Genomic DNA, 57,671 nt, shown 5'->3' on the forward strand with positions numbered 1-57,671 from the left:
GATCAAGGCAACCAGCACCGATTGGCAATAACAAAGTCGAGAAGCCTCCTTTTTCAGCGGCAAGGGCAATCTCCTTAATGTATTCCTGTGTCGGTTGCCGTTCCGCTGATTCATCAGTTCCTGTCCAACTATTTACATTTTTTGTATTTGAACCTTGAATAGCCCCTACAAATTCTCCATCACCTGATGTAGGTGCCATCGTAACAAATTCGACCATCTTAACATCCTCCCATAAGTGAATTATTTTTTTACATATTCATAAAATCTGCCGCCAAAATCACCATGTAGTACCGATTCCCTTGTTAAACGATGAGCTGTATCACTTTGCTGAGCTCCCGTTAATTCCTTTAATGTTTGCAGGGTATTGTTCGGGACGTTTAGTAGGGTTTCAAGCCATTTTGTCACGGTTTCATTACCTTCCTTTAAATCCTCACAAACCTCATGCACCAATCCAAATTCACTTGCCACAAATGCATTTACTTTTTTATTTAATAATGTTAAGTATCGAGCTCTTGCTGCACCAATTTCATTGACTAAACGCTCAGTCCCTAGAATCAATCCAAACTGAGGACCAGGGAATCGAAACACACTTGTGGCAGTCGCAACTCTCAAATCACATGAAAGAGCTAAATCTGCTCCAGCACCATATGTATACCCATTCACGATTGCAATTGTGGGAATCGGTAAATTTATCAGTATTTCGAATAATATCGATAAATTCCGAAAGAACTGACCGGCTTCTTCATTTGACAAACTTCTAATATACTTGACATCGACCCCTGAACTAAATGCATCCGTTAGTTCACTACTTAAGACGAGGGCACCAATATCTCCCCTTGCCACAATATATTCAAGTGCATTTGTTATTTGTTGGTAAAGCTCTCGGTTAAGAGCATTGTAGTTTTTTTCTACATTTAGCTTGAGATGAGCTGTTTTCTTTTGTGAAAAATCATGGTCGTTTATCTCTATCTTTATTTTTTCCATAATAACTCCTATCGCTGTTCATCCACTGTGGGTATATGACTAGGTTGGATTTCGCTCTCTGGTAAATGGTCGGTCAGCAATAATTGGTTATGATCAATCAATTGCCGTAAATAAGTAAAGTTCGTTTCGGCTTCCACTCGATAGTAGTGAAACTCTTCTTTTTGTGCGGCCTCATAGGAGAGCTCACACAGAGTATTTGGTGGTGTAACTAATAGATTAATGCCCCGTTCATTTAGCCATCTAATTATTGCTCCCCGTTTTCCACTTTGTAGCGATAATGCAGGATTTTCATAGTCCTCATATTGACGCGTTTCAGTATCGTATATTCGAATCACAGTCCCTTCGACAATTGGGACGATAATTTCCTTCTGTTCAGCTAGTACCAAAGCTAGTTTCATAACCTTTACTCTCCTCTTTGTTTTTTCACAATTTCTATCAAACGTACTATTTATTACTTACAACTTCTGAAGACTGTAACCATTCTTTTATCACCTGATCATTATGTTGTCCTAACTTCGGTGGGTTTCGATAGATTTCAAATCTATAGTCTGTTAATTTCACAGGAAAGCCAACCGTACTTGTTTGCACTCCATTTGGTAATTCAAGCTTCTCTAAAATGTTAAGCGAATGTGTTATAGGATGAGCGAGTGCTTCTGAAAAATCATTAACGGGTGAGGTCGGTACCCCCCTACGATCAAATTCTGTAATCCACTGAGCAGCAGTTTTTGTTGCAAATACTTCCTCTAATAAACCCTTAAGCTCTTTTTGATTTTTTGCCCGCAATGGCTGAGAAACAAAGCGAGGATCCTCGAATAATTCACCAAGATTGGTCGCTTCACAAACCTGGAACCAAAGCTTGTCATTCCCCGCGGCAATAACAAAAGGTTTGTCAGCTGCTGCAAAGGCCTGATACGGTGCATTTCGCGGATGAGCAGATCCTAAACGTTTCGGTGCAACACCGTTACCAAAAAATTCACTCGTCTGTAAGGCCGATATCCCAAGTACACTCCCTAGCATTGAGGCATCAATATATGTGCCCTTACCAGTTTGATTTACCTTCAAAATGGAAGCGACAATACTATAGGCTGCATATAACCCTACCCCAAAATCAGCAATCGGAACCCCGCACTTAACGGGTGGACCATCCTCCTCACCTGTCACACTCATCATTCCACTAAAGGCTTGAATCGTAACATCAAAAGCTCCTTTTTTGGCATACTCACCTACTTGCCCATATCCTGAAATGGAGCAATACACTAATTTCGGGTGCTCCTGAACCAAACCGTCATAGTTTAATCCAAACTTCGCTAATACACCTGGTCTAAAGTTTTCAATGATTACATCCGCTTTTAAACAAAGCTCCTTTAATAGCTGTTGTTGTTCAGGATTATTAAAATCAATCGAAACACTTCGTTTATTCCGATTCAATGAAGAAAAATTTGCACTATATGCTTCTTGTTCCTCATTTTCAAAAAATGGCGGCCAGGCTCTCATTCCATCTCCACCATTAGGCCGTTCAATTTTTATTACATCTGCACCTAAATCTGCTAATAACATCCCCGTAAACGGTCCTGCTGCAATTTGGCCAAATTCTACAACTCGTATGCCGGCAAGTGGTTTATGATTTTGTTTCACTTCACTCAAATGACCATCCCTCTCTTACTTACCAACCTATTAATACCATTTGGAATAATTGGTTGTTTAACCTGCTTTATCTTATTGATTTACTTGGTTTTAAACAGTATATATCACGTTTCCCTGCATGTATAATTGAAAAAAATAAACGTAACGTTCAATAAAATTGAATTATTTCCCTTTTAACGTTGAGAGTTCGTCCTGAATACTTTTTTAATTAGTACTCTCTTTAAGCGCAGTGATTAACCGTTCCACCGCTGCGCCATTTTTTATTCCATTTGCCTTTTTAAGAATACCGGTAACAACCCCAACCTTTAAATCCTCAATTTTCCTTTTCACTAACCCAATCGATGGGGTACCAATAATCACATCTGGAATCACCGCAATTCCCAGCCCAGCTTGGACGTATTCCTTTATCGCGGTCATACTATTTACAACTAAGCCAATTTGCGGATGAACCCCTGCCTCCATTAATGATTTTTCTAAATGAATCCGATAATTACACACAAAAGCCCCTAATAACAAACGTTCATTTTGAAAATCCGATAAATAAATACTCTCTTTTTGTTGGAGGGGATGGGTTTCTGGAAGCAATAATGATACGTTTTCTGTCAGCAATGGCTCAAATGAAAGGGTATGATCTAGTTCTGGTGTATTGCATAATGCAAAGTCAATTTCCCCATCCTTTAATAAACGAGTTAAATTCTGCGTGTTATTAACCTCGATCGTTATCTGGACTTTTGGATATTGTATACTATATTGCGCCAATATTTTTGGCATTCGATAAAGCGCCATCGGTTCAATTGCCCCGATTCTAACTTTTCCAGTTTCTCCGTGCATCCATTGATCCATTGATTGTTGGACAAGCTCTACATCCTTCAGTAAAACATCTGCTGTTTCATTAAAGACCCGCCCTGCTTCTGTTAAATAGATTTTTCTCCCCGCTCAATTAGCTTTACGCCAAGATCTGCTTCTAATTTTTGAATCTGCATCGTAACGGTTGACTGAACATACATTAGTTCGTCAGCTGCTTTTTGAAAGCTTCCAAGCCGAGCAATGGTTTGAAACGTTTTAATTGATCGTAAATCCATCATTTTGTCACCTCATTATTATAAAAATAAAAAAAGCCTAAGAACGGATATACGTTCATAGGCTTCAGAGAATACACTCTTAAACTAGTAGACAAAGCCCATCCGTCAATCAAATCATGCCTCCAGTTGTCCAGTGGGCTTATACTATTAAAATGATTAATTTATACTATATTTTGATTTTTCCGATAAGTCAAGTGGGTTTAATTCAATAATATTCATAAATTCAATTTTTTTGAATGGCTCAATCTCTTTTTTCTATTTTACAATGAAGCATTTTGTCATTAATATCATGTTTAAGATATTTTGATTAAATCTATAAAAATACTTAGCATTAGAAAAGGAGATAAAAATATGACAACTGTACACCACTTTCAAGCCTTCGAGGACACAGTAAGACATGTGTTGCAAAATGCTATATCTGAAAAGGATATTGTGAAAAGTCTAACCCCCTATTTCCGTTCCTTTCTTGAAAAGGAAGGCTTAGTCCCTGAAGAGATAAAACAGCCAAAATCACCTGGAAAAATATGGTCAATATCTCCTTTATAAACCAGAGGATGAAGCTTTTTCGATTGTAGCGTTCGTTTGGGGGCCAGGTCAAAAGCTCCGGTTCATGACCACTTAGTTTGGGGCTTAGTCGGAATTTACGAGGGAGCAATTGAGGAAACAAGATACCGTAAAATTGACAATGATAACGATAGCGATGGAGTTCCCGGGATTCAGTTAGAGATAATTGATACGGTCATTGCGAAAAAGAATGATATTTCGTTTGTATATCCGCCAAATGCCGACATACACGGTGTTCGCAACCCGTTTAAGGATCAAGCTGTAACGATTCATATTTACGGAACCGACATTGGGAAACAACAAAGACATTCGTATCATGATAATTCAATCAACTCGATTCTAACACCACATGCTAATACTACTGCCGTGTATACCTATTAGGTTTCTGGAAACTCAATAGCTGGTTTGAAATTAAGGAGCTCGTCTGATGACGGGCTTTTTTATAACGAATTTTAGGAGATTTTTTGTCTAATGGGAATTATACGGGTTTCAATGCAATCGACACTGTCAGTTTGATCACATTACCTAAAAGAAATGACGTGTGTAATCGACACACGTCATTCCCGATATCACAAACTTTTTTACGATTAGGAGGCTTACACCTATTCTACATTAATTCTTTGAAACGACTTTAGAAAAGCGATTTTCAGGAACCTTGATTCCAAAATGGCCTCGAAGTGTATCATGCTCGTATTCACTACGGAACAGACCACGCTCCTGTAAAAGTGGCACGACTCGATCAACGAACTCTGGCAAACCTTTTGGTGTTGCTGCCCCGATAATGAAGCCATCCGAAGCTTCTTCTTCTATCCACTCCTGTATAAGATCAGCTACTTTTTCTGGCGTTCCAACAAATTGACCTTTTGGAGTCGCAAAGGCGAGGGCAACCTCACGTAACGTTAAGTTCTTTTCTTTTGCGTTTTGTTTTATTTTATCAGAAGTCCCACGATGACTATCGCTACCTAAGTTCCCCAAATCTGGAAAAGGCTCATCCAGTGGATATTGCGTGAAATCATGATCATCGAACGGCCGTCCTAATGCATGCAGTGCCTTCTCAACTGAAACAAGCTCAGCGATTTCTTGATGCTTTCGATCCGCGTCCTCTTGCGTATCTCCAATGACGGGAACAATTCCAGGTAAAATGAACAGTTTATCTGGGTTTCGGCCAAATTCCTTCGCTCTTCTTTTAACATCAGCATAAAATTCCTTTGCTTCCTCTTTTTGTTGGAATCCTGCAAAAATCGCATCTGCATTCTTTGCTGCAAAGTTTCTGCCATCCTCTGAAACTCCTGCTTGAAAAATGACCGGCTGCCCTTGTTTTGAACGAGCAATGTTTAACGGACCTTTCACATCAAAATACTCACCTTTATGGTTCAAAAAATGGAGCTTTTCTTTATCAAAGAACTCACCTGTTTTTTTATCATATATAAATGCATCATCTTCCCAGGAATCCCATAATCCTTGTGTCACATCGAGAAATTCATGAGCAATCTTATAACGCTCCGGGTGCGATGGATGTTCTTTTCTACTATAATTATCCGCGGACCCAGACAACCAAGACGTGACCACATTCCAGCCTGCCCGACCATGGCTTATATGGTCGAGTGAAGCAAATTGCCGCGCAACTGTGTATGGTTCACTGTAGCTAACCGTAACCGTTCCTACTAATCCTATTTTTTGAGTCAAACCTGCAAGCGCTGATAATATCGTAATCGGTTCAAAACGATTTAAATAGTGTGGACTTGAATTTTCATTTATTGACACACTGTCAGCGATAAAGGCAAAATCAAACTTCCCTTCCTCTGCCTTTTGAGCTTGTTCCTTATAAAATTGAAAATTAGTACTGGCATTTGGTAAAGAATCAGGATGTCGCCAATCAGCCCAGCCGCCACCTACGCCATGAATCATTGCCCCTAATTTCACTGTTTTTTTCTTTGCCACTTAAACCCCTCCCATTTTTTAACCAAGAATTATTTTGATTTGATTAATTCAACAAATTCAGCAATTTTTTCTTCAGATAATTCACCGTAAACGATTTTTACAATTTCACCATTACCATCGACAACAAATGTAATAGGTAAGTTTTGAACTTGATATTTCTCGACTACGACGCCGTTACGGTCTAGTAATATCGGAAATGAAAGATTTTTTGCAGAGGCAAATTGATTGACCAACCTTGTCGGTTCATCTGCGTTGATACCTAAGATTTCGATTCCTTGATTTTTATATTGCTTGTATGCTCTCTCAAGGTACGGCATTTCTTCTTCGCAAGGAGGACAATATGTTGCCCAAAAGTTTATGATTACTCCTTTGCCCCGATAATCAGACAATGAATGCTCCACTCCATTGCCATCCTTCAACGTGAACCCGGGTGATACACGACCAACCTTAGCCGCATCGACCTCTTTTTCTCGAAAAAACTCCGCATAAAAAACAAACATCGTCACCAATACCAGCATCGACAGGAGGGCCATTTGAGTCGTTCGATACCATTTCTTTTTTAACTGCAAGGAATTGTCTTCCTCCCTTCTTACGGAGAAACTGATATTTCATGAATGGGCATCGCATGTTCCACTCCTAATGTGACGTGGGAGACAATCTGATAGACTCCCGCTTCATCAAAAATTGTTTCTATTTGATACTTACCCTCACCAATTCTTTCTGGTTTGACAGTACCAATTGGCGCTCCATCCTTTTTTATCAGTTCAAACTCAACTTGAGCTTCATCACCAACTTTAACTCCACCACTCTTTATTGTTGCCAGCACCTTAACTGGTTCTAATAATTTTGCATTGGAAGGACTACTCGTAACCGTCACTTCAAGTCCATCTGTAATATTGTGACTGGCTTCATCTTTCCCAGTGCATCCAGTCACCGTGAAGATGATTAAACTTAACATAATTAGAATACAATATTTCATTCTCCCGCTTCTCAATCTGAATCCGCCTTTAAATTTGTCCAGAAGAGTAGTCGTTTCTTTAATTTTTCAAAGAGTAAGAGAGCGATTAAAATAACTGCACTATTAAAAATCATCCCGGCAATGACGTAATCATATTGTGCAAAATCTGTGTAATATTGGATAAAATAACCCATTCCAGATTCAGCTCCAAACATTTCTGCCATCGTTAAAATCAAAAAGGATAGCGTTAACGCTGAGCCTGCTCCGCCAAGTATATAAGGCGATGCAGCAGGAATAATGACTTTAAATAAATAGTCAAATCCCTTTAAATTTAGTGTTTTCGCATTATCTAAATAATGTTTATCGATAATCAGAACACCTTGTAGTGTTCCTTGAAAAATTGGCCAAAAAGTTCCGATAAAGATCAAAAAAATAGACGCAGATTCAAAGGTTGGTAGAACAGCAATTGCATACGGTACAAATAATGTTGGCGGAAGCGGACTTAATAAATGGACGTACGGCATAAATATGGCACGTATGCGGCTTTGAAGTCCGAGAAACAATCCACCACCAATGCCTAAAAGTATTGACCCAATATAGGCTGGAACGAGCAGCTTTAAAGAGCTGCTCAGGCCAACTAATAATTCCTTCGCATTATCAGTAAAAACACTCAATACCTTCGTTAATTCAGGAAAAATAACTGGGTTTAATCCCCCATATCGAGTAAGTAGATCCCATGCTAGGAGCACTACAACACCGATTAGGATTGTACTAGTATAGTGTTTGAGAATTTTTTTCACGAGCAAGTATCACTCCCTACAGATTTTGTTTATTAAATCGGTCTAGTTGTTCCTGATAATATTTCTTATCCTTTGGATACTCTTTAATTAATTCATCTAGCGCTCTTTCATAAAGATCGAGATTAATATTGTTATTGATATCGATCCCTTCACCGTTTTCAATGTAACCAATCTCTTTCATTTGCTCCCACATTTTCTTTACTTCTTTGCTATTAGGGTCCGGTGAATAGTGGGCATGCTCTTCGTTGACGATTGAATCCACTGTTTTATCATCCAATTTTAAGTGAGTTTTTGCTGCTTCAACTGCTTCGTCTGGGTGTTCATTTCTTACCCGTTCCGCGCGAATGAGGGCTTTTAAGAAGCGTTTATAGGCTTCCCCGTTATCTTCTGATAATAAGTCCTTTCTAGTTACAACGCGGCAGCATACGTGGGTTGGATTTAAATCATTACTCCAGTTTACAACAGCTAAGTTTTGTTCTTTTGCTTGTAAGTAGGTTGAGCCAGCTGAAACAGCCACATCTACCTTTCCACTTGAAATCGCTTGAAGTAAATCACCAGGCGTTTTAAATTCGATAATTTCCAAGTCCTTCTTCCAGTCAATTCCTGCCTCAGAAAGAGCCGAACGGAATACAATATCAGAGGTAAACATGCGGATTGTCCCAACTTTTTTCCCTTTGTAATCATCTAATGTTTTATATTTATCTTTATCTTTCTTTTGAACTAAAATCGGGTGACCACCTTCTAAATGTCCGCCAATAATCGAAAAATCAGAGCCCTTTGAAATAAACGTAAGTGGTGCTGCGGTTCCAAACGTCATCCCCAAATCAATTTTTCCAGCCTGCAAGGCATTTAACCCATCCGCAGATGAAGCGAAGCCTACCCCTTCCACCTTTAAATTCTCATCTTCAAAAAATCCTTCTAGCTCGGCTACATCAAATAAAGTGGCTCCACTACCTTGACCATATCCGACTTTCAACTCATACTGTTTATTTTCTTTTACTTCACTTGTTGATGCTTTTTCTGTACCTTTACTAGTTCCACAACCTGCTAATACAAATCCTGCAGTTAGTGCCACGAAGGCAGACCTCAGCTTAATTTTTAATGATTTCTTCAACGTTCTTTCCTCCAATGTGTACAAATAGATTTTTAGATTCCTTCTCCATCCGAACCAACCACGTATTTTTCTTCTAATTTATCCAGCAAGCCTTGATTCATAATGGTCAGGATGTGTTCTCGAAACTTCATAAATTCATTACTACTAAACAATTTTTTTCGATTTCTTGGTTTTTTAAAGGGAACATCGACACTTGTTGTCGTGACACCCTCAGAACCTAGGGAGAACATGACGATTCGATCCGCTAAATAAATGGCTTCATCCGCATCATGAGTAACAAATACAATTGTTCTTCTTTGGTCATGACTGATTTGTAATAATAAATCTTGTAAATGAATGCGAGTTAAGGGATCCAATGCACCAAAGGGTTCATCCATTAGCATTAAATCTGACCCAAACGCTAAGGCCCTTGCTATTGCTGCACGCTGTTTCATTCCTCCTGACATTTGACCCGGGTATTTTTTGACAGCGTGACCTAATTGAACAAGTCCTAAATATTCTTCAGCAATTTGTTGAAGTTCTTTCTTTGGTTTCTTTAGCTTTTGTTTCAATGCTAGGACAATGTTTTCTTCGGCAGATAACCAAGGAAATAGAGAGTAATCCTGAAAGACCACGCCGCAATCTGGTGTTGTCTCTGTTGAAGGAACCCCATCAATGATGATTTCTCCTTTCTTTGGCTGCTCAAGTCCGGCCATTAGTCGTAAAAATGTACTTTTCCCACAACCGCTCGGTCCCATTAAGACAAGAAATTCTCCTTCCTGCACATCCAGATCCACATTTTTTAATATTTCACCACTTTGATATCCAAAGCTGATGGATTTTGCTTCAATTTTTTTCTTTTTCATTTCCGAGTAATCGATTGTCTGCTTGATCTCAATTAAGCTGCTCATTGCTTCTCCTTTCTTGCATCATGTTAATTTTTCTAGCAAAACCTTATTTCCTAAATCTTGGATAATTGAATCGACCGGAACATGCAGAGTCATAGTCCGTAGATTGCGCCAGTGTCGATCAAATCCATAATGTGTAGCTGTAGAACGGCTTCCTAGCACCTCAAAAATGCGAGAGGTTATATCAAGTCCTGCTTTTGTCGTAAAGACTTTAGCGGTATAAACAGCTTGATTCAATTCTGCTCTTTCCTCTTCGGTTATCGCTTCTCCTTTATCCCACAATCGTTGGAAGAGGACATCTGTTCTTTCCACTAAGAGCCTTGCTGCTTCTATTTGCACATAAAACTCACCGTAATGTCGTTGAAAAATCGGATCATCTATTACTGAATTCACTTGAGGTGAACGCGGACGTGCTTTAGTTAATGAATAGTTCCTTGCCTCATCAAAGGCTCCCTCCATAATCCCAAGAAACAAATGGTTTAAAATGAAGTGCGCAATATTTATACGTAACTTCGCAAACTCGCTTGCTTTAAATCCATCGCGTAAGATTTCATCTTCCTTAACGATTACATTCGTAAACGAAACAGTTCCGCTATCTGTTTGCCTTTGCCCGAAATGATCCCAATCCTTGTTTAACGTAACGCCATCGCGTTTTGTAGGAACTACCGCAATAAATAAATCCTCTTGTTTTTCTAAAGCTGCTGAAACAATCAAATAGTCTGAATCGACACTACCAGTGCAAAATGTTTTCATCCCATTTAAGACATACTGACCATTTTCTTGGTGTGCACGAAGTTTAAGGTCAACAATGTTAAAAGCATTACCCCAGAATAAATTGTGGTTTACTGTCTCCAGGTAATAATATTCTTGTTGTTTTTGATTCCCCCATAAATGTGCGGTTATTAAGTTTACAAAATGGTATCCATAAACATGGGCTAATGAACTATCATATTTAGAAAAAATCCTAACGATTTGAACAACATCCGTCCATGTTCCTCCCCAACCCCCGAATTCCTTCGGGATCAAAAGTTTCAATAATCCACTTTCCCTAATTAGATCGCGCTCTGCCTTTGGAGTGCCACCTAATTGATCTCTTCGCGCTGCATTGTCCTTAAATGTCTGCGCTAGCTGTTCTGCTATTTCGAAAACAGTCTTTCCGAGCGTAGTATTTATTGTCATACCTAAACCCCTCTCCTACGATGTTTTTTTAATCCAGCATCACTTGTGATAACCAATCACAAGTAAACAGGTAAGATTAATGTTATTTTTCATTATAGGTACAGGGTGTATGTTTGTAAAATTCAAAAAAATGAATACAAGTTTCAATATATTTGAAGAAATATATCCTATTGACTTGTTTTAATTGTGTTTAAAAAAGAAAACAAAAAAACACTATTCTTCCCATTACAGAAAGAATAGTGTTTCATGTTCCGCTCATTATTCAACTACATTTCTTGTACTTTTTCGTAGAACCAGTTTTGTAGATGAAGTCTTACTTGTAATTTTACTCACCGTCACTAAGATAGCTGCTAACCAGCCAACAAGGATAATTCCATACAAATATGGGTATAGTTCCGTATTTTCAATCCAATTCGTAAATAAGGTTCTTCCATTAACAAAGATAATAAAACCACCAACTAGGACACCCATTAATTGAGGATGAACCTTTTGAACTAACCAAGCTGCAATTGGAGCGGCGATTACTCCACCAATGATGAGTGCACTCACCCAGAACCAATTTACATCAGACCAGCCTAGTGAAATAAAGAACCCCAGCGATGCCGATACCGCAATCGCAAATTCACTTGTATCAACTGTTCCTACAACTTTTCTAGCTTCCATTCCTTTTTAGACAAAAGGACAGGCGTAGCGATAGGACCCCAGCCACCACCACCGGTTGCATCCATAAATCCAGCAATAAACCCAAGCGGAATGGATTCTTTTTTTGAAAGAGTTGCATTTTCATTTGCTACTGATGGTTTAAAATTGAAAAGAAAACGAAATAGGACATAGGCTCCAAGCAATAATAGAAAAATAGATACATAAGGTTTTGCCAAATCCCCAGGAATATTGCTTAAGAAAGTTGCCCCTAAAAAAGCACCAATTGAGCCTGGAATAATCAGTTTAAACACCATATTTTTATCTACATTTCCAAACTTAATATGTGACACACCGGATGCGGCTGTTGTCACAACCTCTGATAAGTGGACAGAAGCCGATGCAACGGCTGGCGCGATGCTAAACGCTAATAATAAAGAAGAAGAAGTTACACCATATGCCATACCAAGAGCACCATCAATCAACTGAGCTAAAAAGCCAATAAATGCAAAAACGATTAACTTTTTCATAAAAAATCCTCCCAAGACATTACATTTTTCATCGATTTCAAATAAATAAAAGAAAGACCTTCGGTTGACCGATCAGTGCTCTAAAATTTAAATACAAAATTTTCGAATATTTACTTGTTATTTTAATACCAATAATTCCTACCTGTCAACTATATTTTATAGGTTTTAATTTTTTTATTATTCTTTTCACAGAATAGAAAAGAAGCAAGAGCTCACTCTTGCTTCCTACTGAACTACTTTTTTATAATGATAAGATTCATAAAGACCCGCAACTACGTAATCTTCCTCTTGGTTGACGATTCGCCAGCCATGACCTTTAACTTCGCCAAATGGGACAATCTTTTTTTCTTTGAGGAAAATTCGGGAAATCATCCCGACCCCATTTTTATTTTTGCTTGATGTCGTATACAGGACATCGTCACTAAAGGTTAAATCCAAATAACATGCAACACCACTATCACTGATACAAGTCTCCCAATCGGGCATTTCAGGTTTGTTAAGCTGTAGCAGTTCACAAAAGACAATTTTAGCCTCTTTCCCACGACAAGAGCCACAAGCAGCGAGAAGAAATCCTTCATTTACCTTCAGTGAAGCGATCATACTATTTGACTCTTTTTTTATTCTCCGCATTTCACCTGTTTTTAAATGCAGACGCCAAATACCACCGTTTTGGGGATGAATTTTTGTACCGATAAAAAGCTCATCACGATGTAAACATAAAGATCGTGGAGATGGTGGTTTTTTACAAAATCGAAACGGATCAATTATCTTCCACGTCTCTCCAAAATCACGTGAAAGATACAGAGCCTTATCCGAATGGGTAACGACAAGTCCTTGTTCATTGCAGCAAACACTCCACATTGAACTAGCTGTGTGGAAACGCTTGATTGACCAGCTCCGGCCACCATTCTTACTGCTTATCATTAGACCTGAATCACCAACTCCATATACAAATTGACCAGCACTTTTCAAATCAAGTATTCTAGTATTAGGAAGATGTAACGCCTTCCGCCAATCTCCATCATTCTTTACAAAGATACCTTCTTGATCCGTTGCAATGAGGTAGCCGCCATTTTCAACTTTTGTTACCGCAGTTGCACTTAAGAAAGTTCCCATCCTCCATCTCCTCTCCATCACACTAACCTATTATGTGTTTTTTCTTTTTTAAGATTCCTGAACCCAAATCTCGAACACAATCTAGGACATCTGAGCGGAGCATGTAAATCCTGTTCAGCTACAAGTAATTCATCATTAAGATTACGCAGTAAAGGTTTATTAGAAATCAGCATTATGTCTTTTTATAACCCCTATCAAGACCATTTTATGGATAGACAAGTTTAATCATTCTTTTAATTAAGCATGAACAGATTTAACTTTTTCAGCAAAGCTACGACCAAAGGCAATACACACTTCCTCATCCTCAGGTGCCAATTCTATTTTCAATCCTTCCAGAGGAAGTTCGGCCCCTTGTTCTACTAACTTATCTGAAAGAATATCAACCGCTACACAAAATTGATCATAAGCCCTATCACCAGAACCGAAGACTGCTCCAAGCTTCCCGCTTAGATTTAATTCATTCATCTCATCGAAAAAATCTAAAAATTCATCTGCAAGCTCTCCATCGCCATATGTATAGGAACCAAGGATAATCCCATCATAATCTTCTAGTTCCTTTGGTTCTCCTGCAGGCAATTCGCGAACAACTAATTCCATACCTGCATCACTCACACCTTTACCTACCAATTCAGCGATTTCCTCTGTGTTTCCTGTCATACTTGCAAAAACGAGAATTACCTTTGCCATTTTTTCCGCTCCCTTTAAGAAAATATGTATGTGCATTTTTATTATATTGAAAATGATAATCATTTTCAATTAATGTTTAAAAAATTTTTTCTTACAAATCTTGGAATTACAAGAAACACAAAAGCCAGAGAATTTGACTATTCCCTGGCTTTTACTTTTACTTTTATTTCTACTAAATTTAATATTATTGTCTTATCGTTTTTAATGCACTGCTCCACTCATTGACTTCATCGAGCATAGCATTAACATTTGTTAGATGGAGCTCTGCTGGTTTGAACACAGACCCGTTTTCAAAATCTGTAAACAATGACAATGTTGGATGTGTCCGAACATCAGCAATTTTCAATTCACCGCAAATTCCACGTAAATGCTCAGCTGCACGGGCACCTCCAGTTGAACCATAGCTCACAATTCCAGCCGCTTTATTATTCCAAGCTTCACGGGCAAAATCAATCGCATTTTTAAGTGCTGCAGTAATACTATGATTGTATTCTTGTACGATAAAAACGAAGCCATCTAAACTTGCAAGCTTTTCATTCCAAGCAGCGATTCCTGGCTCCTCGCCCGTACCTTCTCCAAGAAACGGCAATTTATATTCAGCGATATCAACGATTTCATATTGTGCATCACTACGTTTATCAGCAATTCCTTTTACCCATTCACCAACCTGAGGACTTACACGTCCTTGTCTTGTACTGCCCAAAATAATTCCAATTTTTAACGTTTCGTTTGTCATATTTTCGTTCTCCTTTATAGTCGAATTTGAGAAAAGTTTTGAAAATATACCCATTATTCTTACACCACCTGTTTTACCTTTTTGCAATTCTTGGTGAACTATGCGTTTTATCTTTAAGTTAAATATCTCGATTTTTAGGTATTTATCAAAAAAATATACCTCACTTATTGTTATCAGAACGGAAACATCTACTGTCGATACAGTTTTTTACAATCCCTCCTGACATTTATCTTTAATTAAAATATCTCTAAGTTGAGATAATTATAGTTCACGAACATGTTTTTTGTCAATAGCGCCACAGAATTATTTTCTGAATTTTTGTTTTTTATATTTTGTTTAAAAAATTAAATCCTGTAGAAACATAACTCGTACACTCCTTCCTTATATCGGCTACTCGTCAACTAACTTTTTCAACAGGTCAACTAATTGTAGCCCTTCAACCTCGGTAAGCTCTTTGGTTAAACGATGATTTGCTTCTTCAAGGATGTGCTGAAGTATAGGTAGGAAATCTACCCCTGTTTGAGTTGGGTATAATCGATAGGAGCGACGATCATTCTCATCAACTTTTCGTTCGATGTAACCAGCTAATTCAAGTTGCTTGACGGTCCTTGCGGTTGTTGCCTTATCAAATCTCAAGTGATGAGTAAGTTGATCTTGATTAATTCCAGGGTGCAAAAGTATTTCTATTAGAAAGCTATGCTGCCCTCCCCCACCAATATTATAGGGCTTTAGTTCTTTTGTTAAAAACTTTTGGTTTTTGCGGTAAATCATCGAAATAAGTTTCCCTATTGGTTGTTTATACATGGTTTAAACCTCATTTACGGTTGTTAAAAAATTTGTAACGTGCATTTAGTTGCATGCGCAACTATTTTCCGTTAGACTTAGACTATCAAAAATTAGTTGCGGACGCAACTACCTATGTGAAATGAGGTTTTACGAATGAATCCAACTAAGAAAATAAAAACATACCAAGATGACGTTTATGTCCAAAGCAAACGTTGGACGATTTTAATCATCTTAAATTTATTCGTGTTTATGTCGACACTAGATGCCAGCATCGTGAACATTGCGTTACCAGTTATTGCGAAGAAATTAAATCTGCCAGTATCCCAAATCCAATGGGTCGTTACGGCCTATTTAATTGCCATTTGTACCTTTATCCTTTTCTTCGGAAAACTTGGGGATATGTATGGAAAAATAAAAATCTTTAAGCTGGGATCAGTGATATTTTTAATCGGATCGCTCTTATGTGGATTAGGTTCCAATTTACCGTTATTAATCCTATTCCGAATCATCCAAGCGATTGGTGCATCGATGACCATGGCCAATAGTCCAGGAATTGTTACGGATATTTTCCCAGCAAATGAACGCGGGAGGGCGATGGGCTTTATCGGTACATTTGTCTCACTTGGCAGTATCGCCGGACCAAGTCTAGGAGGGGTACTGCTATCTATTCTAGGGTGGCAATCGATTTTTTGGGTCAACCTTCCGATTGGCCTAATTGCTATTGGAATTGGTTGGAAGTTACTTCCATCAGACATTAGCTTTTTAAAAGTAAAGCTTGATATTTCAGGTAGCCTATTATTTTCAATTTTTATCATTACTTTGTTTTCAGGACTTTTGCTTGGTCAAGAGGTCGGCTATCAAAACAACCTGATTCTATCAGCGTTAGCACTTTCATTTGTTAGTTTTGTTCTCTTTTTCTGGGTTGAGTTTCATAAGCCTGAACCCATGCTTAAGCTTTCTTTATTTAAAAATAAGTTGTTTTCGCTCAGTATTTTATGTGGGTTTCTTGTTTTTGTATCCACGTTCTGCTTTAACATTATCGGCCCTTTCTACACACAAGACATATTGCATTTATCGCCGTTCAGTGCAGGTCTCATCCTCATGCTTTTCCCAGCAACAATGGCGATTGTGGCTCCGTTAAGTGGTGCGCTATCAGATAAAATAGGTTCAGAACTACTAACGTTTGTCGGTTTAATTGTTATGGTCATTTCGCAGCTTGGGCTGGCCACACTTCATACAGGCAGTTCAATTACACTGGTTGGTGTATTGGTCGCAATGTTAGGGATTGGCAACGGACTGTTTCAATCACCTAATAATTCATTAATCATGTCCACAGTTCCGAAACCGCACTTAGGAATTGCTGGTAGTGTGAATTCTTTAATTCGAAATGTTGGAATGGTTGTTGGGATTACGGTTGCTACAACAACATTGTTTGCTGTAATGAGTCACAAAGCAGGAACACGTGTTACAGGAGTCATTCCTGAGCGACCAGAGTTGTTTATTGAAGGAATGCATGTCGTATTTATTGCATCCGCTGGAATATGCCTTGTTTCAGCTCTTTTAACAGGATGGCGCCTTGCAAAAGCAAAAGTGTTTGTGGAGAAATATTAGGTTTGTAGGCATAATATTAATAATAAAAAACCTCTGTGACTTTATATCAAATCAGAGGTTTATTTATTTTCTAAGGCATTCAATCGCATATTAACTCTATTAATTAGTAGTCTTTTTAATACCATGCTCGCAGGTTTTTTTGCCACCTGTTTTGCTTTACGAGCAAATTGAATCGTACATTCAGCCAACGGTACTTTTTGTACTAGTCGTCTCTCAATGTCCATTATTAGAGATTGCTCATCCCAGGAACTAGAATCAACATGACCTATGATACTTTGACCGCACATTTTTGCAAAAACATCAATTTTTGGATCATATGAAATAGTAATAAATGGTGTCATTTTTTTAACGGCTAATATTAATGAATGCAACCTCATTCCAATTAATAATTCAGATGATCCAATTATGGTTGCTTTCTCATCGATAGACAAATCATATGGTGCAATATATGTATGTTGTTGTGCTTCTTTGGTCATCTTTTCTTTTGCTTCCAGCGAGCAATGATAATCTTCGCTTCCAAACATTGGAACAAATACGATTTTCTTTCCTTTTTCAGCTAGAGGTGACAACCCTGATGCAATTTTTTTTATCACATCTTGTGAATGGGTATTACGAACAGATACAGATATATAACGCTCTCCCTTAATGCTTTGTTTAAGCCAATTGGAATGATTTGTATCGTCAAAATCTATTCCCAGCACTGGATCCACCACAACAGTTACATCCTTTTTAACGCCTAATTGAAGAAGTAAACGTTTAGAAACTTCATCTCTGACGGTGATAAAGGATGCTTTATTTAAGGTTAGCAATACAATTTTTTCATTAAAATATTTAGAGATTGGGCCAATTCCTTGTGAATAAACAAAAACTGGTTTACCGAAACAATGCGCAATCCACATTATCCCACAATAATAGCTAATCGTTTTGCTACTAGTTTTATCTTGTAAGAGACCTCCACCACCACTGATTAATCCATCTGATTGCCTTATTGCCTTCATGACATCTAATAGATTCCATCGATTCACAGCATTAACGCCATATAATTCTTTTGTATTATCAGGGTTATTTGAAAGTACAGTGATACGTGTATTGGGAAGGTTATTTTTTAATTCTTGGATAATTGAAAAAAGAATAGCCTCATCCCCCAAATTATCAAAACCATAATAACCAGATATCACAATTTCCATGATGAAAATCTCTCCTTCGTTGGAATGAAGAATTTATTAAGAAAATTCCAGGACATTATGAATAGTCCTCCAAGTCCGATCCCCAAAATAATACTTAATCCTGTCCGATATAGTGAAATTAATAGAGGTGTATGCAAATGAGTAAAAGTACCAATGATCGAACTGAAAGCGATTGTCCCGATAATGTAGAAATATTTTCCCCATTCGTACCCGGTTCTTACCAAATATACACCAAAAATCAAAAATGGTATCCCAAGTAGAAACTCTTTTGTTCTTGGCCTTACACCAAGAATATTTTCTAATGCTTGGCGGAAAGACATTTCAAAGGGAATTGTTAATCCACCATTTCCAGTTCGGCTTATGTAGAACAATCCAACTCCTATAAGGATAACGAATATCATTATATCCCGATAACGAATATTATTATTCAGCCAACCCATGCCGGTTACCATCATCCAAACGATAATCACTGGAAGAAGGGCGAGGATCTTTACCCCACGGAAGCTATCAATATGGACTAAATACTCCCAACCATATAATGTAAAAACAACAATCCAGCCACCTGTCAAAGTAATTCCAAGTCCTTTCAGAAAAGAAAGGCTCCCTCTTCTACTGGAACTTAACATAGTTCGAATAGCATAAACTGGTGCCAAAACAGCAACCGTTAAAACAATTAGTTTTGTTAGTATGGAGGTTTGCAAAAACATTGCGAAAATTACACTAACTGATAATGTCAAAAGAAAGCTTGGCACTAGCCATTTTTTTTGAAACGTTCCTAGCGTAAGTCCAATAAAAGCTGCAGCAACGATTAACATTGTTACCTTTAACCAAACCGGCTGGGTAAATGAGCTAAAAGGCTCTGCTACTGCTGGTATTTTATCTATTTCCTCATCCAATTTTTCTAGAAAATCTATTGTTCCCTTAAGGGTATCCTGCGCTTCCGAAGGCGTTTGGTAGAATTCCAATGGATTTTTATTTAATATATTGATGTACAATAATTGGATATTTCTCTCGTTAACAGCCCTGGCCCCTCGATATATATCATTCGTTTGCTGTGGAATTTCTTTTCCAAGAGTCATACTATGTAAACGAATTAGTTTTTTTCCTATTAGTGGGACCAGCTCCTGAAATCCTCTTTGATTTGAGTTTTCAATTAATACTACATTTTTATTCCATCCATTAATTCGATCTGCCATTTTTTCTATTCTTTGAGTATCGTTATTGTTCGAAAATCCTACTATTTCTTCTCCAATAAAGATAATATGATTAAAATGATTCTTTAGCTGTTGCATTTGACGGAACAAAGGATGCTGCTCGTCCTCATCATTAAAATCATTACTCAATCTTGGTACGATTGAAAATTTGTATGAAAGCGCTTCATGAATAGCGTCCATATCAAAAGAAATGGATTGAGCTAACGTTAATTTCGTTCCATAAGGAATAAATAGAAATTCCTTGTCTGCAAATTTATATTTCCTGACCTTAATAATATTTTTATAATTACTGTTAATTGCCTCGGGTATTGCATTTACTAGCACGTGTTGGGGGTCTAGTAATTCAATCCAAATCCCTTTTTCTTTTGGGAGCACCACTTTATCTATGTGTTGTAAAATCTGCGCTTTTGTCACTAGTTGAATTAATCCTCTATTTTCTAGATCAAATAAAGATAATGGATTAAAGCTTAATGATTCTACGTTTGCATTCCTCAATTTTTTAAAAATTTGATCAGTTGGTACCCCAGCATCATGTAAAGCTTCAATATCAGAATAGGGAACCGAAACCTCATACGATTTATTTGAAATTTCAATTTTAATCCTTTCAACAAGAAATGGGATAGAAAGGAGCATTGCGAATAAAATGAATCCCCAAAATACTTTTTTCAATTTGAATCTCTCCTATTTGAAATAACGGGTTTTTCCAATTTTATATGAGGTTGGTCGAAAACACTTTCCGATAATTGGAATTTTTGTTACCTCCATTATTGAAATACCTTTAAATACAACAATAGAAACACCATATATTCCCAAACCAATTAGAAATATAAAAACAGTATAGGCTAATGCTTCTATCCGAGACCATTCTAGAATTTTCACCCAATGATATGGAATAGAAATCAAAAAACCCTGTACTAATGCAGATCCTGCAAATACAGAATGTTTTAATTTCCATACTTTAACACCTGTTAGGTTTGATACCATCATAAAATTTAAGAGAGTCATGGTCGCAAACACAATAATCGTTGAAATTGCAACGCCAATTAGCGAGTATTTCTCAATTAAAATGATATTTAAGACAACTTTTAGCAATGAACACCCCATGATTATAATGGCCGAAAAAATAGAGCGATTTAATCCTTGTAGAATGCCAGTTGATAGCACTGAAAATGCAGTAAATAGTGCACTGAAGAGGGTCGTTGAAACTAAAACCGTCTCTCGGACATCGCCAAATAAAGAATAGTTTAGTGGGGTCGTCAAAACACAAAGTCCTACAGTGAGTGGCCAAGAGATGAGATGTGTAAAATGAATCGCCTTGTCTGTAATATTTTGTACTTCCAATTTATTTCCTTTAACTAGAGCAGATGTGATAGTTGGAATGATGGACAACACAAGGGATTGTGCTAATACAACAACCATTTGTACAAGGGCTTGGCCTCTTCCATAGAATCCATATAGTTCTGTTATTGCATCCTTCTCATGACCGAATTTATTAAGTAATGTGGGAACCGTTATTGAATCGATAAAATATACAGCAGCAAGAGACATACTTCCAATACAGATAGGGATTGATATCGCTAATATTTTCTTCGACCAATGGATGAATACTTTCAAAGAAAAATGAATTTCCTTCTTTTCTACAAATTTTGATCGATGGTAGACACCACATAAATAGGCAGTTGAAATACTTGCTCCAACTATTGATCCTGCCATAACCCCAGCTGTGATAATTGTCGGAGATAAATCTCGGTGTACTAAGATAAAAGCAACACCTAGGATAAATCCCACTCGAACAAACTGTTCAATGACTTGAGAACTTGCTGTTGGAATCATATTTTCATATCCTTGAAAAAAGCCCCGATAAACTGCCATAAACGGGGCAACTAAAAGGGTTGTTGAAACAATAATTAATGCTAGTCGGGTCATTTGCCCGCCTAGCAGCTCAGCAATCATATGAGAATAACAAACGATTAGAATGAAGCTTCCCCCACCTAGTATCATGGCCAATATACGTGAGGTTCTAAAAATCTCTTGGATCGCTCTGTTATTACCATTATTTCTATTTTCAGCAATTAGTTTTGAAATAGCTAATGGAATGCCTGCTCCAGCGATAGTTAATGCCACCATGTAAACAGGATATACAAGCGTATAGATACCGAATACTTGGTTTCCCGCAATATTTTGTAAAGGAATGCGAAATAAACTACCGATTATTTTAGCGATAATCGAACCCATTGTAATCAGGAATGCACCACGAATGAATCCCTGGCTCATAATCTGTGTTCAACCTTTTGAGAAACCTTTTGTCTTAGCCTTTGTCTCTGTACCAATAGAATCAATAAGAATTGTGGCAACCGCATGACCCGTTTTAGTCTTGTAGGTTTTTTCATTAAACGGTAAAACCACTCTAAATTCATTTTCTGCCAAATTTTTGGTGCTCTTTTAACTACTCCAGCTATAACATCAAAGCTTCCTCCCACTCCGATAAAAACACCTTTATTAAATTCTTCTAAGTGTCGTGCAATCCATTGTTCCTGTAGCGGGTAACCTAATGCGACAAAAATCAAATCTGGTTTGTTCTCTTTTATTTCATTAACAATGGTTTCATCATCATTCCAGTCAAAATAGCCATGATGATAGCCAATAATGTTGACATTTGGGTATGTTTTTTTGATATTCGCTATGGTTTTCATTAATATGGATTCTTCTGCACCCAGCAAGTAGATTGAATATCGTTTATTATTTGATTCCTTTAATAAATCATAAAAAATATCAATTCCTGTTACCCGCTCTGGGATATTGTGTCCTAATAATTTTGCTCCTTTTACCACACCAATCCCATCAGCCGTTATGATGTCTGCCTTTTGAATATCATTTAAATATTTTTTATTTTTATATGCATAGGAAATGATTTCAGGATTTGCCGTAACTACAAATTGTTTTCTCTTATTGTTTATTTCAGTGACTAAATGTTCAAATGTCTCCTTGCTTGTTAAACAGGATACCTTAATCCCTAAAATGTCTACTTTGTCCATTAAATCAGCTCTTTTGCTTTTTATTTTCACCTTCCTAGTATGTTAATAATTGCTAAGTTCATACCTGAAAAATTCTAAATATGCTAATTTTACCCAAATAAAATCTTTGGTTTTCCATTAATGGAAATTAAATAACCAAGGTCCAAAATTTTACAAAGTAATAATTTTTTGTATTAGCTAACAATAAAAGAAATTGGAACTCAATTTTTTCAAGAGGGAGGTAATGGTATATGTTAACGAGAACAGCAGTAATACTTCTTATTTTAGTTAGTTTAGTTGCATGTAATGGACACAATAATGCAAACCAAACAAATGTAAATAACCCCTCTCAAAGATATAAAATCCAAACACAGACTGATGGAATTCTCGAACCTACTGAAACCGATAAGGGAATGGATAATAGTGTAGAAAATCAAGAACAAGAAAAAGTTGATATACCTGAAGGAGCTCCTCAACTACCAGAACAGCCCGAAACACCCCAGCAGGAACAAAATCTAAAAAATAACGAACCCGAAAAAGCATCAGAGTTAGATGACATTGAGAGCAGCCCGGATAATGGTAACGAAGAAGATAGCCCGAACATAGAGGATGAACAAGCTAAAGAAGGAAATGACCCCACACAAAAAGAGGATGCACAAGAAAAAGTAGTAGATAACAATATTAGTTCCCTTCTCCCCTTTGAAGAATTTCGAAGCAGATGGAATGCTATATCAGAGACATTCACTGGCGAAAATTACGTTCATTCACTTGAACAGGTACAAACTGAAACGAACAACTACTATCGAACTACTTTAAATAATACGACTGAGCTCCAAGTTTTTGTAAACGATAAGAATTTTATCCATAATATTAAGTTGATTGGAACCAGTGGTTCTGTAAAAGAAAATTTCTCGATGATTACTAGTTGGTGGCAACTATTATTATTATCTAACCCAGAAATGACAGATTTTGACGAAACCTTTTCACTAATGGGTGTAGGTCCGAATGCCAATCTAGTGAATGTAAAAGATCAAACTTTTTCTTTTGGAGACATTACCTATAACATTTTTCTAGTAAATCAAAACTATACTTTCGAAGCTGTATTTCCTTAAGAAAATACAAACAAGCTGCCTGAAAGGATACTGATCATGAATACGTTAATTAAAAGTAAAATTCTCATTTCATTTATGATATTGTTTGTTATTTTGTCAGTTCGAACTTCTGCTCAATCGGAGAGATTTAATATGTCATATATCTTTTTTGGAAGTCCTAACACTTATGTAAATCAAGTAAATTCTACTAAAGAAAGTGTACATGTCGTTTCACCAAATTACTTTGATATCACTCAAGAGGGAACTCTTCAAATCACCTGGACTCTGCAAACAGCTTTTATTAACGAAATGCACAACAGAGGCATTAAGGTTGTTCCTTTTTTAGCTAATCATTGGAATGCAGTAAATGGTAGAAATGCATTACTGTATCGTGAACAATTAGCTCGTGATGTTGCCGCAGCCGTTGAAAAATATAACTTAGACGGAGTTAATGTTGACATTGAAGGTGTAGGTGTCTCAGGGACGCATTCTGGATATCAGCGAAGTTACCGTGATGAACACACAGATTTTATACGATTACTTCGTCAATATATTCCTCAACATAAGGAAGTAGCAGTTTCTGTCGCAGGTAATCCAAATGGTTGGCAAACAGGATGGCATGGGTTTTATGACTACAAAGGGTTAGCTAATTATGCAAATTACTTAATGATTATGGCTTATGATGAATCCTGGCAAGGAGCTGAAAGTCCAGTCGGACCTGTTGCTAGCTTACCTTTCTGGGAACGATGTATTCAATATGCGATTAATTCAAATGTGCCGCTTACTAAAATTGTTAATGGTCTCCCTTTTTATGGACGAATGTGGAAATTAGATGGCCCAACAACCGATGGAATTTCTATTACGGGTAACGGATTGTCTAGCCATCGAATTGCTCCCCTAGTCTCACGCTTTAATGGGAAATACTTATACAATGAAACAAAGCAATCACCATACGCAACCTTTACAATTCCTCCTGGGAATGAAGCATTCGTAGGTTCGCTTAAATTAACGCCAGGAAATTATGTTATTTGGTATGAAAATGAACAATCAATAAAAGCGAAACTACGATTAATTTCAAAATATGATCTAAGAGGCACTGGGTCATGGGCATTGTACCATGAAACTCCCGAAACATGGGATTATTATACAGCCTGGTTAAACGGCAAATTCTTTACAGATGTTCCTTCAACTCATTGGGGTGAGAGTAGTATACTCGCAGTATCTTCCAAAGGCTGGATGACGGGAACTTCTGCTACAACGTTTTCTCCTGGTGTTGAATTAACTCGTGCCCAAGGAGCGACCATTCTTGTCCGTGCTTTGGGTTATGCTGATGATACTCCAAAAGAATATGTGTTTACTGATATAGCAAACCACTGGGCAAAAAAAGAAATCGAAATTGCACGTGAGCATGGAATGATCAATGGTTTAGGTAACGATCGTTTTGGTCCAAATGATCCTCTCACTCGAGAACAATTAGCGACAATATTACAAAACATTTTTAAATTTAGTTATACTGAAGCGTCAACCAATCCTTTTCCGGATATCTCTCCAACAGACTGGTCATACAAATCTATTCAAACAATTTATCAGAAGGGATACTTAACTGGATTTAATGATGGAACGTTTAGACCAAAGGAGAAATCAACACGTGCGCAGATGGCATCATTGATGGATAGATTGTCACCTGAAATTAATGCTCTTACTGTTAATAATTAGTGGTAAACGTGAGGAAGTGTTCTTTTGAGAAGCAAGTTGACTCGAGCACAGATGGCCTCCTTAATACTACGCCTATCCATTAAAAAAGAACAACTAACTTAGCTAGATATAAAAAAGCAGGGAACCCATTTCTGGACTCCCTGCTTCGTATTATGCGACTTCTTTTTCTGATTTTTTTACCAGTTCATGCTGTGGAATTTTGCTTAGTTGAATCCATTTGTTGATTGATGTAATCATAATGACAAAGCCGAGAATGAGCATGATGATGGAAAGAATACCATTCAACACGTTAAATCCTGGATTTGCTGAATTCAGGTACACATTTTTAACCATCCAATACCCTGCTACATTCACTGTTACATACAGATAAGCAAGCGGAATTAAGCAAGTGAGCATATACCAACGCTTTTCGGCGATTTTCATGACAACCGTTGCTCCCACTATTAAGCCGATTGAGGCCATTAATTGGTTGGATACACCAAACAGTGCCCACACCGAGCTTATATCACCAGGAGTACAAAAGATATCCCCAGCCAAAGCAGGCAAATATACTGGCAATAATATTGGCAGGTAATGAATCCGTCCTTTTTAACGGTTTGATGAAATCTCCAAAGAAATCTTGAATCAGATAACGGGCAACCCGAGTTCCTGAATCAATTGCTGTTAAAATAAACACTGCTTCGAAAAGGATAACGAATTGATAGAAATAAGAAGCTAATTTTTCAAAGAATGGAATCGCAGTAAAGATGTAGGTCATTCCGACTGCAAGTGTTACAGCGCCACCTGTTCTGCCCTCAAGGTCCATTCCGATTTCTTTACTTAACTCATCTAAATGGACGGTTTCGATCCCTAATGTTGCGAACTTCTCTGGTGTGGAGTTAATCGCGAAATAGTCACCAGGCTGTAAGGATACAGCTGCCACTAACGCCATAATCGCAACTAAGCACTCCACGAGCATAGCACCAAAGGCAACCCCTTTAATATCACTCCAACGATTTATCATCTTTGGAGTTGTACCTGATCCAACGAAAGCGTGGAAACCCGAAATAGCACCGCAGGCAATCGTAATGGAGATAAACGGCCACACTGGACCAGCAATGATAGGGCCTCCACCATGAATAAACTCTGTTACGGCAGGAAATTCAACACTAGGATTTACAATAAATACACCAATAATTAATGCAGCAAACACACCAATTTTCATAAACGTACTTAAGTAATCACGAGGTGCCAGCAAGAGCCATACTGGTAATGCTGCTGCAAAGAACGCGTAAATTGGAAGAATAATAGCAAGAGTGCTCATTTCAAGCGTTAACACATCACCTAACCAAGTACCTTGGATATTCGGTCCCCAAACAATGGCTGACATAATTAAAGCAAAGCCGACGATTGTTGCAACCTTCAGGTTACCAGTTTTTTTATGGTACAATCCTACCCCCATCGCGATTGGGATCGTAATCCCGACAGCGAAGGTTCCCCATGGATTTCTTTCTAGCGCATGTAGGACAACGAGTGATAGACCCGCCATCGTAATTGTAATGATGAATAGCATAGCTAAGCCTGTACAAAATCCAGCAACAGGACCTAATTCTTCTTTCGCTACCTCAGATAGTGACTTACCATCGCGACGCATCGAGGCAAACAAAACGACCATGTCATGTACGGCACCACCAATTACCGCACCGACAAGCAGCCAAATCAAACCTGGTAAATAACCGAATTGTGCTGCTAAAATAGGACCGACTAGTGGACCTGCTGCAGCAATCGCTGCAAAGTGATGACCAAATGCCACCCATTTGTTAGTAGGGACATAATCCTGACCATCTTCTAATTTATGAGCCAGGAGTGGGCTTTGAATCATTTAACTTCAAAACTTTTGCAGCCAGGAATGTACCGTATAACCGGTAGACGATCAATAAGATACAGATAGAGCCAATTACAATTGTAACCGCATTCATAATATTGTCTCCTCCCATTTTTGCTATCCTCGTATCTATCATATTAAATGAAAACGTTTTTTTTCATTTTTCATGACAAAATGCATAAATGGAAAGATGAATTACAAATTTACGAAATTGAAATACAAATGATTATTCTGTCAACTGAGAACGTGGTTGACTCACAACACTAACATATACACCTAGATTCCTAGGAGCTGCTTCAAATCCTTTATATAGGTTCTACTAACTGGTACTTTTGAGCCATTTGCCATCAATAAGTTGTAGGTTGAGTTGAACCACGGCTCGATTTCCAAAACATAATCCAGGTTTATAATAAAGCTGCGATGCACGCGAAGAAAGCTCTTTCCGACAAGTTTCTTCTCCAATACCACTAATGCTTCACTCACAACAATGAGTTGATCTTGGGTATAGATCGTACATTTACCCTCAGATGATTCTAAATAAATGATATCATCATAATTTAACAGTATGATTTTATCATCAACTAACAACGCGAGCTTTGCAGTTCCTTCGCGCTTAACTTGAAAGTGGCTCGAATGATCCTTTTTTTCAATATCCTTGATTTTCTTTACTTTCTCTAATGTTTTAGTAATCCGTGCTTCTGAAAAAGGCTTTAAAATATAGTCAACCGCATCAACATCAAAGGCCTCTAATGCATATTCGTCATAGGCAGTGGCAAAAACGATGAATGGACGCTGTTCCATACCATCTAATTTCTTTGCTAATGTCATACCGTTTTCTTCAGCCAATTCGATATCTAAAAATACAATTTCTGGCTTTAGCACAGTAATATCAATCAGCGCCTCATCTATTCCGTCACTCTCTCCTACAATATCGACCTGCTTGCTCCAGGTGAAGTAAGAATTTTAGCTCTTCTCTAGCTAGCGGCTCATCGTCCACAATATAAGCTTTAATCATTTGCATCAATGCCTCCTTTATCAATCGGAATAGAAATACACACTGTTGTTCCCTGATCTACTATACTATTAATTGAAAAGCGTGCTTGTCCATTATAAATCCCCTTTAAGCGTTCGCTAATATTAAAAATAGCCATTCCATTGCCTTTTTTCGAATCAACCATTTCCTTGCCCAGAAGCTTTATCCGCTCATCAGGAATTCCCTTTCCATCATCTTTAACGAAAATATGTAGACGCTCTTCTTCTGTTAATATTCTAATCTTGATATTTCCTTTCGTTTTACTTCCAGGAAAACCATAGTGAACCGCATTTTCGATAATAGGCTGCAGCGTAAATGGCGGAATCAGTTCCTGTTCTACTCCTTTTTGAATTTCAAAATCAACATGGTATTTATTCGGAAAACGAGTTTGTTCTAATGATAGATATGCTGTTACATTCTCTAATTCCTTCTCTAATGGAATCAGCATTTGTCTAGCACCTTGTAAATTCCCTCGAAAAAAGGAACTGAGGTCTAAAAGTAATTTTCTTGCTAGTTCCACATCGGTCCGACATAACGCCGATATCGTATTTATACTATTAAATAGAAAATGAGGATGGATTTGTGCTTGCAAAGCCTTAATTTCTGCATCCTTTAGCAGCTTCGTTTGTTTTTCGGCCTCTGCTAACTCCAGCTGTGTGGAGAAGAGATTAGCGAGACCTTCGGCAAGCTCCTGCTGCACTTTATCAAGTTTATCAGGTTCTGTATAATAGATTTTTAACGTCCCGACAACCTTGTTTTTTACTTTTAACGGTAGTACCACTGCCGCTACTAATGGACAATCCTGATGTACGCATGCAATCTCCCGCTTTGATTTGACGACTGAAATCCTGCCCTGTTCAAGCACTTTACGGGTCAATCCCGTAACCGGCATCGTTTTCGGAACATGATGGTCAGCCCCTGCCCCCAAATGAGCAAGAACTTGATGGTTATCTGTAATCGCTACTGCGTCTGCACCTGTAAATCTCAACATAATCGTGCAGATCTCCCATGCTGATTGGAAGTTTAAGCCTTGTCTAAAATATGGCAGTGTTTGTTCTGCAATTGAAAAGGTTTGATTCGTCTGATTTGCTTTGGTAAGCTCCATTTCCCGCTTAATTGCTTGGATAATAAACATAAACAGCATGGTTCCAAGACCATTAACAAGGATCATTGGTAGACCGATAAGCTGTACTAGATTCCAAGCTTGATTGAATGGCTTCGCTGTTCCAACAATAATACCCATTTGTAGGGTTTCAAGAGACATGCCTACTATAACAGCAAACCCAGATGTAATCGGTTTTCTCATCTTCTTACGTTTTTTCCCTAAGGAGCCCGCCACCACCCCTGCTATAATCGTAGAAATGGCACAGGATAGAGCTGTAAAACCACCCAAGGTAAAGCGGTGGAATCCAGCAATCAGACCAGCCCCTAGCCCAACAAACGGACCGCCTAGTAAACCTCCAATTACGATTCCCATTACTCTCGTATTAGCAAGTGCTGCTTGAGGCTCGATATCGGTAAGGAAATCCGCTCGACTTAAGGTGTTATGATATACCTCAATACCGGTATAATTACTAATGATTCCAAATGTACCAAAAAGTAAAATCAGCATCATTTTCTCATTTATGCTGTGTTCATTTTGAATAATATTTCGAAAGGATTTCATCTGTGAGAGCAAAAAAACGGCGATAACAATAATCCCCACTTTTTCTAGCATTAACGGAGCTAAATTGAACATATTCACCGATCCCTTTTTACTATGGCATACTAATAAAAATCTTTATTGACTTCATTAATTCCTGCTTTAACTAGGTTAGTATCTGAGATGTTTGATGAAATCATTATAGTAGACTTTAGTGTTAAGGGTAAACAATAAGATTGTCAAACTATAAGAACCTCAAGATACATTATGTATTTCATTTCTCTAACTAATATCATTATTCAGAAAGTCTACGAACGCACTATGGGTTAAAAAGACTGCTCCGACCGAAATCACAAGTCTTGAACAGTCTCCATTAACTTACTTTATACTTCCTTACTTCGAAAGGAAAATAATGATTTTCTAGATTCCAATGCTACACTTCCACTAAATTAAACGAAATCACCCGATTAGTGACCGGATTATAGTCGACGTTCCCGCGCACCCTCATTCGATCTCGTGGTGATTGTAAAATGAAATCATACGTTTCCTTTGTTTGCTGAGGGGAAACCTGGGTTTTGCCCACTAATTGATATTCAGTAACGTTATAACCTGGATAGGCCGTCAACGCCACTTCTAATAAGTATTTCCCCCATCGTTCTTGCTCTAATTCCGGTGAAGGAATGATCTCCACATTTATCACGCCGAGACTTGGATGTGCTCCTAATGCTTCAAATGCCCTGCGGTGCAGGTTAAGCTTGTTGGCTGGATAATTAACAACCTGATCGACAACTGTTACAATGATTTCACGTGATCCTGGCGTGGATAGATTCCTAACCTTTAGGGATTGCCCACACTTATAGGGACTATTTGTTCCAACAGCAACTGTCATATATTGATTTTGTGACCAAGGGATTCCGCATTGGGTAATACTTCCCCCCTCTGTCCATGAAGCCTGACCTCGAATAGTCTGTTGCCTTTCAAAAAAAGACTCATATTGTTGAAAATAAGAGTGATCCGTATATGGAGTAAGTGGATATTGGCTATAGCCCCCTCCATTTTCATATGTCCGGTAACCATAGTATGGATACATATATATTCCTCCTGTCATGAACCTAAACCTTCATATAACATATGCCCTTGTAAGGTTGATTTGTGACAGGAATTCGTTTCTGTCCTATTTCAAGTATTAATGGTAATCAGTGGATGCCAAGTAAATTCGGCACACGTGTTGTCTTGTCTGTATTATACAAAAAAAGCAGGTAAATCCATAAGAAGGATCCCCCTGCTATCTTTGCATGTTTACACAAATGTATAAACCACTACAAATTAAATCTTTTTCACAAACTCCGACTTAAGCTTCATTGCGCCGAAGCCATCGATTTTACAATCAATGTCGTGATCGCCGTCTACTAGACGAATATTTTTCACCTTTGTTCCGACTTTAAGGACGGAAGAGCTACCCTTCACTTTAAGGTCTTTAATAACAGATACAGTATCTCCGTCTTGTAACACATTTCCATTTGAATCTTTTACTACTTTAACTTCCTCCGCATTTTCTGCATCAGATTCTAGATTCCACTCATGTGCGCATTCCAGGACATACAAACATGCTTCCATCCTCATAGGTGTATTCAGAGTTACATTTTGGACAATTTGGTAAATTTGACATTATATTATTCCTCCATTCAACACTGTCTATTGTAATATATAACTGATATTTTTCAATTTTTTTTAGGAAAAATTGATATGTTTCGATAGTTGAAAAATATCAAAGGTAAAAGCTCATGCATAATTACCAAATAATTCAAAGTTTTGAATCCTTCACCTATAATAGACGTATAAAGTAAAAGGAAAGTAGGTGTTGAAAATGAACTCCAAACGGTTAATCACCATTACCTGTATAATTGGATTTGTTGTATTTTTCCTTTTTCCAGGAAACGGACTCGCGGTAGAATATTCGATTACTGATGTAAAAATTGATGCATTTTTGAATAAAGATGGAACTGTCAATGTTAATGAGACCCACACATACAGCTTTGATGGAGACTTTAATGGGATAACCCGGGAGCTTATTCCCAAAGAAGGAACAAAGCTTTCTCATTTCAAAGCAACCGAGAATGGTAAATCGCTAAAGGTAGAAAAGGAAGATGACCTATACAAGGTACACCGTAAAGGTTCAGACGAAACGATTACCATTTTGCTAACCTATTCAATTAAGAACGGTGTTGATGTCTATTCTGATGTTGCCGAATTTTACTGGCCATTTTTTGATGAACGGAACGAATCCACCTATGAAAATCTTACTATCTCAATTCATCCCCCAAAAGAAACGGACGAAGTGATAGCATTTGGTTATGACAGTGCCTTCAAAAATGAAAAAATTGGATCGGATTGCTCTGTTTTATTCCAATTTGGCGAGGTTCCTTCAGGAGAAAATGGCGATATCCGTGTAGCATATGATGCTGCTTTGTTTCCGCAGGCTCCAATTGCCGCTGATACACCAATGAAGGAAAAGATCCTCGCTGCCAAGCAAGAACTTTTGGATGAAGCTGAGCATGATGCAGCAATGACGAGTAAGCTTTCAAATTTAGCAACAATAGTGACACCTACCCTCTCCATCCTTTTAGCAATAATTATGTTAGGAGCTTGGCTGCGAACACGTTCAACTCGATTAGCGGTCGCCCGCGAATGTGACAGTCACGGTTTCTCAATTCCTGGGCAAAAAATGAGTCTTCCTGCAACGATTCTTTACACAAATGGGTCACAACTTCCCGGTGAAGCAATGGGCGCAGCCATGATGGACCTAATTCGACAGGGCATAATTAGAAAGACTGATCACAACTCTTTTATTTTAAACAATGAAACTAGTAAGCTCCTAAAGCATGAACAACACCTTGTTAAATTGCTATTTCATGAAATTGGTTCAAATGGAGAATTTAGCTTTGAGAATTTAACCTCTTATACAAAAAATAAAAAAAATCATCCTAAATATCAATCTAGTCAAACCAAATGGATTCAAACAGTAAAGGAAGAAATCAAAGAACATAATCTTTTTGTCAAAAATAACGGCCTCCGTTGGTCAATTGGTATACTAAGCCTTCTTTTATTGCCATTACTCATCTTCTATTTTGCTTATGGTCTTTTCGGTTGGTTTTTCGCGACAATCTTTTTATGTATAACAGGAATGGTCTTTGCACTGGCGTATCGTCCAAAAACCTGGGAGGGTTTAGTGATTACCCATGAATGGAATCTAATAAAAAAACAGTTAAAAGACAAAAATTTCGATGAGTGGAAATCAATCGACGAGGATGATAAAATGCGCGTTTATATTTACGGGTTAGGCATTAAGGTAAAAAACCTTAAAAACAAAAGCGGCCTGTTTACTGATTCGTTCGAGATTCCTAAAACACCCAATTATCTTTCTGGTATCTATCCTGGTCCAACACCTGACATCGGAACGCTTGCCCATTATGGACCGATGGCAACCACATCCTTCTACACAGCCAATATGGCTACGAGGAGTGCAGACAGCAGTTCATCAAGCACAAGTGGCGGTGGCGTAGGTGGTGGAGGAGGCGGCTCTGGTGCTTTTTAGATTTTTATAATAAAGAGGAAGGAGAAGTCATTTTAGAATGGTTCCTCCTTCTTTTATATTTGTTACAAAAAATAGAATCGGCAAATAGAATTGCAATATCGGCTAAAAGGCGACTAATATCCGCTAATAGATTCGGAAAATTAGCTAATAAGAATGTTCTTGCAAAGTTTCAATCCAAAGAACGTCTTGTTGAGGACGATAAAGTACCGAAATTTAAGCTATACTTACAATAAGGAGTGTGATCGATGTGGATATTTTTTCAATCATTGCCGAGGACAAGATTAAACGGGCGATGAAGGACGGCGAGTTTGATAACCTGCCTGGAAAAGGGAAACCGTTAGAACTCGAAGATCTATCACACCTGCCCCAGGAATTACGAATTGCGTATACACTCTTAAAAAACGCCAACATGCTAGAGGACCTCGATCGATTAAAGGAAGAAATGTTGACGATTGATGATCTGATTTCCGTTTGTGACAGTAGCGAGGAAAGAGCAAACTTACGTGCGAAAAAGCAGCAGAAACAGTTAAGAATTGAAGAACTGCTGAAAAAAAGAGGCACTCTCCACTCACCTCCCTCCACCTATTACAAAGAAAAAATGTTTGATAAATTTAAACGGAAATAAGAAAATCATTGGAGTGAACAGGAATGATTGATTTTGAGAAACAGCATAACCCTGAAAAAAATGCTGAATTGTTGGCGCAATTAACGGAAAATCAGGTTGATTTAGCTGCGGCGGTTCAAGAAACAGAACAGCTCTTCCAACTTTATTATGAAGAACCAAAAAACAGGAGACAAACAAAGCGTGGTACCACTCAAATCTCCATCAAACAAAAAACAAATGAGCGTATATATCGCTTATTTTCCAAACCGGCAACTCTTCTAGATCGGACAAAAATCATCATCGATAAAAATAAAAATATTTATCCTGAATGGAAAACACTGCTTGACCAAGAATACTCCAAGCTTAAAAACCTCATTACACGAGAAGTTAATGTGCAAGATTATGGAGCAATTGGAGACGGAAAAACCGACTGTACCTCCGCTTTTAACAAAGCAATTGGGACGGGACGCGTAAAAGTAATCGTTCCAGAAGGTGTGTATGTAACTAAAGGCATTAAGCTTCCATCCTGGACTGTCCTTGTTGGAGCAGGTAAAGGACGGACCATCATTAAACTTCATAACGATGCACCAAAAGGTACTAGGCTCGTTACAAATGCTAATCATTGGCGAGGCAATCATCACCTTTTTGTAGGATCATTAAGTTTGGATTGGAATGTAGAGAGATTAGGAAATGCAGTAAAAACAAGTACTGGGGGCAACCATTCAAGCTGTTTAACCTATGCCAATGTGAAATATGGTTGGGTCCAACAGGTCGAGGGAATTAACCCTGGCCTTCATTGCTTTGATATATCCTCTACATTGTACAATTATGGAGGAGATGGTTATCTGGCGCGCGGCGGTAGTCAATATGTTTGGCTAGATGGTCTCAACGGCTATGGCTTTGGAGATGATGGAATTACGACCCACCACAGCGATCATATTTTCATTTCCCATTGCCACATGTGTGATCCTAGTGGAAGAGCCCATCAACAGGGGTTTTCAAATTCAAATGGGATCGAGATTGACGATGGATCGAGAAATGTCGTGCTTCTCCATAATTCCACTGCCAGATGCTTTGGCGGGATTGAAATTAAAGCCCATCAAAACTCTTCTGCAGCTTCTTACGTGAACATTATTGGTCATATCTCCGTTCACGATAACCGCTCCTATAATTTCCGCCATATCGGGCATCACAAAAGCACAGATGAAGAGTCGAAAACAGCCTACAACATTCAAGCTACTAATATTGTTGCCATTGCTCCGGTTTTTTCAGAGCTATACGGAGGTTCATCCCCACGTGGTTTGGTTGTTTCGGCTTATCGAAATGTCGTGATCAATCACTTTTCCTTCATCGGTGATCCCAAATACAATTATCGAGGAGCACCTATTTGTGCTATCCAATATCGTGCAAGGAATGTTGTATTAAATCATTTTCATTTTCGTGGAATTTCTGCATCTTCAGGGCCTGAAATCAAAATTTACCGTGGTCCAAATCAACCGGAAGAAGTGAAAATTATTAATGTTTTTAAGAACTAAGAAACCATTATTGTCAGTTAATAAAATTCCCTCCTTCTTAAAATCCTTATTTTTGAAAAATAAGTAAGATAAAGGAATGCCATAAAGGAAATACTACTAATATTTAATGGTATTTGGGAGGAATGAAATTGACAACCAATGATAATGCATTATCGATTTTCGCTTTAGGTGGTATTAATGAAATTGGAAAAAACATGTATGTGGTCCAATATTCCGATGATATCGTCATTATCGATTGTGGTGGAAAATTCCCCGACGAAAGTTTGTTAGGAGTTGATTTAATTATCCCTGACATGACTTACCTTGAGGAAAATAAGGAAAAAATCCGTGCGCTCATTGTGACACACGGACATGAAGACCATATTGGTGGGATACCTTTTTTTCTAAAAAAATTAAACGTTCCGATTTATGCAACTCGATTTACTCTCGGTTTGATTGAATTAAAATTAGAAGAACATAGATTAACAAGAGATACAAAGCTTGTCCAAATTGATTCAGAATCGACACTAGAGTTAGGAAAAATCGGGGTTTCTTTTTTCAAGGTAAGCCATAGTATTCCTGATTGCCTAGGTATTGTCTTCCATACACCTGAAGGAAATGTCGTCCATACAGGTGATTTTAAATTTGATTTAACTCCTGAAAATAACCAATACTCAGATATTCATAAAATGGCAGAATTCGGCAATCAAGGGGTTCTTGCATTAATTTCTGAAAGCACCAATGCTGAACGTCCAGGATTGACCCCAACAGAACGAATGGTCGCCAATCATATGGATGCCGCCTTTATGAAGGCGACCTGGAAAATATTTGTCTCCACCTTTGCATCAAATATCAATCGCGTTCAGCAGGTCGTTTCTGCTGCAATCAAAACAAACCGAAAGCTCGGATTGCTTGGACGAAGTATGGTCAATGTTGTCGATGTCGCCATAGAACGCGGCTATATTGATATCCCTGAAGGAATGTTGATTGATGCTCAGGAAATCGATAAGCTTGCACCAGAAAACGTCGTCATTTTATGTACAGGAAGTCAAGGAGAACCGAACGCTGCCCTTGCAAGACTTGCTACTGGAAACTTTCGCGATGTTTCAGTTTATCCTGGCGATACGGTGATTATGGCCGCCTCCCCCATCCCTGGGAATGAAAAAGACGTATCTAAAGTCATCAACAATTTATTTCAGCTAGGCGCTAATGTGATTTATGGTTCAGGCAGTTCAACTGGTATGCACGTTTCTGGCCATGGTTATCAAGAGGATCTAAAGCTGATGCTCACCTTAATGAAGCCGACCTATTTTATCCCCATCCACGGTGAATATCGGATGCTGCACCATCACCGCGTACTCGCCGAATCGGTAGGAATCGAAAAAGGAAATACTTTTATTTTAAAAAATGGCGATGTAGTCGACATCGAACATGGAGAAGCACGGCAGACCCGCAGCATCCCCTCTGGCGATACGTATGTGGACGGTGTAAGCGTTGGTGATGTTGGCGAGGTTGTTCTCCGAGACCGCAAGCAGCTTTCCGAAGATGGAATGATTGTTATTGTCCTTACGATTAGCAAAAGAGACTTTCGTGTTATTCAAGGACCCGATACGATTACCCGTGGTTTTGTCTATGTAAAGGAATCCGAGAATTTAATGAGAGAAATTAATGAAATCGTAAAAAGAACAGTTCGGGAGCTGCAGGACGAAAACGTGCGGCAGTGGAGTGCGATGAAGCACAGTATTAAAAAGTCTGTTGGACAATATTTATTTAAACATACCAAGAGGAAGCCGATGATTTTGCCAGTGATTATTGAGATTTGATTTTTAAGAGTCCAACAAATAAAAGGAAAAGAGCACCTACTAGTGCCTTTTCCTTTTATGTTTTTGAGAAAGAAGTCACCAACCAGCTCCTATCGTTACCACTTTAGATTTTTTTGTTGACTGCGGGCACGATAAACTCCCTATCGTTACCTCTCAGGCTTTTTGGCGCCCTCTGCGGGCACGATAAACTTCCTATCGTTACCTTTTAGGCTTTTTAACGGCCTCTGCGGTCACGATAAACCCACTATCGTTACCTCTTGGGGGAATGTAAATTATTTTGTGTAAATGATTTAATTACAATAATTTTGACTACACTTAAACTATAGTGCTCTTACTTACTAGGGGGATAGGGCAATGCTGGGGAGCAACCCGAGCACCTAGTAAGGTTCTGTACAAACGGGAGAGGTGTATTCACCTCTCTTTTTCCCTTTTGGGAGAACAAAAAGCGATAAACCCTAGGGCGCAGCCCTAAACTAAACAACAAACTTAATCGTTAATTCCAAGACGATCACTAAACATGATTTCAAACTGCTGTCTACATTCTAACCAACCTGGGATAGCGTTAGTCCATGTGTCTGTTACCCCAACAGTCGCCAAGTAAACTATCTTTCTAAGAGCATTGTCGGTTGGATAAGCCGTCTTTGTTTTTGTGACTTTTCGCAGCTGTCTATGGAATGCTTCGATGGTGTTAGTTGTATAGATTAACTTTCTGATTTCAACCGGATAGGCAAAGAAGGCCGTTAGTTCTAGCCAATTATTCTCCCAAGACTTAACAACCGATGGAAACTTTTTATCCCACTTTTCTTTGAACTCAGTAAAAGCCATTTCAGCCTGTTCCAGCGTAAATGCCTTATAGACTTTTTTTAAATCATCCATAACCTCTTTACGATGTTTGGTAGGGACATACTTTAAATTATTGCGTAGTTGATGTATCACACACAATTGAATATCAGTCTTTGGGAACGTAGATGTTATGGCGTCTGAGAAGCCGGAAAGCCCGTCTTTACAGGCAATTAGGATGTCTTGAACTCCTCGGCTTTTCAATTCCTGGCAAACGTTTAGCCAGAAACTAGCACTTTCATTTTCACCAATCCAAATGCCAAGAATATCTTTAACACCATCGGTGTTGATGCCTAATACCGTATAGGCAGCTTTATTGATAATCCGATTTTCATGCTTAACTTTGAAGTGAATCGCATCAAGAAACACGATTGGATACACAGGGTCTAATAAACGGGACTGCCACTCATAAACGAGCGGTAATATTTTATCAGTCACCTTACTAACCAAAGAAGGTGAAACACTAATACCGTAGATATCTTTCATGTGATCCTCAATATCGCGGGTAGACATTCCTTTTGAGTAAAGTGAAATAATTTGATCCTCTAAGCCGTTAATAGAGGTCTCGTACTTTTTAATTATTTGAGGTTCATATTCACCTTTTCTGTCCCTAGGAATCTTTATTTCTGTTTCGCCCAACTTAGACTTGATAGTCTTCTTACTGTATCCGTTTCTACTATTTCCTGAGTTGTTTCCTTTCACATTGTGTTTTGAGTAACCGAGGTGGTCTTCAATCTCAGCCTCGAATACCTGTTGGAGTGTTTCTCTAAATAAGTCTCGAATCATAACTTGAATGTCATCCACTGTTTCACATTGACTGGCTAATTCTCTTATGGTCATATCACCAAAGTTTTGCATAAACGATCATCTCCTTAATTGGAAAGTATAACCATTTACACAAAAATATAGACGTTCTCCCTCTTGGATTTTTTTTTGCCTCTGCGGGCACGATAAACTACTTATCGTTACCGCTTGGGCTTTTTTTCGACCTCTATGGGAACGATAAACTACTTATTGTTATCTCACGGGCTTTTTTGCATCCTCTTCGGGCACGATAGCTCATGAAAAACGTTTAATTTTGTCAGCATTACTCGATTTTTTGTAAAAATTTTTAGAATTTTTAATAAATATGTTGTTGTACCATACTAAAATGTTTTATAATCTGTATTATAACAATTTATAAATTATTTTAGGGGGATGTTAGATGGAAAAAGCTTTAGATGTAATCGGAATCGATACAATTGATGCAACAGCCAATCTTTCAAATTATGATGAAACTGTAAAAGAGATGAACTGGGAAAATATAGAACAAAACTTTACTTGGTCTAAAACCGGTAAAGTAAACATGATTTACGAAGCGATTGACCGTCATGTTGATGAAGGAAAAGGAGACAAGAAAGCTTTTATCTATAGCGACAACACCCGTAATGAGGAATATACGTTTTCTGATTTAAAAGCGCTTTCATGTAGATTTGCCAATGGGTTAAAGGCTAATGGTATTGAAAAAGGAGATCGTGTCTTCATTTTCATGCCACGGAGCCCTGAATTATATGTTGCAATGCTTGGTATCATCAGAATTGGAGCTATTGCTGGACCAATGTTCGAAGCATTTATGGAGGAAGCAGTTAAGGATCGTTTACTTGATAGTGGCGCAAAAGCTGTTGTTACAACACCTGAGCTACTTAAGCGAATTCCTGTAAGTGAATTACCAGATTTACAGTATGTGATTTTAGTTGGTGCAGACGAAGCTACAGCTGATAATCAACTTTTATACAATGATTTAATGAAGAGCTCTGATGAATACACAATTGAGTGGGTTGACCGTGAAGATGGTATGTTATTAATCTATACCTCGGGTTCAACAGGTAAACCTAAAGGTGTTCTTCAGGTTCATGATGCAATGATCCATCAATATCTTGCTGGTAAGTGGGTCTATGATTTGAAGGAAAACGATGTATATTGGTGTACAGCAGACCCTGGCTGGGTAACTGGAACATCTGCTGGTATGTGGTCTCCGTGGCTAAATGGGGTTACAAACGTATTGCGCGGCGGTCGCTTTGACGCTGATGAGTGGTTTGCAACAATCGAAAAATACGGCGTAACCGTTTGGTTTAGTGCTCCAACAGCATTCCGTTTATTAATGGGAAGTGGCGATCAGCTTCCAAAAAAATATGATATTTCTAAGCTTCGTCATGTTCTATCTGCAGGTGAGCCATTAAACCCTGAGGTTATACGCTGGGGCCTTGAAACATTGAATTTACGAATTCACGATAACTGGTGGATGACTGAAACAGGATCTTCCATTTGTGCGAACTTCCGTTGTAACCCGATTCGTCCTGGTTCAATGGGAAAACCACTTCCAGGAATTCAGCTTAGCATAATTGACGATCATGGTAACGAATTACCTCCAAACCACATGGGAAATCTTGCGATTAAACCAAAATGGCCGGCAATGGTTCGGACTGTATGGAATAATCCTGAGCGCTATGAGCAATATTTCTTAAAAGGTTGGTTTATTTCAGGTGATTCAGCCTATAAGGATGCAGATGGATACTTCTGGTTCGAGGGCCGTGTTGACGACGTTATCAATACTTCTGGTGAGCGTGTAGGACCATTTGAAGTTGAAAGTAAGCTTGTTGAGCACCCAGCTGTTGCAGAAGCTGGTGTTATCGGTGTACCTGACCCAGTTCGTGGTGAAGTTATCAAAGCGTTCATCACACTGCGAGAAGGATATGTTGAAAGTCAAGAATTGCTTGATGAAATCCGCAACTTTGTTAAAACAAAGCTAGCTGCTCACGCTGCACCTCGCTTGTTTGAAATTCGAGAATCTATTCCAAAAACTCGCTCAGGTAAAATCATGCGTCGCGTTTTAAAAGCGTGGGAGCTTGGTCTTCCTACTGGCGATTTATCAACAATGGAAGATTAATCCTAGATTTTGTCTCACTTTTAAGATTTGAATGTAGTTAGGTTTTTATTCGATTCGATATGCTTTTGGCCACATGGACAAGCCTCCATGTGGCCGTTTTTTATTTTTTAGGATTCTGTCTAATTAGTTTCCAAAAGGTTACTTCATCCCTCTTATCATGCAAATTCATTTTCTGGGTATGCTAAATTTGTGCAATTTTAGAGAGGTGGCACAAAAGATGAATGTTATTAGGAGGTTTACGATGGGAATCTTAAGTGGAAATCCAAAAGATGAACCAATGCACTATGGTGAAGTTTTTAGTACATGGTCTTTTTTACTTGTTGGAAAAGGAATGAACGCAGCATATCAAACAATGCTGAATCATGCGGGTGATGAGGATTTAAAAAAATTAATAGTTGAAGCTATCGATGCATGCCAACAAGAGGCAAAACAAATTGAAGAACTGTTAAAGGAAAATGGAATTGGGCTTCCTCCTGCACCTCCAGACCGTCCAGAAGCCTGTCTAAATGATATACCAGTTGGTGCCAGATTCCAGGATCCTGAGCTTGCTGCAACATTATCCGCTGATATCGCAGCTGGTTTAGTGTCATGTAGTACCATCATTGGTCAATCGATCCGTGAAGATATCGCGATGATGTTTGCCCAATTTCATGCACAAAAAGTTACTCTAGGTGCAAAAGTCCTTCGCCTAAATAAAGAAAAAGGCTGGTTAATTCCTCCGCCTTTACACCACAATAAAGCAGAAAATTGTTAATTATCCATTCATGAGCAGACAGTTTCTTTTGTCTGCTCATCCATTGATAAGGAGATGTAATACATGACGATTGTACATCTAGGTTATGTGGCAATGAGCATGGAATTAAAGAATGCATCCCCTTCGCAAACAATGACTTTTGCCCAATTTCATAAAATTGAGGACCGGGAAGCCGCCCTTAGAAAATTAGAACGAATTGCCCTGTCAAATTTACATAATACACTACGTCTATTAAAGCATAATGCTGCATCGGATATTTATTTTTACCGCTTAACCTCACGCCTTATTCCATTAGCCAACCACGAGGAGCTTCTTGACTGGAATTATATGAGGCCATTAAAGGAAAGCCTTCTGGAAATTGGTCATTTTATTAAAAAAAATGAAATGAGAATCGATTTTCATCCCGATCACTTTGTGTTAATCAACTCTCCACAGGAGCATATTTTAAAAAATTCAATTAAGACGCTCAAGCTTCATTATTTATTATTAAAAGGAATGGGAATTGACCCGACTCATCGCTGTGTCATGCATATTGGAGGGAACTATAAAGAAACAGAACTATCGTTAGAGCGTTTTGTTGAAAATTGGATGGACGTACCACGGTCAATTCAGAACATGATTATGCTTGAAAATGATGATACTTCCTTTAATCTTGAAGACACTTTGTACTTGTGTGAAAAGCTGGATATTCCGCTTGTTTTTGATTATCATCATCACCTTGCCCTTCATGTTAATGAAAATTGGTATAATCATTGGAATCGTGTCGTTGACACTTGGAAGAACTCACCGCTCCCTCTTAAAATGCATATCTCTAGTCCAAAAAATGATAAAGAGTTTCGACATCATTCCGATTATGTAGATGTCGAGATGTTTTTTCGCTTTTTAAAAGAAGTAAACGGAAGTGTTCCCCAAATCGATTGCATGATAGAAGCAAAAAGAAAAGATGAAGCACTGTTTCATCTAATGGGGGAAATAAACAAAAGAAATGACGTTGAGATAATTAACCGGAGTACATTTGAGCTAAAATGATTTGGGATTATTGGATTATCTAAGAATTTTTTTCACTTTCAAAAAGGAATGTTTCGCTCACAATTCAATGATTTACCATTCCACCATGGCGCTTGCGATTCGCTTCACGCCCCTTATCGAGGAAATGTCTTCAACCAGCTTGTGCATCGCTAAATTTTTCTGTTTCGCCTCGATCATAATATCAAAGTCCTGGTTCAAGACTTTTGCCATTTTTAAAAATGGAACAACAAAATCGAGATTAACAAAATCAGCATGAGAACGATATGCGGACTCTGATTTTGGGGATGAAAGATGAACCTTCGGCGGAAAAACAGATCCAGACCAGGTATTAAAGATTCTCTCTAGCAAAATGTCGAGACCTACATCCCCTTTATTCGCCATATGATGATGGAAATCAAGGACCATTCTCACCCCTTCCCGCTCACAAGCAAGTAGCGTTTCCTCGACATTATAGGTTTTATCATCATTTTCTAGTGTGGTGACCTTTTTTATTTGGTTGGGAAGGCGTTGAATATTTTGATGAAAACGCCCAATCGTTTCATTCTTATCACCATAAGCACCACCGATATGGATATTCAGGACTCCTTGCTCATTTACCCCCATAGCCTCAAGCATTCTGTAATGAAATTCCATATCTTTAATTGCATTTATCGTAACGTCTTCACGTGGACTAGTGAACAGCGTAAACTGATTGGGGTGAAAGCTCGGACGGATGTTAAATCTGTTAATTAGTTCCCCGATTTCCGACCATTGTGCTTTAAAAGGGGAAACAAAATCCCACATCACCTCAGGATGTGTAGCTAACGGAACAAGTGAGCTTGAGAAGCGGTACAACTCAATTTCATGAGCAATATTATAATGAAGAATTCTTTTTGTATGCTGTAAATTTTCTGCAGTGACAGCTAAAAGCTTTTCGGTTCTCTCATCCTTGGAAAGTGCAGAATACCGAGCAAAGGTTAAAGACTTTGACGGACTTGCATCCCACAAACCTAATGCATTTGCCACATATCCAAATCGAATTTTCATTGTATTCTTCCCTCTCAAGTAAAAGTAATGCTAGCTTCTATATCCTTTTCCAACACAGTCAGGTTTGATACATCTAATTTCTCCCTAATGAAACATGGCAAAATCTAATAAAGGTTGGCGCAAGCACCATTCATACATATTTCCTTTACATAAGAAAAGCCCTAGTTCTTTCATTGAACTAGAGCTTTGCTTTATTTATCCTCATTATTTAAATGCAACACTCTGCTTATTCAGCCATGCTCCCATTTTCGTGAACATAAGCATAAACAGAACAGACATCGCAACCCCTTTAATAAAATTAAACGGCAGGATACCAGCTACTATATACTGACGGATTTCTGCCCCATTCATTGCTGGCATATTTAAGAAATAAGTGTATGCCGGTAAAATGACGAGATAGTTCAGAACACTCATAACTACGGCCATAATGCTTGTTCCAAGAACAAGTGCTAAAGTCATGCCTTTTTTTGATTTAAGTTTTGTATAAACATAATAAGTCGGTAAAATATATAAAATCCCAGCAAGGAAGTTAGCAATGTGTCCTACCGGAACCCCTGTTTCACTGCCTTTAATAAAATAGTCAAGAATGTTTTTCATTAATTCAATTAGTACGCCAGCCATTGGTCCAAGGATAATTGCACCAATTAGAGCTGGAATATCACTGAAGTCAATTTTTAAAAACGCTGGAAATGGTGGTACAGGGAAATTCAAAAACATCAAAATGTACGAGATACTGCTTAGCATGGCAATTGAAACTAACGCTCTTACTTTGTTCTTTTTCATTCTTCTTTCTCCTCCATTTTAGGATCCATCATTCCTAGAAGGGAAGATTTAGTTAGCTACCAACCTTTCATTCCATTAAAAAACCCCAAGTTATGATTAACTTGAGGGAGAATGAATTCGAAGGTATACTTAATAAACGTCTAATATTCACCTTAAACGCCACTAAACCTCCATCTTCTCCCATCCAGACTATACTGTCGGCTTTGGAATCTCACCAAATCCTGCCTAAAAAAGGCTCACGGGCTTAGAGAATTTCTTCTCAACACCGTCGGTCGGGAATTACACCCTGCCCCGAAGATAGATACTATTTTTTTTATAAATCAATTATAATCGAATTACATTAGATTGTGAACTAAAATGCAATGTATATTTTTATAAACCCTATAAATTCATATTAATGTAATAATTTCATTCTATTTTTTTCTTTTCATATTATTTCACAGGATTTTTCTAGTCCCGGGTAGAATGTTATAAAAAACACTACATTATTGCTTACTTTCGGATCCTCCACTCCTCCTGCAAATCTATAAAACTCCCTTTTATCTAATCATTCCATTTAGAAAAATAGCTCAAAATGAGGTGTTATATTTGGAAAGGAAAGCTTACTTTACCTTAGAAAATTCCCTATTCTATCGGAGTCTTTTCTTTAATTTCTTAATCACCGTACCTATTCTTACATTGTGGTCAGCTGAATTTAATTTTATGTATATCTTGATTGTTATTTTTTTCGGGATTGGTTTTTCAACTAAATCAACATGGTTCAAGGTCATTATTAGTTCCACTATTGCATGCTTTAGAGCCTTTTCTAGTGGAGGCTTCGATCATCCAACAGCCTTTTTCGCCCTTCTGCTTATTTATACCTTCGTTACCTTCCTTTCCGCAGCAGTTACCAATCAATACATTATCCAAAAAAGAAATGAAACGGAACTTATCATGACCCTTTCAAAGCTACTCGATTCAAGGGACAAATATACAGCTAATCATTCAGAGAATGTTGCTAGCTATTCTTTAAAAATCGCAAAAAAAATGGGCCTATCAAAATATCAATGTAAAGCGATTTATATCGGTGGCTTGTTGCACGATACAGGAAAAATTGGGGTCCCTGAATCGGTACTGATAAAGCCAGCAAAACTAACAGCAAATGAATACGAAATCATTAAAACCCACCCTGTTATTGGATATGAAACATTAAAGCCGATTTCCTTTATCCGTGAGTTAGGGGTTTTAGAAATGATTTTATACCACCATGAACGATTTGATGGCAAAGGTTACCCTTTTGGATTAAAAGGGGAAGAGATTCCCCTCCCTGCTCGAATCATGGCCATTGCCGATTCATTTGATGCAATGACTTCTAGTCGTGTGTATCGAGATGGTTTGGGAATTGACTACGCCTTAACTGAAATAGAAATAAATAAAGGCAAGCAATTTGATCCAGAAATTGCGGAGGTTTTTTTAAGGATAATGAACCAAGAGAAATATTCCCTTGGTCAGGAAGTCATTCAATCAGCCAAAAAAATCATTAAGTTTTAGTATAGTATTTGAATTCAGCTTTAACATTGGCTACAATCCTAAACTCACCTTTTTGAATGGGCGGTACTCCCGCTTCAGCTGTAGCAGCTAATTTATATGAAAATACTGGGAAAATCCGGTCCTGTGGTTCGGGTTCTTCAACGATTTTGATTGGAGTTTTATTCAAGTTCGTCCCAATGGTAGTAGAAATCGTTACCGCTTTTTCAATTGCATCATGCAAAGCTCTTTTCAATGCTTCTCGATAATACCCTTCTGGGTTTGATACAAAAAACTGGACATTCCCGCCTCTGTTCGCCCCAGCTTTTAATGCTTGATCATAAACCAATCCAACCTTTGCAATATCCTTTACCGTAACCTCCAATTGATGTTCAACCTGATAAGCCCTTAGCACTGATTTTCCATCAATATAATCATATTGTGGTTGAATCGAATATACATTCGTTCTAATATCGCTATCACCGATTCCTAACTGCTTTAGTCCATTGATAACACGTGTAGAAATCATTGCGTTTTCTTGCTGTGCATTTTCGACATCAATATTTTCCGTAACGACACCAACTGTTAATTTTGCTTGATCAGGTCTTGCTGTGATTTCTCCCTTGCCATTTACCGTCATTTTATTGTGATGATTTATTTGATCTATATATTGGTGATGTCTATTTTGATTCGTATAGGGTTCACCTATGTTTGAATAGTAAGGATAATACATAAAAATCCCCATTTCTGTTCTAACCTTTTTATTATTAGTCTATGAAAGGATGCAGAGCAGCATTCTATTAAGTCATTATTGACTAATAAACCACCAATTTTCTTTATTTATCGACAAATAATTGTATGTATTTGATAAAAAAGTATATAGATTCTAATGAATATATGGTATGATTTGTCTACCATTTACTTTATTTATTCATGTACCCCGCTCTATAGATGAGCGGGGATTTTTTTTGCCCTATTCCATAACAGGAAAATCTAAGCTTGACTACCCTCAGAATTATACTTATTTCTTACTTGATTAGCCCATTTGTATAGTGCTGCATTCCACTGATAGCTGTTAAAAAACTCCTCCACTGAAGAAGCTTCCGAATGCCAAATGATGGGACTAAATGGTACGACGGAACCAACACCGTCCCAAACACCACCTGCTTTTAATGTCATTGTATCTTGCATAACGAGTAGCAATGGATGACCTTTTTGATAAGCCATTGCTGGCTCGAATTGAGAAAATGGTGTATACGGCTCACCATATGATGTTTGTGTTTGCTCTAATAATACTGCTATAGTACCGAAGCTGGACTTAATGATATTTGAAATATTTTCCAATCTTGTATCGGGGTATTGAGTTGAATTGGTTAATGTTCTAGGCAATAGAAGCACTCTCTTTAGTTCTTTAAATAATTGAAGGATGAATTGTTGTTCCTGTGACAGTGGTGGAGGATCATCTGGTCCTAGCGAAGTAAGATTTTGATGACTAAAAAAGACTGGAATTTTAAATAATACACTACCTGCTTCATTAAGATCGAGAATGTCTTGTTCAAGTTGCTGTACATCTACATCTATACTTGTCTTAGCAGATAGCAAATTTTGATTGACTATTACTTCTTTCTCGTCTGTTAACTCAGGACTATTCCATGTCATGGCCTGTTGCGTTATTTTTTGAGGATGAGTTTGCATTTGTCGTGTTTTATTTACTAAAGGAACTTTTTTTCCTGATTGTTGATTCATATGATTCATATTATCTGCTCCTAATGGTTTAACTACACTCTCCTGACCAGTATTTTGATCGGGTTCCGCTTGTTTATTTTCTGATTTAAGTCTTTGTTTCTTTAAAAATTCCTTACCTTCCTGTTGTAGTTGTGAAATTTTCACCTTTTTCACACTCATAGACATCGCCTCCATATATAAGAGTATTCAAAAGAAAGTAGCAATGATTGGATAAATAGCCTAATGTTTGTACTTTATACCTATTTCTCATTTAAAAATTTCCGATAGAAGTTTTAGTTGAAGGCTTCTATTGGTCCAAAAAAAATGACTTAAAGCTGTTCGCTTAAGTCATTTTTTCCTTTATTTCAACTTATTCATGAAAATTTGTACCATCTGTTGTCGCTTTAATAATCCCCGCACGGATGACGAAATCACCAAAATGCTCGCCTTCTTCACGTTCTTTTGCATAACGCGGAAGAATTTGGCCTAATTCTTTTAATATTTCAGCTTCACCGATGTTTTCACGGTACATTTTGCTAAGACGGCTACCGTCATGAGCAGCACCTAAATACATATTGTATTTTCCTGGTGCCTTGCCAATGAAACCTATCTCTCCGAGTGCATGACGTGCACAGCCGTTCGGACAGCCGGTCATTCGAATAGTGATTTCTTTATCTCCAAGACCATTATCATTGACAATTTCCTCAATCTTCCCAATTAAGGTCGGTAAATAGCGTTCAGCTTCTGCCATTGCTAATCCACATGTTGGTAGCGCAACACATGCGATAGAAGAACGACGAAGTGCTGAATAGTGTGCCCCATCTGTTAATCCGTATTTTTCAATTAACTCATTAATTTTCTTTTTCTTCTGACTCGATACATTCGCAATAATGACATTTTGATTAGAGGTTAAATGAAATTCTCCACTATGAACCTTTGCAATTTCACTTAAGCCTGTCTTTAGCTTATAATCATCAAAATCAGCGACACGTCCGCCTTCGATAAACAAAGTGAAATGCCATTTTCCTTGGACACCCTTTACCCAGCCATAACGATCACCATTATGGTCAAAGTGGAAGGATTTTGCTTCATCCAGGCTCCAACCTAGTCGATTTTCCAATTCTGCCTTCACATTTTCTAGCCCAAGTCGGTCTACTGTGTATTTAAAACGTGCATTTTTCCGAACGGAACGGTTCCCGTAATCACGTTGAATCGTAATGACCTTTTCTGCCACTTCATATAACTGGTTCGGTTTAACAAAGCCGATCACTTTACCCAACTGTGGATAAGTCGCAGTATCTCCGTGGGACATACCCATTCCTCCACCGATGGAAACGTTAAAGCCAATTAGCTTTTCATCTTCGACAATGGCAATGAACCCTAAGTCTTGAGAGAAAACATCTATGTCATTATGTGGTGGGACCGCAATACCTATTTTAAATTTACGTGGCAAATAAAGCGGTCCATACATTGGCTCGACTTCTTCAACCTCAGGAGTGCCGGCAACCTTTTCTTCATCGAGCCAAATTTCATGATAGGCTCTGGTGCGTGGTAATAAATCATTACTCAATTTTTTTGACCATTCATATACTTCAGCATGAATTTCTGATTGATATGGATTTGACGCACACATAACGTTCCGGTTTACATCTCCACAGGCTGCAATGGTGTCCATTAAAGCAGAATTAATTTCTTGAATCGTGCTTTTCATGTTCCATTTTAAAATCCCATGCATTTGGAAAGTTTCACGAGTTGTAAGCTTCAAAGTTCCATTCCCATATTTATCAGCAAGCTCATCCATTACTAACCATTGATTTGGAGTAGCCACACCGCCTGGTAATCGGACACGTAGCATAAATTGATAAGCCGGCTCAAGCTTTTGCTTCGCACGTTCGTTGCGAAGATCACGATCGTCCTGTAAATAACTACCATGATGCTTCATTAAACGGTTATCATCCTCAGGAATACCTGCGCTTATACGGTCAAGCATTACTTCTTTTAGAGTACCGCGTAAATAGTTACTTCTTTCTTTAATATCTTCAACATCACTTGGTGGGCCGTCCGGCGCTTTTAGTATTTGGTTCACCATTTGAAAAACTCCTTTCAGTCCAAAAATCAGTATACATCACGCTGATATCGTTTTTGTTTTTGCAAATCGGAGAGATATGCCTCTGCTTTGTCACGGCTCATGCCGCCTTCATTTTCAATTATATCGATAAGAGTGTTTTGAACATCTTTTGCCATATTGTTCTTATCACCACAAATGTAAATATAGGCACCTTCTTTAATCCATTCAAACACTTCATGGCTATGCTCTTTAAGACGATGTTGAACATACACTTTTTCAGCATTATCCCGAGAAAAAGCTACATCCATTTTTGTTAACACGCCGTCCTTAATCCACTTTTGCCACTCAGTTTGATATAGGAAATCAGTAACAAAATGCTGATCACCAAAGAACATCCATGATTTACCTTGTGCCCCTGTTTCTTCACGCTCTTGCATAAAGGAACGGAATGGAGCAACACCTGTTCCAGGTCCGACCATAATGATAGGCGTATCAGGATTTTCAGGAAGCTTAAAATTAGAGTTTGATTGGATGAAAATTGGTAATGTATCGCCAGGCTGCAGACGTTCTGCACAAAGAATCGAGCAAACCCCTTTACGCTCCCGGCCATTTGTTTCGAAACGAACTGCACCAATTGTTAAGTGTACTTCATCAGGATTTGCTGCAATACTGCTTGAAATCGAATAAAGGCGTGGTGGCAGCTTTCGAAGCAAACCTACAAAATCCTGAGCAGGAACATCCCATGGGCCAAATTCCTGAACTAAATCAAGTAGGTCTCGCCCATTAACATATGCTTTAACTTCATCGTTCCCCTTGGCTATTAGCGCGCGAATTTCTTCGCTGCCAGTTAACTCGGCAATCTTATCAAGAAGTGATCTCGTTAAAACGGTAATTTCAAAGTGAAGGGTTAACGCATCTTTCAGCGGTGCTAATTCACCTTCTTTATTAATCGTAACAAGTTCTTCGGGATTCCATTTTAACTGGTCTAGTAGTGCATTCACTAATTCCGGATCGTTCTCTGGGTAAACCCCTAAGCTATCTCCAGGTTTATAAGTAAGTCCTGACCCTTCTAATGAAAGCTCTAGATGGCGAGTTTCTTTATTTGAGCCACGACCATTTAAGTTTAGATTCTCTAATACTTCTGCTCTAAATGGATTCTTTCTTGAATAAACGATATCATTTGTTTCACTTGAAGTTACTTGAACGGATGCTTGACTTTCAGTCGATGCTGCATTATCTTGTACATCAGTTAAGCTATTTATGACTCCAGTAAGCCACTCTGCTGCAGGTTCTTCAAAATCAAGATCGCAATCAAAGCGCGGGTAAAGTCTTGTACCACCAAGCTCTGCTAGGCGAACATCAAATTCTTTACCAGTTTGACAGAAAAATTCATATGAGCTATCACCAATAGCCAAAACCGAGAAATGTAAATCTTCCAGTTTAGGTGCTCTTTTTCCATGTAAGAATTCATGGAAAGCAAGTGCGTTATCAGGCGGCTCTCCTTCACCATGCGTGCTAGCGACAATCAGAAGGTTTTTCACCTTTTTCAAATTACTCGGCTTAAAATCGCTCATTGATGCAACAGTGGGCTTGAAACCTTTATCGGAAAGGGTTTTTCCAGCTTTCTCTGCAAGACGCTGAGCATTGCCAGTTTGTGATCCATATAGGATGGTTATTTCTTTAGAAACGGCTGGAGCAGCTTGTTTTGATGCTCCTTGTTCAACTGGTGTACCTTGCGCTGCAAGGACTGTCGTGTTAACAGACGCAGCTAAGTATCCACTCAGCCAAACTTTTTGTGATTCTGTTAAGGTCGGCAGAATGCGATTAAGGAGCTCTGCCTGCTCCTGATTGAACGGACTGTTCATAACCTGTAATTGCAACAGTATCCACCTCACATAGGATTATAAAATTATCGTGCTTCATTTTACATTTTTCATTACTTTTCTTATTCTCTTACGAATTGCTAACTCGCCAATGATGAGTGCTAGTATGATAATTTAATATTATCTATATTATTCCGATATTTCAAGTCGGTTTTTAAATAAAATTATTTAATAAAATTAAATTATCCAAATTTTTGTCGTAATCGTTCCCTTTCTCACCCTTGTCTTCCAAATATTATTATAGTTTGAACTTTACCGCATGGCAAAGCATTAGTAAAATAAATATTAATGATTATAACTATTAATATTCCTAATAATTAAAGGAGCCGATCTTTTTGTACTATGACGCACTTCGAACATTTGTGACCTTAGCCGAGGTAAAAAATTTTACCAAAACAGCTGAGATTCTTCTCATGTCCCAGCCAAGTGTAAGCTTACATATAAAAAATTTAGAAAAAGAATTCCAAACTATATTATTTCAGCGATCAAATAAATCATTAAAGATTACTCCAATCGGAGAATTATTATATGAACGTGCCAAGCAAATGATCACGATTTACGAGCAAACAAAACAGGATATTTTAGAGCATCATACTACTCTAAAAGGAAAGCTGAAAATCGGGGCCAGCTTTACAATCGGCGAATACATCTTACCTCCATTTCTAATTGAATTGCAGAAAGACCATCCAGAGCTAGAGCTAGAGGTTGTGATTGGGAATACAGAAGAAGTCGTCCAATTCGTCCGAATGTATCAAGTCGATATTGGACTAATAGAAGGTCAAACAAACGATAAAGAAGTATCTGTCCACCCTTTTATGCAAGATGAATTATTTGTTGTTGCTTCTCCCCAACATCCACTTGCTAAAAATAATGAAGTATCAATAGCGAATCTTCAAGGTCAAACCTGGTTAACACGGGAAGTGGGGTCAGGAACACGTGAATATCTTACTCATGTAATCCGATCAAACGGTTTAAAAGTTAAATCCCTGTTAACGATAAGCAGCAATCAAGGTATTAAAGAAACCTTAATCAGCGGTTTAGGTCTGTCGCTCCTTTCGGGTAGTGTAATCCAAAGAGATATTCAGCACCAAAATCTTTCCATTATTAAACTAAAAAATTATACCTTTAACCGTACACTTTCTTATGTATATACTCCTATAATGGAAGACAAAAAAAATGTTAAGACATTTATTAGTTCCTTAACAAAAAATAATCAGGTGTGACAGCTCCCAATCCATGGAAGGAAAACTTGTAGAAACATAAAACTAACTAAGGATTAGGGAATAGATGATAAGGACGAATGATGCGATGCGACCATACGTCCTTATCCTTTTAAATTGATGTTACTGCCCCTCCATCAACCATCACGGAGCTTCCTGATGAGCACATCCTTTTTAGATTTTATTCATTATTTAGTGTTATCCATTCTATTTAGAACGGTTATTATCTGATTGAAGATATCTTTCTTCTATAAGTTTTCGATGATGCCGCTCATGTCCGGCCATGATAAAGGCAATAGCCCTGGCACTTACTTCAAATCCATTTGCATTTCCACGACGCAAAAATGCTTCTTCTGGCAAACTTTTCAGCAAATGCAAAGTGGATTTGCGAACCGCTGCAAAATTTTCAAGTAATTCGATAACAGATTGTCTTTCAAATTTTCCATTTTCGACATACAGGTTATCATCATATCCCGGAAGTGCAGCCGTTTCGCCACGAGCAACTGAGAGAAGTCTGAAGCTCATAATTCGCTCTGTATCAGCGATATGACCTATTACTTCCTTGACACTCCATTTTCCTGCCGCATACCGAAGCAAAGCCTGTTCATCGCTCAGTCCTTGTAGAAGAGCTGTTGTTTCATTAATCTGTTCTTCAAGAATTTGAATAATGTCCCCTTCAGGTACAAGGCTAATGTATGGTTGATAATATGGAGCATATTCATTCGGTTGCAGTTGATTTTTCATGGTGGTTCCCCCTTAACTCTGTAATCATTTACATTGTACCGTTATCTTTATCATTTTTCATATATTAGCTCTTTCTATAATCTTATCTAACAACATTTCCTTCTCAATTTACATAATAGAAAAGACCAAATCAATCATCGATTTGGTCTTTTCATATTATCTCAATGGCCTACAAAAGCTGAACTTAAGATTTTGTTTCATCTGTTATGCCTTATTGATAGGAATTTTTTCTAATTATCCAAATTGCCAAACGCTATGACTTAAATTCCCATACCGGTAGCTTCGGTGCAGCAATTTTGCTGATTTTGCATCATCGGCTGCCCCCATCGCATAGAAAATCGGAATAAAGTGCTCGGCGCCATTCGGCGGTACGGCAAATTGAGCATGTGGCGCTAAGGTTGAATAGTTAAAAAGTGCTTCTAAGTCCCATTTTTCTATATGCTCCTGTATCCACCCCTCAAATTCTTGAGCCCATTGATCGACTTTGTCTTCATCACCGAATCTGACAGCTCTTAAATTATGAACTGTTCCACCACTTGCGACAATAAGGATGTCTTGCTCTCTTAATTTTGCTAGGGATTGTCCGATTTTGTATTGCTGGGCAGGGGTTAAGTTTGGTGCAACAGACATCGAAACAACAGGAATGTCCGCATCAGGATACAACATGCTTAATACAACCCATGCTCCATGGTCAAGGCCCCGATTTTGATCGACAACGAAAGGTATTCCATTATCTTCTAGCGTTGTTTGAATTTCCTTTGCTCTCAGCTTATCTCCTTTTGCTGGGTATTGTATGCGATACATTTCTTCTGGAAAACCATAAAAATCATGAATGGTTTCGTATTCATTTACCGCGCTGACAGCTTGCGTTTCTGAAACCCAATGCGCTGAAAATATGACGATTGCTTTTGGCTTAGGATTCGTGACGCCTAGTTGGTTAAGAAATTGGGTATATTCATTCTTTTCAATCGCGAGAAGCGGTGCTCCGTGTGCGATAAAGTATGATGGAATCATTTTATAATCCTCCTTTTATGGTCGAATATATTTAAATTCGCGAAACGTCTATATATAGGTTTCGGATGTATACGTTGTATCATGCTATTTACTTTACCGATTGTTCTTCTATAAATTTGGAGTCAAGCGTATGTTTCTTAATACGAAGCTTTGTTTTCTATAAAATAACAACAAGACCACTAGATTGTCAATAATATTTTTGCTAATATAAAATTAAGTTTTTTATTAGGAAACATTTTGAGGTGAATAACTTGGATATCGGTTCAAAAATTCGTGCAATACGAAAGCGCAAAAAAATCACGATTGCCCAAATGTGTGAAGGGACAGGTCTTTCAAAGGGATTTGTCAGCAATGTCGAAAACAACAATACATCACCATCAATCAATACATTACAAACCGTTGCTAATTTTCTCGATGTCCCACTTCCCTATTTATTATTAGAAAAGAAGGAACACATGCGTATCGTTCGAAAAGAGGAACGGACATTCTCATCGTATAATAATTTGAAGATTGAACATATATCATCTATGGGTGGTTTACGGATGATGAGTGTTGAATTTCCACCTGGAGCATCGATGGGTGAGGAAAATGCACATGCTGGGGTTGAGTGCCATCTTGTGCTAGAAGGTCGTGTTCTTGCCAAACAAGGTGAGGATTCTGTTATTTTAGAAAGTGGCGATACGTTTAGCTGGAATGCAAGTGTGCCGCATATTGTTAAAAATATCGGTGAAGAGAAGGCCGTTGTCTTGATTGCAGTACATTCGGATATTGAATTGAACGAAGTGCTTTAAACAATAGGATCCCCCATCTATAAAAAAAGACGTATCCGAAAATTAACGGGTTCCGTTTCCTGTAGCAATACCTCATTTACACAGCAAAATGCAAACCAAAATCAAATTCTTTTTGCACTATAAAACGTAGTACAATTAATAAATAGAGAGAATAAAAATCATTGGAACTAGCAAGGTCTATACCCTTGCTAGTTGGTTTTGAATGGTAGTCTTTGGATTGTGAATCATTTCTGCCTTCATACGTACCGGTTTTTGTGTAGGTATGAGAATTCATAAGCGTAAAATTTTCCCCTAATGTATATAGAGGAGGCTAAATAAGTGGATATAAGGGAAGAATTTTCCTTTAACGGCTTTAAATAGGACAAAATTCAAGGATTTGGACCATATAAGGGGAAAAACTTCCCTTATCTTTCGGGAAATAGGGGCATTTCCCAATTTAAGCGGATTTTCTTCCCTTATTTTTCGTTTCAAGTCAAGTCGATACTAAGTTACAATAGAGCCTGAACTTAATCCCAATTTGCAAGTAAATTGTAGTGTATTTTGCTGCAGTACACTCGCTATTGGACCCCTGCATTTTAATATACTAATTGCCCTACAAATTCTCCCGAAATATTAGTGGAAATCCTTTTATATCAACAAAAACAGACCTCCAAATTAGGATACAATTTGAAGGTCATTTTGCATTTCATATTTAATGTTTGGGATTGTTAACGGAACCTGTTATCCGAGAATACGTCTTTTTTCCAAAGCAAGATCCCGACAATAATCACCGAACATTATCATACTGTTCTACCCAATTAAATCTCTACAAGATAATCTACTAGCCTGTCTTTCGGTTGTCCGAAGATCTCAGATTCAAGTTTCTTACCTGGTTGGAGTGGCTGCAAGTCCACCTTCCGCTGTTTCCCGTAGGCTTGCTGGCATCGTTTGCCCGATTGCGTACATTGCACTGATCACTTCATCGCATGGAATGCGGCTTGTAATTTCTGGCTAAAGCCATATCGGCTGCAGTCAACGCATTAGAAGCACCCATTGCATTTCTTTTTACACATGGAACTTCTACAAGCCCAGGCAACAGGGTCACAGACTAAACCGAGCATATTCTTTAAGGTAATAGCCATAGCTTCTGCAGACTGACTAGGAGTACCACCAGCCATTTCAACAATGGCAGCTGCAGCCATCCCGGCTGCTGAGCCTACTTCTGCCTGACAACCGCCAGCTGCTCCTGAAATGGATGCATTATTGGCAATGACAAAACCGAAAGCTGCTGCTGTAAATAAATACTCTATCATTTCATACCGAGTTGGATTCAACTGCTCTTTCACGGCAAATAATGTACCCGGAACTACCCCAGCAGAGCCAGCTGTTGGAGTGGCACATACTGTACCCATCGCTGCATTTACTTCATTTGTGGCTACTGCTTTACTGACAGCATCTAATAACAATGTTCCAGATAAAGATTTTCCACTGTTAATGTAGTTCTGTAGCAATACCGCGTCGCCTCCGGTTAAACCTGTCCGTGATTTTACCCCGTTCAATCCGCGTTCGACTGCTTTTTCCATCACGGTTAAATTTAAATCCATCTTCGAAATAATTTCTTGCCGAGACTGCCCAGACATTTCTATTTCCTGCCTGATCATTATTTCGGCTATTTTCACTTTATTATCTTCTGCTAATTTAACAAGCTCGGCAACATTGCGAAACATGGCTTGTCCTCCTGATGTCTATGTTTACACACACTAAATATTCCCGTTTTAACGCAGCACAGTAACGGGGGACAGTCCCCCGTTACTGCACCACGGAGAAG

The 57,671-nt window shown here is 38.1% G+C and carries 50 protein-coding genes, 4 pseudogenes and 1 riboswitch (1 of these 55 cut by a window edge); of the genes and pseudogenes, 15 read left to right on the plus strand and 39 right to left on the minus strand.

Going from position 1 to position 57,671, the window contains the following annotated elements:
- The 6 genes from RGF10_RS15170 to RGF10_RS15195 all read right to left on the minus strand — a co-directional run.
- Positions 1–217, minus strand: partial view of an LLM class flavin-dependent oxidoreductase gene (locus tag RGF10_RS15170; RefSeq protein WP_318503393.1) — the 5' portion only. 905 nt of this gene lie to the left of the window's left edge; 217 of the gene's 1,122 nt are visible here — the first part of the coding sequence; the start codon lies at positions 215–217; its stop codon lies beyond the left edge, outside the window.
- Positions 218–240: 23 nt separating this feature from the next.
- Positions 241–984, minus strand: coding sequence for an enoyl-CoA hydratase/isomerase family protein (locus tag RGF10_RS15175; RefSeq protein ID WP_318503395.1), 744 nt, complete (start codon positions 982–984; stop codon positions 241–243).
- 8 nt (positions 985–992) lie between these two features.
- Complete coding sequence (locus RGF10_RS15180) at positions 993–1,382, minus strand: NifB/NifX family molybdenum-iron cluster-binding protein (RefSeq protein ID WP_318503397.1); 390 nt, start codon at positions 1,380–1,382, stop codon at positions 993–995.
- A 46-nt stretch (positions 1,383–1,428) separates the two neighbouring features.
- The gene (locus tag RGF10_RS15185) at positions 1,429–2,619 is read right to left on the minus strand and encodes a CaiB/BaiF CoA transferase family protein (protein ID WP_318509492.1); all 1,191 of its coding nucleotides are present in this window, start codon (positions 2,617–2,619) and stop codon (positions 1,429–1,431) included.
- A gap of 213 nt (positions 2,620–2,832) precedes the next feature.
- Positions 2,833–3,459 (minus strand): substrate-binding domain-containing protein, encoded by a 627-nt coding sequence (locus RGF10_RS15190; protein ID WP_318503399.1) that lies wholly within the window; start codon positions 3,457–3,459, stop codon positions 2,833–2,835.
- Positions 3,460–3,542: 83 nt separating this feature from the next.
- Positions 3,543–3,713, minus strand: coding sequence for a LysR family transcriptional regulator (locus RGF10_RS15195; RefSeq protein WP_318503401.1), 171 nt, complete (start codon positions 3,711–3,713; stop codon positions 3,543–3,545).
- Between the two features lie 348 nt (positions 3,714–4,061).
- On the opposite strand from RGF10_RS15195, the gene RGF10_RS15200 reads away from it, so the two are divergent.
- Together RGF10_RS15200 and RGF10_RS15205 are read left to right on the plus strand one after the other, a co-directional pair.
- Positions 4,062–4,256 carry a hypothetical protein gene (locus RGF10_RS15200; RefSeq protein WP_318503403.1) on the plus strand — a complete coding sequence of 65 codons (195 nt, stop codon included), beginning with the start codon at positions 4,062–4,064 and terminating at the stop codon, positions 4,254–4,256.
- A gap of 36 nt (positions 4,257–4,292) precedes the next feature.
- Positions 4,293–4,655: a cysteine dioxygenase family protein gene (locus tag RGF10_RS15205; RefSeq protein ID WP_318503405.1), complete on the plus strand. Its 363-nt coding sequence runs from the start codon at positions 4,293–4,295 to the stop codon at positions 4,653–4,655.
- Between the two features lie 231 nt (positions 4,656–4,886).
- Here RGF10_RS15205 and RGF10_RS15210 read toward each other — a convergent pair whose 3' ends face one another.
- The 12 genes and pseudogenes from RGF10_RS15210 to RGF10_RS15265 all read right to left on the minus strand — a co-directional run bounded on the left by RGF10_RS15210 (position 4,887) and on the right by RGF10_RS15265 (position 15,665).
- Positions 4,887–6,215: an LLM class flavin-dependent oxidoreductase gene (locus RGF10_RS15210; protein WP_318503407.1), complete on the minus strand. Its 1,329-nt coding sequence runs from the start codon at positions 6,213–6,215 to the stop codon at positions 4,887–4,889.
- Between the two features lie 29 nt (positions 6,216–6,244).
- Positions 6,245–6,784 (minus strand): thiol-disulfide oxidoreductase ResA, encoded by a 540-nt coding sequence (gene resA / locus RGF10_RS15215; RefSeq protein ID WP_318503409.1) that lies wholly within the window; start codon positions 6,782–6,784, stop codon positions 6,245–6,247.
- 20 nt (positions 6,785–6,804) lie between these two features.
- On the minus strand, positions 6,805–7,209 hold the full coding sequence (locus RGF10_RS15220) for a FixH family protein (protein ID WP_318503410.1): 405 nt from the start codon (positions 7,207–7,209) through the stop codon (positions 6,805–6,807).
- Positions 7,206–7,973 (minus strand): ABC transporter permease, encoded by a 768-nt coding sequence (locus RGF10_RS15225; RefSeq protein ID WP_318503412.1) that lies wholly within the window; start codon positions 7,971–7,973, stop codon positions 7,206–7,208. The genes RGF10_RS15220 and RGF10_RS15225 overlap by 4 nt, the downstream gene beginning before the upstream one ends.
- Positions 7,974–7,989: 16 nt before the next feature.
- Positions 7,990–9,087: an ABC transporter substrate-binding protein gene (locus tag RGF10_RS15230; RefSeq protein WP_318503414.1), complete on the minus strand. Its 1,098-nt coding sequence runs from the start codon at positions 9,085–9,087 to the stop codon at positions 7,990–7,992.
- A 32-nt stretch (positions 9,088–9,119) separates the two neighbouring features.
- Entirely contained in the window at positions 9,120–9,977 is an 858-nt protein-coding gene (locus RGF10_RS15235; RefSeq protein WP_318503416.1) for an ABC transporter ATP-binding protein, read from the minus strand.
- An 18-nt stretch (positions 9,978–9,995) separates the two neighbouring features.
- Positions 9,996–11,153: an acyl-CoA dehydrogenase family protein gene (locus RGF10_RS15240; protein WP_318503418.1), complete on the minus strand. Its 1,158-nt coding sequence runs from the start codon at positions 11,151–11,153 to the stop codon at positions 9,996–9,998.
- Between the two features lie 258 nt (positions 11,154–11,411).
- Positions 11,412–12,322 (minus strand): annotated as a pseudogene (locus RGF10_RS15245) (sulfite exporter TauE/SafE family protein).
- A 225-nt stretch (positions 12,323–12,547) separates the two neighbouring features.
- Positions 12,548–13,438, minus strand: a complete 891-nt coding sequence (locus RGF10_RS15250) for a WD40/YVTN/BNR-like repeat-containing protein (protein ID WP_318503420.1) — start codon at positions 13,436–13,438, stop codon at positions 12,548–12,550.
- A 237-nt stretch (positions 13,439–13,675) separates the two neighbouring features.
- Positions 13,676–14,125: a flavodoxin gene (locus RGF10_RS15255; RefSeq protein ID WP_318503422.1), complete on the minus strand. Its 450-nt coding sequence runs from the start codon at positions 14,123–14,125 to the stop codon at positions 13,676–13,678.
- 184 nt (positions 14,126–14,309) lie between these two features.
- Entirely contained in the window at positions 14,310–14,915 is a 606-nt protein-coding gene (locus RGF10_RS15260) for an NADPH-dependent FMN reductase (protein WP_318503424.1), read from the minus strand.
- 336 nt (positions 14,916–15,251) lie between these two features.
- Positions 15,252–15,665, minus strand: coding sequence for a MarR family winged helix-turn-helix transcriptional regulator (locus RGF10_RS15265; protein WP_318503425.1), 414 nt, complete (start codon positions 15,663–15,665; stop codon positions 15,252–15,254).
- A 135-nt stretch (positions 15,666–15,800) separates the two neighbouring features.
- Between RGF10_RS15265 and RGF10_RS15270 the strand changes: the two genes are divergently transcribed.
- On the plus strand, positions 15,801–17,258 hold the full coding sequence (locus tag RGF10_RS15270) for an MFS transporter (RefSeq protein ID WP_318503427.1): 1,458 nt from the start codon (positions 15,801–15,803) through the stop codon (positions 17,256–17,258).
- A 59-nt stretch (positions 17,259–17,317) separates the two neighbouring features.
- On the opposite strand, the gene csaB is transcribed toward RGF10_RS15270, so the two are convergent.
- From csaB to RGF10_RS15290, 4 genes are read right to left on the minus strand one after another with little or no spacing between them, the layout of a single operon-like run.
- Positions 17,318–18,445: a polysaccharide pyruvyl transferase CsaB gene (csaB, locus tag RGF10_RS15275; RefSeq protein WP_318503429.1), complete on the minus strand. Its 1,128-nt coding sequence runs from the start codon at positions 18,443–18,445 to the stop codon at positions 17,318–17,320.
- A complete protein-coding gene (locus tag RGF10_RS15280) occupies positions 18,433–20,328 on the minus strand; it encodes a DUF5693 family protein (RefSeq protein ID WP_318503431.1) in 1,896 nt (631 codons plus the stop codon). The genes csaB and RGF10_RS15280 overlap by 13 nt, the downstream gene beginning before the upstream one ends.
- Positions 20,329–20,340: 12 nt before the next feature.
- Positions 20,341–21,933, minus strand: a complete 1,593-nt coding sequence (locus RGF10_RS15285) for a putative polysaccharide biosynthesis protein (protein WP_318503433.1) — start codon at positions 21,931–21,933, stop codon at positions 20,341–20,343.
- On the minus strand, positions 21,930–22,694 hold the full coding sequence (locus tag RGF10_RS15290) for a WecB/TagA/CpsF family glycosyltransferase (RefSeq protein WP_318503435.1): 765 nt from the start codon (positions 22,692–22,694) through the stop codon (positions 21,930–21,932). The genes RGF10_RS15285 and RGF10_RS15290 overlap by 4 nt, the downstream gene beginning before the upstream one ends.
- Before the next feature lie 230 nt (positions 22,695–22,924).
- On the opposite strand from RGF10_RS15290, the gene RGF10_RS15295 reads away from it, so the two are divergent.
- Positions 22,925–23,785 carry a hypothetical protein gene (locus RGF10_RS15295; protein ID WP_318503437.1) on the plus strand — a complete coding sequence of 287 codons (861 nt, stop codon included), beginning with the start codon at positions 22,925–22,927 and terminating at the stop codon, positions 23,783–23,785.
- A gap of 132 nt (positions 23,786–23,917) precedes the next feature.
- Positions 23,918–25,480 (plus strand): S-layer homology domain-containing protein, encoded by a 1,563-nt coding sequence (locus tag RGF10_RS15300; RefSeq protein WP_318503439.1) that lies wholly within the window; start codon positions 23,918–23,920, stop codon positions 25,478–25,480.
- A 150-nt stretch (positions 25,481–25,630) separates the two neighbouring features.
- Here the strand turns inward: RGF10_RS15300 and RGF10_RS15305 are convergent.
- The 5 genes and pseudogenes from RGF10_RS15305 to RGF10_RS15325 form a co-directional block, all read right to left on the minus strand.
- Positions 25,631–27,438: pseudogene (locus tag RGF10_RS15305) on the minus strand (carbon starvation protein A).
- A 182-nt stretch (positions 27,439–27,620) separates the two neighbouring features.
- Positions 27,621–28,359 (minus strand): annotated as a pseudogene (locus RGF10_RS15310) (LytR/AlgR family response regulator transcription factor).
- The gene (locus tag RGF10_RS15315) at positions 28,352–30,115 is read right to left on the minus strand and encodes a LytS/YhcK type 5TM receptor domain-containing protein (RefSeq protein ID WP_318503441.1); all 1,764 of its coding nucleotides are present in this window, start codon (positions 30,113–30,115) and stop codon (positions 28,352–28,354) included. The pseudogene RGF10_RS15310 and the gene RGF10_RS15315 overlap by 8 nt, the downstream one beginning before the upstream one ends.
- A gap of 337 nt (positions 30,116–30,452) precedes the next feature.
- Positions 30,453–31,109 carry a DUF3889 domain-containing protein gene (locus tag RGF10_RS15320; protein WP_318503443.1) on the minus strand — a complete coding sequence of 219 codons (657 nt, stop codon included), beginning with the start codon at positions 31,107–31,109 and terminating at the stop codon, positions 30,453–30,455.
- 236 nt (positions 31,110–31,345) lie between these two features.
- Positions 31,346–31,688: pseudogene (locus RGF10_RS15325) on the minus strand (zinc ribbon domain-containing protein YjdM).
- Positions 31,689–31,886: 198 nt separating this feature from the next.
- On the opposite strand from RGF10_RS15325, the gene RGF10_RS15330 reads away from it, so the two are divergent.
- The 4 genes from RGF10_RS15330 (at position 31,887) to RGF10_RS15345 (ending at position 37,555) form a co-directional block, all read left to right on the plus strand.
- On the plus strand, positions 31,887–33,614 hold the full coding sequence (locus tag RGF10_RS15330; protein WP_318503445.1) for a DUF2207 domain-containing protein: 1,728 nt from the start codon (positions 31,887–31,889) through the stop codon (positions 33,612–33,614).
- Between the two features lie 247 nt (positions 33,615–33,861).
- Entirely contained in the window at positions 33,862–34,239 is a 378-nt protein-coding gene (locus RGF10_RS15335) for a DnaJ family domain-containing protein (RefSeq protein WP_318503447.1), read from the plus strand.
- Positions 34,240–34,262: 23 nt separating this feature from the next.
- Positions 34,263–35,753 carry a glycosyl hydrolase family 28-related protein gene (locus RGF10_RS15340; RefSeq protein ID WP_318503449.1) on the plus strand — a complete coding sequence of 497 codons (1,491 nt, stop codon included), beginning with the start codon at positions 34,263–34,265 and terminating at the stop codon, positions 35,751–35,753.
- A 122-nt stretch (positions 35,754–35,875) separates the two neighbouring features.
- Positions 35,876–37,555: a ribonuclease J gene (locus tag RGF10_RS15345; RefSeq protein WP_318503451.1), complete on the plus strand. Its 1,680-nt coding sequence runs from the start codon at positions 35,876–35,878 to the stop codon at positions 37,553–37,555.
- A gap of 486 nt (positions 37,556–38,041) precedes the next feature.
- Here the strand turns inward: RGF10_RS15345 and RGF10_RS15350 are convergent, their stop codons facing one another.
- Entirely contained in the window at positions 38,042–39,253 is a 1,212-nt protein-coding gene (locus tag RGF10_RS15350) for an IS256 family transposase (RefSeq protein WP_318503453.1), read from the minus strand.
- 346 nt (positions 39,254–39,599) lie between these two features.
- Here RGF10_RS15350 and acsA point away from each other — a divergent pair, with 346 nt between their 5' ends.
- From acsA to uvsE (RGF10_RS15365), 3 genes are all read left to right on the plus strand, one after another.
- Complete coding sequence (gene acsA, locus RGF10_RS15355) at positions 39,600–41,321, plus strand: acetate--CoA ligase (RefSeq protein WP_318503455.1); 1,722 nt, start codon at positions 39,600–39,602, stop codon at positions 41,319–41,321.
- A gap of 241 nt (positions 41,322–41,562) precedes the next feature.
- Positions 41,563–42,075 carry a DUF3231 family protein gene (locus RGF10_RS15360; protein ID WP_318503457.1) on the plus strand — a complete coding sequence of 171 codons (513 nt, stop codon included), beginning with the start codon at positions 41,563–41,565 and terminating at the stop codon, positions 42,073–42,075.
- A 63-nt stretch (positions 42,076–42,138) separates the two neighbouring features.
- A complete protein-coding gene (gene uvsE / locus RGF10_RS15365; RefSeq protein ID WP_318503459.1) occupies positions 42,139–43,104 on the plus strand; it encodes a UV DNA damage repair endonuclease UvsE in 966 nt (321 codons plus the stop codon).
- 72 nt (positions 43,105–43,176) lie between these two features.
- On the opposite strand, the gene uvsE (RGF10_RS15370) is transcribed toward uvsE (RGF10_RS15365), so the two are convergent.
- Positions 43,177–44,130, minus strand: coding sequence for a UV DNA damage repair endonuclease UvsE (uvsE, locus tag RGF10_RS15370; protein WP_318503461.1), 954 nt, complete (start codon positions 44,128–44,130; stop codon positions 43,177–43,179).
- Between the two features lie 204 nt (positions 44,131–44,334).
- A complete protein-coding gene (locus RGF10_RS15375) occupies positions 44,335–44,913 on the minus strand; it encodes an ECF transporter S component (RefSeq protein WP_318503464.1) in 579 nt (192 codons plus the stop codon).
- 168 nt (positions 44,914–45,081) lie between these two features.
- A riboswitch (FMN riboswitch) is annotated at positions 45,082–45,216 on the minus strand.
- Between the two features lie 285 nt (positions 45,217–45,501).
- Here RGF10_RS15375 and RGF10_RS15380 point away from each other — a divergent pair.
- Complete coding sequence (locus tag RGF10_RS15380) at positions 45,502–46,443, plus strand: HD-GYP domain-containing protein (protein WP_318503466.1); 942 nt, start codon at positions 45,502–45,504, stop codon at positions 46,441–46,443.
- Here RGF10_RS15380 and RGF10_RS15385 read toward each other — a convergent pair.
- The 4 genes from RGF10_RS15385 to RGF10_RS15400 all read right to left on the minus strand — a co-directional run bounded on the left by RGF10_RS15385 (position 46,433) and on the right by RGF10_RS15400 (position 52,092).
- Entirely contained in the window at positions 46,433–47,152 is a 720-nt protein-coding gene (locus RGF10_RS15385) for an SIMPL domain-containing protein (protein ID WP_318503468.1), read from the minus strand. The two genes, RGF10_RS15380 and RGF10_RS15385, sit on opposite strands and share 11 nt — an antisense overlap.
- A gap of 260 nt (positions 47,153–47,412) precedes the next feature.
- Complete coding sequence (locus RGF10_RS15390; RefSeq protein ID WP_318503470.1) at positions 47,413–48,324, minus strand: hypothetical protein; 912 nt, start codon at positions 48,322–48,324, stop codon at positions 47,413–47,415.
- 190 nt (positions 48,325–48,514) lie between these two features.
- Entirely contained in the window at positions 48,515–50,233 is a 1,719-nt protein-coding gene (gene cysI / locus RGF10_RS15395) for an assimilatory sulfite reductase (NADPH) hemoprotein subunit (protein ID WP_318503472.1), read from the minus strand.
- Between the two features lie 26 nt (positions 50,234–50,259).
- Positions 50,260–52,092 carry an assimilatory sulfite reductase (NADPH) flavoprotein subunit gene (locus tag RGF10_RS15400; RefSeq protein WP_318503474.1) on the minus strand — a complete coding sequence of 611 codons (1,833 nt, stop codon included), beginning with the start codon at positions 52,090–52,092 and terminating at the stop codon, positions 50,260–50,262.
- A 338-nt stretch (positions 52,093–52,430) separates the two neighbouring features.
- Between RGF10_RS15400 and RGF10_RS15405 the strand changes: the two genes are divergently transcribed.
- Positions 52,431–53,318 carry a LysR family transcriptional regulator gene (locus RGF10_RS15405; protein ID WP_318503476.1) on the plus strand — a complete coding sequence of 296 codons (888 nt, stop codon included), beginning with the start codon at positions 52,431–52,433 and terminating at the stop codon, positions 53,316–53,318.
- A 204-nt stretch (positions 53,319–53,522) separates the two neighbouring features.
- Here the strand turns inward: RGF10_RS15405 and RGF10_RS15410 are convergent, their stop codons facing one another.
- Both RGF10_RS15410 and RGF10_RS15415 read right to left on the minus strand, forming a co-directional pair.
- Positions 53,523–54,059 (minus strand): DinB family protein, encoded by a 537-nt coding sequence (locus tag RGF10_RS15410; RefSeq protein ID WP_318503478.1) that lies wholly within the window; start codon positions 54,057–54,059, stop codon positions 53,523–53,525.
- 234 nt (positions 54,060–54,293) lie between these two features.
- A complete protein-coding gene (locus RGF10_RS15415) occupies positions 54,294–55,073 on the minus strand; it encodes a DODA-type extradiol aromatic ring-opening family dioxygenase (protein WP_318503480.1) in 780 nt (259 codons plus the stop codon).
- A gap of 251 nt (positions 55,074–55,324) precedes the next feature.
- On the opposite strand from RGF10_RS15415, the gene RGF10_RS15420 reads away from it, so the two are divergent.
- Positions 55,325–55,864, plus strand: a complete 540-nt coding sequence (locus tag RGF10_RS15420) for a helix-turn-helix domain-containing protein (RefSeq protein ID WP_318503482.1) — start codon at positions 55,325–55,327, stop codon at positions 55,862–55,864.
- An 864-nt stretch (positions 55,865–56,728) separates the two neighbouring features.
- On the opposite strand, the gene RGF10_RS23915 is transcribed toward RGF10_RS15420, so the two are convergent.
- The 3 genes from RGF10_RS23915 to sdaAA are packed head-to-tail and all read right to left on the minus strand — an operon-like array spanning position 56,729 to position 57,570.
- Complete coding sequence (locus RGF10_RS23915; protein ID WP_412176738.1) at positions 56,729–56,809, minus strand: hypothetical protein; 81 nt, start codon at positions 56,807–56,809, stop codon at positions 56,729–56,731.
- A gap of 13 nt (positions 56,810–56,822) precedes the next feature.
- The gene (locus tag RGF10_RS23920; RefSeq protein ID WP_412176739.1) at positions 56,823–56,897 is read right to left on the minus strand and encodes a hypothetical protein; all 75 of its coding nucleotides are present in this window, start codon (positions 56,895–56,897) and stop codon (positions 56,823–56,825) included.
- Positions 56,884–57,570, minus strand: a complete 687-nt coding sequence (gene sdaAA / locus RGF10_RS15425) for an L-serine ammonia-lyase, iron-sulfur-dependent, subunit alpha (RefSeq protein WP_318503484.1) — start codon at positions 57,568–57,570, stop codon at positions 56,884–56,886. Before sdaAA ends, RGF10_RS23920 begins: the two co-directional genes overlap by 14 nt.
- Positions 57,571–57,671: the final 101 nt, after the last annotated feature.

It is taken from the genome of Bacillus sp. T3 (assembly GCF_033449965.1).
Lineage (GTDB): Bacteria > Bacillota > Bacilli > Bacillales > Cytobacillaceae > Bacillus_BU.

What these genes read in the sequence shown, in the direction of transcription:
- RGF10_RS15175 (WP_318503395.1), bottom strand. Translation starts at nt 984, where the DNA reads ATGGAAAAAATAAAGATAGAGATAAACGACCATGATTTTTCACAAAAG.
- RGF10_RS15180 (WP_318503397.1), bottom strand. Translation starts at nt 1,382, where the DNA reads ATGAAACTAGCTTTGGTACTAGCTGAACAGAAGGAAATTATCGTCCCA.
- RGF10_RS15190 (WP_318503399.1), bottom strand. Translation starts at nt 3,459, where the DNA reads ATGCACGGAGAAACTGGAAAAGTTAGAATCGGGGCAATTGAACCGATG.
- RGF10_RS15195 (WP_318503401.1), bottom strand. Translation starts at nt 3,713, where the DNA reads ATGATGGATTTACGATCAATTAAAACGTTTCAAACCATTGCTCGGCTT.
- RGF10_RS15200 (WP_318503403.1), top strand. Translation starts at nt 4,062, where the DNA reads ATGACAACTGTACACCACTTTCAAGCCTTCGAGGACACAGTAAGACAT.
- RGF10_RS15235 (WP_318503416.1), bottom strand. Translation starts at nt 9,977, where the DNA reads ATGAGCAGCTTAATTGAGATCAAGCAGACAATCGATTACTCGGAAATG.
- RGF10_RS15240 (WP_318503418.1), bottom strand. Translation starts at nt 11,153, where the DNA reads ATGACAATAAATACTACGCTCGGAAAGACTGTTTTCGAAATAGCAGAA.
- RGF10_RS15250 (WP_318503420.1), bottom strand. Translation starts at nt 13,438, where the DNA reads ATGGGAACTTTCTTAAGTGCAACTGCGGTAACAAAAGTTGAAAATGGC.
- RGF10_RS15255 (WP_318503422.1), bottom strand. Translation starts at nt 14,125, where the DNA reads ATGGCAAAGGTAATTCTCGTTTTTGCAAGTATGACAGGAAACACAGAG.
- RGF10_RS15260 (WP_318503424.1), bottom strand. Translation starts at nt 14,915, where the DNA reads ATGGGTATATTTTCAAAACTTTTCTCAAATTCGACTATAAAGGAGAAC.
- RGF10_RS15265 (WP_318503425.1), bottom strand. Translation starts at nt 15,665, where the DNA reads ATGTATAAACAACCAATAGGGAAACTTATTTCGATGATTTACCGCAAA.
- RGF10_RS15270 (WP_318503427.1), top strand. Translation starts at nt 15,801, where the DNA reads ATGAATCCAACTAAGAAAATAAAAACATACCAAGATGACGTTTATGTC.
- csaB (WP_318503429.1), bottom strand. Translation starts at nt 18,445, where the DNA reads ATGGAAATTGTGATATCTGGTTATTATGGTTTTGATAATTTGGGGGAT.
- RGF10_RS15285 (WP_318503433.1), bottom strand. Translation starts at nt 21,933, where the DNA reads ATGAGCCAGGGATTCATTCGTGGTGCATTCCTGATTACAATGGGTTCG.
- RGF10_RS15290 (WP_318503435.1), bottom strand. Translation starts at nt 22,694, where the DNA reads ATGGACAAAGTAGACATTTTAGGGATTAAGGTATCCTGTTTAACAAGC.
- RGF10_RS15295 (WP_318503437.1), top strand. Translation starts at nt 22,925, where the DNA reads ATGTTAACGAGAACAGCAGTAATACTTCTTATTTTAGTTAGTTTAGTT.
- RGF10_RS15300 (WP_318503439.1), top strand. Translation starts at nt 23,918, where the DNA reads ATGTCATATATCTTTTTTGGAAGTCCTAACACTTATGTAAATCAAGTA.
- RGF10_RS15315 (WP_318503441.1), bottom strand. Translation starts at nt 30,115, where the DNA reads ATGTTCAATTTAGCTCCGTTAATGCTAGAAAAAGTGGGGATTATTGTT.
- RGF10_RS15320 (WP_318503443.1), bottom strand. Translation starts at nt 31,109, where the DNA reads ATGTATCCATACTATGGTTACCGGACATATGAAAATGGAGGGGGCTAT.
- RGF10_RS15330 (WP_318503445.1), top strand. Translation starts at nt 31,887, where the DNA reads ATGAACTCCAAACGGTTAATCACCATTACCTGTATAATTGGATTTGTT.
- RGF10_RS15340 (WP_318503449.1), top strand. Translation starts at nt 34,263, where the DNA reads ATGATTGATTTTGAGAAACAGCATAACCCTGAAAAAAATGCTGAATTG.
- RGF10_RS15345 (WP_318503451.1), top strand. Translation starts at nt 35,876, where the DNA reads ATGAAATTGACAACCAATGATAATGCATTATCGATTTTCGCTTTAGGT.
- RGF10_RS15350 (WP_318503453.1), bottom strand. Translation starts at nt 39,253, where the DNA reads ATGCAAAACTTTGGTGATATGACCATAAGAGAATTAGCCAGTCAATGT.
- acsA (WP_318503455.1), top strand. Translation starts at nt 39,600, where the DNA reads ATGGAAAAAGCTTTAGATGTAATCGGAATCGATACAATTGATGCAACA.
- RGF10_RS15360 (WP_318503457.1), top strand. Translation starts at nt 41,563, where the DNA reads ATGGGAATCTTAAGTGGAAATCCAAAAGATGAACCAATGCACTATGGT.
- uvsE (WP_318503459.1), top strand. Translation starts at nt 42,139, where the DNA reads ATGACGATTGTACATCTAGGTTATGTGGCAATGAGCATGGAATTAAAG.
- uvsE (WP_318503461.1), bottom strand. Translation starts at nt 44,130, where the DNA reads ATGAAAATTCGATTTGGATATGTGGCAAATGCATTAGGTTTGTGGGAT.
- RGF10_RS15375 (WP_318503464.1), bottom strand. Translation starts at nt 44,913, where the DNA reads ATGAAAAAGAACAAAGTAAGAGCGTTAGTTTCAATTGCCATGCTAAGC.
- RGF10_RS15385 (WP_318503468.1), bottom strand. Translation starts at nt 47,152, where the DNA reads ATGTATTATCCTTACTATTCAAACATAGGTGAACCCTATACGAATCAA.
- RGF10_RS15390 (WP_318503470.1), bottom strand. Translation starts at nt 48,324, where the DNA reads ATGAGTGTGAAAAAGGTGAAAATTTCACAACTACAACAGGAAGGTAAG.
- cysI (WP_318503472.1), bottom strand. Translation starts at nt 50,233, where the DNA reads ATGGTGAACCAAATACTAAAAGCGCCGGACGGCCCACCAAGTGATGTT.
- RGF10_RS15410 (WP_318503478.1), bottom strand. Translation starts at nt 54,059, where the DNA reads ATGAAAAATCAACTGCAACCGAATGAATATGCTCCATATTATCAACCA.
- RGF10_RS15415 (WP_318503480.1), bottom strand. Translation starts at nt 55,073, where the DNA reads ATGATTCCATCATACTTTATCGCACACGGAGCACCGCTTCTCGCGATT.
- RGF10_RS23915 (WP_412176738.1), bottom strand. Translation starts at nt 56,809, where the DNA reads ATGTACGCAATCGGGCAAACGATGCCAGCAAGCCTACGGGAAACAGCG.
- sdaAA (WP_318503484.1), bottom strand. Translation starts at nt 57,570, where the DNA reads ATGTTTCGCAATGTTGCCGAGCTTGTTAAATTAGCAGAAGATAATAAA.